48 protein-coding genes and 1 tRNA gene (1 of these 49 running past the window's edge) are annotated in these 57,671 nt (G+C 61.2%); 20 read left to right on the top strand and 29 right to left on the bottom strand.

The annotated features are described in order from the left end of the window. From xylA to xylF, 4 genes are all read right to left on the bottom strand, one after another. Positions 1-25, bottom strand: the 5' portion of a protein-coding gene (xylA, locus tag AC2FML_RS07310) for a xylose isomerase (protein ID WP_496782599.1). Its footprint begins 1,283 nt before the window's first position; 25 of the gene's 1,308 nt are visible here — the first part of the coding sequence; its start codon is at positions 23-25; the stop codon falls past the left edge of the window. Between the two features lie 9 nt (positions 26-34). Next, positions 35-766 (bottom strand): ATP-binding cassette domain-containing protein, encoded by a 732-nt coding sequence (locus tag AC2FML_RS07305; RefSeq protein ID WP_093965003.1) that lies wholly within the window; start codon positions 764-766, stop codon positions 35-37. 71 nt (positions 767-837) lie between these two features. Continuing rightward, positions 838-2,136, bottom strand: coding sequence for a sugar ABC transporter permease (locus tag AC2FML_RS07300; RefSeq protein WP_170339578.1), 1,299 nt, complete (start codon positions 2,134-2,136; stop codon positions 838-840). Positions 2,137-2,199: 63 nt separating this feature from the next. Continuing rightward, positions 2,200-3,219: a D-xylose ABC transporter substrate-binding protein gene (xylF, locus tag AC2FML_RS07295; RefSeq protein WP_093965002.1), complete on the bottom strand. Its 1,020-nt coding sequence runs from the start codon at positions 3,217-3,219 to the stop codon at positions 2,200-2,202. A gap of 151 nt (positions 3,220-3,370) precedes the next feature. Between xylF and AC2FML_RS07290 the strand changes: the two genes are divergently transcribed. Together AC2FML_RS07290 and AC2FML_RS07285 are read left to right on the top strand one after the other, a co-directional pair. Then, complete coding sequence (locus AC2FML_RS07290) at positions 3,371-4,588, top strand: ROK family transcriptional regulator (protein WP_170405249.1); 1,218 nt, start codon at positions 3,371-3,373, stop codon at positions 4,586-4,588. After that, a complete protein-coding gene (locus AC2FML_RS07285; RefSeq protein WP_496782596.1) occupies positions 4,578-6,089 on the top strand; it encodes a CRTAC1 family protein in 1,512 nt (503 codons plus the stop codon). The genes AC2FML_RS07290 and AC2FML_RS07285 overlap by 11 nt, the downstream gene beginning before the upstream one ends. Here AC2FML_RS07285 and AC2FML_RS07280 read toward each other — a convergent pair whose 3' ends face one another. The 4 genes from AC2FML_RS07280 to AC2FML_RS07265 form a co-directional block, all read right to left on the bottom strand. Then, complete coding sequence (locus tag AC2FML_RS07280) at positions 6,090-7,391, bottom strand: cytochrome-c peroxidase (protein WP_496782594.1); 1,302 nt, start codon at positions 7,389-7,391, stop codon at positions 6,090-6,092. Then, complete coding sequence (locus tag AC2FML_RS07275; protein WP_496782592.1) at positions 7,388-8,341, bottom strand: aldose epimerase family protein; 954 nt, start codon at positions 8,339-8,341, stop codon at positions 7,388-7,390. Before AC2FML_RS07275 ends, AC2FML_RS07280 begins: the two co-directional genes overlap by 4 nt. Then, the gene (gene xylB, locus AC2FML_RS07270; protein ID WP_480695402.1) at positions 8,341-9,795 is read right to left on the bottom strand and encodes a xylulokinase; all 1,455 of its coding nucleotides are present in this window, start codon (positions 9,793-9,795) and stop codon (positions 8,341-8,343) included. The genes AC2FML_RS07275 and xylB overlap by 1 nt, the downstream gene beginning before the upstream one ends. A 473-nt stretch (positions 9,796-10,268) precedes the next feature. Continuing rightward, positions 10,269-11,762, bottom strand: a complete 1,494-nt coding sequence (locus tag AC2FML_RS07265; RefSeq protein ID WP_496736505.1) for a BCCT family transporter — start codon at positions 11,760-11,762, stop codon at positions 10,269-10,271. Between the two features lie 173 nt (positions 11,763-11,935). Here AC2FML_RS07265 and AC2FML_RS07260 point away from each other — a divergent pair, with 173 nt between their 5' ends. From AC2FML_RS07260 to AC2FML_RS07250, 3 genes are all read left to right on the top strand, one after another. Beyond that, positions 11,936-13,018 carry an AI-2E family transporter gene (locus AC2FML_RS07260; protein WP_496782590.1) on the top strand — a complete coding sequence of 361 codons (1,083 nt, stop codon included), beginning with the start codon at positions 11,936-11,938 and terminating at the stop codon, positions 13,016-13,018. A 72-nt stretch (positions 13,019-13,090) separates the two neighbouring features. Next, positions 13,091-13,366, top strand: a complete 276-nt coding sequence (locus AC2FML_RS07255) for a hypothetical protein (RefSeq protein ID WP_496782589.1) — start codon at positions 13,091-13,093, stop codon at positions 13,364-13,366. Between the two features lie 11 nt (positions 13,367-13,377). Then, the gene (locus AC2FML_RS07250; protein ID WP_170441317.1) at positions 13,378-13,848 is read left to right on the top strand and encodes a phage holin family protein; all 471 of its coding nucleotides are present in this window, start codon (positions 13,378-13,380) and stop codon (positions 13,846-13,848) included. A gap of 14 nt (positions 13,849-13,862) precedes the next feature. On the opposite strand, the gene AC2FML_RS07245 is transcribed toward AC2FML_RS07250, so the two are convergent. Genes AC2FML_RS07245 through napF form a run of 8 tightly spaced genes read right to left on the bottom strand, consistent with a single transcriptional unit; the run spans position 13,863 to position 20,360 of the window. Continuing rightward, a complete protein-coding gene (locus tag AC2FML_RS07245; RefSeq protein ID WP_093964456.1) occupies positions 13,863-14,120 on the bottom strand; it encodes a hypothetical protein in 258 nt (85 codons plus the stop codon). A 12-nt stretch (positions 14,121-14,132) separates the two neighbouring features. Further along, positions 14,133-14,828 carry a NapC/NirT family cytochrome c gene (locus tag AC2FML_RS07240; RefSeq protein ID WP_170356964.1) on the bottom strand — a complete coding sequence of 232 codons (696 nt, stop codon included), beginning with the start codon at positions 14,826-14,828 and terminating at the stop codon, positions 14,133-14,135. A 30-nt stretch (positions 14,829-14,858) separates the two neighbouring features. Further along, positions 14,859-15,296 (bottom strand): nitrate reductase cytochrome c-type subunit, encoded by a 438-nt coding sequence (locus tag AC2FML_RS07235; RefSeq protein ID WP_170339556.1) that lies wholly within the window; start codon positions 15,294-15,296, stop codon positions 14,859-14,861. A gap of 12 nt (positions 15,297-15,308) precedes the next feature. Continuing rightward, a complete protein-coding gene (gene napH, locus AC2FML_RS07230; protein ID WP_170451190.1) occupies positions 15,309-16,226 on the bottom strand; it encodes a quinol dehydrogenase ferredoxin subunit NapH in 918 nt (305 codons plus the stop codon). Next, complete coding sequence (napG, locus tag AC2FML_RS07225; RefSeq protein WP_496782586.1) at positions 16,223-17,041, bottom strand: ferredoxin-type protein NapG; 819 nt, start codon at positions 17,039-17,041, stop codon at positions 16,223-16,225. The genes napH and napG overlap by 4 nt, the downstream gene beginning before the upstream one ends. A 27-nt stretch (positions 17,042-17,068) precedes the next feature. Further along, positions 17,069-19,561, bottom strand: a complete 2,493-nt coding sequence (napA, locus tag AC2FML_RS07220) for a nitrate reductase catalytic subunit NapA (protein WP_170365082.1) — start codon at positions 19,559-19,561, stop codon at positions 17,069-17,071. Further along, entirely contained in the window at positions 19,558-19,851 is a 294-nt protein-coding gene (locus AC2FML_RS07215) for a chaperone NapD (RefSeq protein ID WP_170365080.1), read from the bottom strand. The genes napA and AC2FML_RS07215 overlap by 4 nt, the downstream gene beginning before the upstream one ends. Further along, positions 19,848-20,360: a ferredoxin-type protein NapF gene (gene napF / locus AC2FML_RS07210; protein ID WP_170434145.1), complete on the bottom strand. Its 513-nt coding sequence runs from the start codon at positions 20,358-20,360 to the stop codon at positions 19,848-19,850. Before napF ends, AC2FML_RS07215 begins: the two co-directional genes overlap by 4 nt. A gap of 281 nt (positions 20,361-20,641) precedes the next feature. Here napF and AC2FML_RS07205 point away from each other — a divergent pair, with 281 nt between their 5' ends. Together AC2FML_RS07205 and AC2FML_RS07200 are read left to right on the top strand one after the other, a co-directional pair. Next, positions 20,642-23,941 carry an adenylate/guanylate cyclase domain-containing protein gene (locus tag AC2FML_RS07205; RefSeq protein WP_496782584.1) on the top strand — a complete coding sequence of 1,100 codons (3,300 nt, stop codon included), beginning with the start codon at positions 20,642-20,644 and terminating at the stop codon, positions 23,939-23,941. Between the two features lie 5 nt (positions 23,942-23,946). Then, positions 23,947-25,155 (top strand): hypothetical protein, encoded by a 1,209-nt coding sequence (locus tag AC2FML_RS07200; protein WP_496782582.1) that lies wholly within the window; start codon positions 23,947-23,949, stop codon positions 25,153-25,155. On the opposite strand, the gene AC2FML_RS07195 is transcribed toward AC2FML_RS07200, so the two are convergent. After that, positions 25,136-28,804, bottom strand: coding sequence for a flavoprotein (locus tag AC2FML_RS07195; RefSeq protein ID WP_496782580.1), 3,669 nt, complete (start codon positions 28,802-28,804; stop codon positions 25,136-25,138). The two genes, AC2FML_RS07200 and AC2FML_RS07195, sit on opposite strands and share 20 nt — an antisense overlap. A gap of 350 nt (positions 28,805-29,154) precedes the next feature. Between AC2FML_RS07195 and speB (AC2FML_RS07190) the strand changes: the two genes are divergently transcribed. Next, the gene (speB, locus tag AC2FML_RS07190) at positions 29,155-30,120 is read left to right on the top strand and encodes an agmatinase (protein ID WP_170356956.1); all 966 of its coding nucleotides are present in this window, start codon (positions 29,155-29,157) and stop codon (positions 30,118-30,120) included. Positions 30,121-30,132: 12 nt separating this feature from the next. Here the strand turns inward: speB (AC2FML_RS07190) and AC2FML_RS07185 are convergent, their stop codons facing one another. After that, positions 30,133-30,651: a ZrgA family zinc uptake protein gene (locus AC2FML_RS07185; protein WP_480636820.1), complete on the bottom strand. Its 519-nt coding sequence runs from the start codon at positions 30,649-30,651 to the stop codon at positions 30,133-30,135. Between the two features lie 284 nt (positions 30,652-30,935). Here AC2FML_RS07185 and AC2FML_RS07180 point away from each other — a divergent pair, with 284 nt between their 5' ends. The 10 genes from AC2FML_RS07180 to speB (AC2FML_RS07135) all read left to right on the top strand — a co-directional run bounded on the left by AC2FML_RS07180 (position 30,936) and on the right by speB (AC2FML_RS07135) (position 42,026). Beyond that, positions 30,936-32,207 (top strand): imelysin family protein, encoded by a 1,272-nt coding sequence (locus AC2FML_RS07180; protein WP_496782578.1) that lies wholly within the window; start codon positions 30,936-30,938, stop codon positions 32,205-32,207. Between the two features lie 116 nt (positions 32,208-32,323). Beyond that, positions 32,324-32,617 (top strand): (2Fe-2S)-binding protein, encoded by a 294-nt coding sequence (locus AC2FML_RS07175; protein ID WP_170599022.1) that lies wholly within the window; start codon positions 32,324-32,326, stop codon positions 32,615-32,617. After that, the gene (gene bfr, locus AC2FML_RS07170; protein ID WP_149776400.1) at positions 32,565-33,050 is read left to right on the top strand and encodes a bacterioferritin; all 486 of its coding nucleotides are present in this window, start codon (positions 32,565-32,567) and stop codon (positions 33,048-33,050) included. Before AC2FML_RS07175 ends, bfr begins: the two co-directional genes overlap by 53 nt. Further along, positions 33,022-34,557, top strand: coding sequence for a di-heme oxidoreductase family protein (locus AC2FML_RS07165; RefSeq protein WP_496782978.1), 1,536 nt, complete (start codon positions 33,022-33,024; stop codon positions 34,555-34,557). The genes bfr and AC2FML_RS07165 overlap by 29 nt, the downstream gene beginning before the upstream one ends. A 3-nt stretch (positions 34,558-34,560) precedes the next feature. After that, entirely contained in the window at positions 34,561-35,571 is a 1,011-nt protein-coding gene (locus AC2FML_RS07160) for an imelysin family protein (RefSeq protein ID WP_496782576.1), read from the top strand. Between the two features lie 3 nt (positions 35,572-35,574). Beyond that, on the top strand, positions 35,575-36,663 hold the full coding sequence (locus AC2FML_RS07155; protein WP_496782574.1) for a DUF1513 domain-containing protein: 1,089 nt from the start codon (positions 35,575-35,577) through the stop codon (positions 36,661-36,663). Between the two features lie 99 nt (positions 36,664-36,762). Beyond that, positions 36,763-38,652, top strand: coding sequence for a biosynthetic arginine decarboxylase (gene speA, locus AC2FML_RS07150; protein WP_170356950.1), 1,890 nt, complete (start codon positions 36,763-36,765; stop codon positions 38,650-38,652). A gap of 23 nt (positions 38,653-38,675) precedes the next feature. Continuing rightward, entirely contained in the window at positions 38,676-39,887 is a 1,212-nt protein-coding gene (locus tag AC2FML_RS07145; protein WP_170356949.1) for a saccharopine dehydrogenase family protein, read from the top strand. Between the two features lie 130 nt (positions 39,888-40,017). Beyond that, on the top strand, positions 40,018-41,187 hold the full coding sequence (gene nspC, locus AC2FML_RS07140) for a carboxynorspermidine decarboxylase (RefSeq protein ID WP_496782572.1): 1,170 nt from the start codon (positions 40,018-40,020) through the stop codon (positions 41,185-41,187). Beyond that, positions 41,184-42,026 (top strand): agmatinase, encoded by an 843-nt coding sequence (speB, locus tag AC2FML_RS07135; RefSeq protein ID WP_496782571.1) that lies wholly within the window; start codon positions 41,184-41,186, stop codon positions 42,024-42,026. The genes nspC and speB (AC2FML_RS07135) overlap by 4 nt, the downstream gene beginning before the upstream one ends. On the opposite strand, the gene AC2FML_RS07130 is transcribed toward speB (AC2FML_RS07135), so the two are convergent. Further along, positions 42,023-42,613 carry an HD domain-containing protein gene (locus AC2FML_RS07130; protein ID WP_170441277.1) on the bottom strand — a complete coding sequence of 197 codons (591 nt, stop codon included), beginning with the start codon at positions 42,611-42,613 and terminating at the stop codon, positions 42,023-42,025. The genes speB (AC2FML_RS07135) and AC2FML_RS07130 overlap by 4 nt on opposite strands. 98 nt (positions 42,614-42,711) lie before the next feature. On the opposite strand from AC2FML_RS07130, the gene AC2FML_RS07125 reads away from it, so the two are divergent. Continuing rightward, the gene (locus AC2FML_RS07125; protein ID WP_496782570.1) at positions 42,712-43,554 is read left to right on the top strand and encodes a LysR family transcriptional regulator; all 843 of its coding nucleotides are present in this window, start codon (positions 42,712-42,714) and stop codon (positions 43,552-43,554) included. A 2-nt stretch (positions 43,555-43,556) separates the two neighbouring features. On the opposite strand, the gene lptF is transcribed toward AC2FML_RS07125, so the two are convergent. The 8 genes from lptF to AC2FML_RS07085 form a co-directional block, all read right to left on the bottom strand. Beyond that, on the bottom strand, positions 43,557-44,696 hold the full coding sequence (lptF, locus tag AC2FML_RS07120; RefSeq protein ID WP_170365045.1) for an LPS export ABC transporter permease LptF: 1,140 nt from the start codon (positions 44,694-44,696) through the stop codon (positions 43,557-43,559). A gap of 51 nt (positions 44,697-44,747) precedes the next feature. After that, entirely contained in the window at positions 44,748-46,187 is a 1,440-nt protein-coding gene (qhpG, locus tag AC2FML_RS07115; protein ID WP_496782569.1) for a flavin-dependent monooxygenase QhpG, read from the bottom strand. Positions 46,188-46,198: 11 nt separating this feature from the next. Continuing rightward, a complete protein-coding gene (locus tag AC2FML_RS07110) occupies positions 46,199-47,506 on the bottom strand; it encodes a radical SAM protein (RefSeq protein WP_496782568.1) in 1,308 nt (435 codons plus the stop codon). Then, positions 47,503-49,260: a ferritin-like domain-containing protein gene (locus AC2FML_RS07105; RefSeq protein WP_480636841.1), complete on the bottom strand. Its 1,758-nt coding sequence runs from the start codon at positions 49,258-49,260 to the stop codon at positions 47,503-47,505. The genes AC2FML_RS07110 and AC2FML_RS07105 overlap by 4 nt, the downstream gene beginning before the upstream one ends. Continuing rightward, entirely contained in the window at positions 49,253-50,953 is a 1,701-nt protein-coding gene (locus AC2FML_RS07100; protein ID WP_496782566.1) for a hypothetical protein, read from the bottom strand. Before AC2FML_RS07100 ends, AC2FML_RS07105 begins: the two co-directional genes overlap by 8 nt. A gap of 44 nt (positions 50,954-50,997) precedes the next feature. Continuing rightward, on the bottom strand, positions 50,998-52,557 hold the full coding sequence (locus tag AC2FML_RS07095; RefSeq protein WP_496782565.1) for an FAD-binding oxidoreductase: 1,560 nt from the start codon (positions 52,555-52,557) through the stop codon (positions 50,998-51,000). A 123-nt stretch (positions 52,558-52,680) separates the two neighbouring features. Next, on the bottom strand, positions 52,681-55,995 hold the full coding sequence (locus tag AC2FML_RS07090; RefSeq protein WP_496782563.1) for an adenylate/guanylate cyclase domain-containing protein: 3,315 nt from the start codon (positions 55,993-55,995) through the stop codon (positions 52,681-52,683). Positions 55,996-56,199: 204 nt separating this feature from the next. Then, a tRNA-Trp gene (locus AC2FML_RS07085) sits at positions 56,200-56,275 on the bottom strand. A gap of 144 nt (positions 56,276-56,419) precedes the next feature. Between AC2FML_RS07085 and AC2FML_RS07080 the strand changes: the two genes are divergently transcribed. After that, positions 56,420-57,124 (top strand): lysophospholipid acyltransferase family protein, encoded by a 705-nt coding sequence (locus tag AC2FML_RS07080; RefSeq protein WP_496736682.1) that lies wholly within the window; start codon positions 56,420-56,422, stop codon positions 57,122-57,124. On the opposite strand, the gene AC2FML_RS07075 is transcribed toward AC2FML_RS07080, so the two are convergent. Together AC2FML_RS07075 and AC2FML_RS07070 are read right to left on the bottom strand one after the other, a co-directional pair. After that, positions 57,125-57,388 carry a hypothetical protein gene (locus AC2FML_RS07075; RefSeq protein WP_170365191.1) on the bottom strand — a complete coding sequence of 88 codons (264 nt, stop codon included), beginning with the start codon at positions 57,386-57,388 and terminating at the stop codon, positions 57,125-57,127. Positions 57,389-57,565: 177 nt separating this feature from the next. After that, a partial coding sequence (locus tag AC2FML_RS07070) for an EF-Tu C-terminal domain-related protein (RefSeq protein ID WP_143030536.1) occupies positions 57,566-57,671 on the bottom strand: 106 nt, incomplete at its 5' end.

Raw genomic sequence — 57,671 nt, 5'->3', positions numbered from 1 at the left:
TACCCTCGAAGAAACCGCTTGTCATACCTGCCCCCTATTCCGAGTTTTGCCCGGGCTGCTTGCCCAGAATGATCATCGACAGCAGATCGTCGTCGGTCACGTCCGCGATATCGACCGTGCCGACCAGCTTGCCGTTCTTCATGACCGAGGCCCGATCACACAAATCCATGACCGCATGGACATCATGGTCGATCAGGAAAATTCCGATCCCCTGCGCCTTTAGCTGGTGAATCAGATCGGCCACCATCTGCGTCTCGTGCGGGCCCAAGGCGGCCGTCGGTTCGTCCATGATCAGGATGCGGGCGTTGAAATAGACAGCCCGCGCGATGGCCACCGACTGTCTCTGGCCACCGGACAGAGCCGAAACCGGATCGTTGAACTTTTGAAAATTGGGGTTCAGCTGCGCCATGATCTTACGGCATTCGGCCTCCATCGCCGCGTCGTTGACCAGACCGAAAGGCGTAGTCATTTCGCGTCCCAGGAACAGGTTCGAGGTGGCGTCCAGATTGTCGGCCAGGGCCAAGGTCTGGTAGATTGTCTCGATATTGTTGGCCCGCGCGTCGCGCGGATTGTTGATCTCGACCGGCTTGCCATCGATCAGGATCTGCCCGTGGTCCATCTGATAGGCTCCGGACAGGACCTTGATCAGCGTCGATTTGCCAGCCCCGTTGTGCCCCAGCAATCCCACCACCTCGCCGGGATACAGATCGACCGAGACCTGGTCGACGGCCTTGATCCCGCCGAACGAGATCGAAATGTCTCGCATCTCGACCAGAGGTGGTTGCCCGGAACCGCGACCGGATGCCGGCGGCGTTTTCTGAGTTTCCTGCGCTTGCGTCATTTTCCACCCAATCGCTTGCGATAGACGATGTCGATATAGACGGCCAGAACCAGCACGCTGCCGACGACGATGTTCTGGAACGGCGCATCCACGCCGACCATGGCCATGCCCGACTGCAGCGCCTGCATGATCAACGCACCAAGAATCGCGCCATAGATGGTGCCGATGCCGCCAGACAGGGCGGTTCCGCCAATGACCGCAGCCGCAATCACTCGCAGTTCGTCCAGTGTTCCGATGTCATTGGAATGGTTGGCCAGCCGCGCCGAGGCGACCACTGCCGAAACCGCGCACAGGAAACCCATCAGCGCAAAGATCTTGACGGTCAGCAGGCGGGTATTGATACCCGACAGCTCGGCTGCGTCCGGGTTGCCGCCGGTCGCGAAGATATAGCGCCCAAAACGGGTTTTGCGGGCCACGACCGTCAGGGTCACGGCGACAATGATCAGGATCAGGACCGAGATCGGGATGCCGTATCCGACGATCAGGCCCTCGGGCATCGTCTCGCCGCGGGCTTCGAACATACGCTGCAACCGGCGCGTCGGAATGGCATAGCTGTTCAGGATGTACACATATCCCAGGATGCTTGCGGCAATGATCCCGGCGAGCGTTGCCTCGGCCCAGACGGGTTTGACCGGGAAGCCATGCGCCGCCTTGGCCCGGCGGCTGCCCCACAGCGCCCAGATCGCAATGGCCGCCGCAAACAACCCGAACAGCCAGCTTGCCGTTGTTCCCAAGGTTCCGTTCGTTCCCCCGAACATCAGGAAATTGCTGTCCAGCGGCCCGATTGTCTGCCCGCTTGTCAGATACCAGGCGACGTTGCGCCAGACCAGAAAGCCACCCAAAGTCACGATGAACGCCGGAATGGTCAGGTAGCCGACCATCCAGCCATGAAACGCTCCGATCAGCGTTCCGATGGCAAGACCGACCAGAATGGTGATGATCCAGGTGGCGGGATGGTCCAGACCCATCCCCAACACGCGCGGCAACAACTCGGTCTGCGTCATGGCCATCACCGCCGAGGTGGTCGCCAGCAAAGCGCCAACGGACAGGTCGATGTGACGGGTTACGATGATGAACACCATACCGCAGGCCATGATCGCCACCGAAACCGATTGGATCGACAGGTTGAAGAGGTTGCGGGGCGTCAGGAACCGTCCGTCAGTGACGATATTGAACCCGATGCACAGGATCACGAATGCGCCGATCATACCCAAAAGCCGCATGTCCAGTTCCAGCTGTTGGAACAGGCTTGGCTTGGTTTTCTGAGGTATCGGCTGAGACGAAGTTTCGGTCATTTCCGATCTTTCAAATTCAGCATTCGTCCCCGGCCCGCCCATGCAGGCCGGGGACTTTGGAGTTTAGTTGCAGGGTGCGGGGCCGTTCTCGACGCCTTGGCACAGATCTTCCAGCGCGATCCATCCGGCATCCACAACAACCGACAGATTGTCCTTGGTAATCGGAACCGGAGCTAGGAAGACAGAATTCATCGTCGTTCCACCCGGCGAGGTCCAGCTGACTACTCCGTCGATTTCCGACGGGTCGGTGCCACTGCTGAGTGCGACGGCAATCTCGCCGGCTGCCTTGCCCAGCTCGCGTGCGTCCTTCCAGACGGAAACGGTCTGCGTACCCAAGGCCACGCGGTTCAGCGCGGCGTGATCGCCATCCTGACCCGACACTGGGATACCTTCCATGCCCTGCGCAGTCAGCGCCGCGACAACACCACCTGCGGTCCCGTCATTCGACGCGACAACCGCATCGACCTTGTTTTCATTGGCGGTCAGGATCTGTTCCATGTTCCGCTGCGCATTCGCGGGCAACCAGCCATCAGTATAGGCTTCACCGACGATCACGATGTCACCGCTGTCCAGCGCCGCCTGAAGGATTTCCTGCTGACCACCGCGCAGGAAGTCCGCGTTCGGATCCGTAGGCGAACCCTTGATCATGACGTAGTTGCCCTTGGGCATCGCCTCGTACACGGCGCGCGCCTGCATGCGTCCCACTTCGACATTGTCGAAGGTCAGGTAGAAGGCGCGATCGTCCTCGATCAGGCGGTCGTAGGCGATGACGGGAATGCCCTCATCCGCGGCGGCCTGTACGGCCGGACCGATGGCCTGCGCGTCCTGCGCCAGAATGATCAGAGCGTCCACACCCTGTGCGATCAAGCTTTCGATGTCGGACAGCTGCTTGGCCGAGGACGACTGGGCGTCCGCCGAGATATATTCGGCCCCACCGGCCTCAAGCGCAGACTTGATTGCCGCTTCGTCCGTCTTCCAGCGCTCTTCCTGAAAGTTGGACCAGCTTACGCCGACGACCGGCTCGGCAAAGACAGCCGAGCCAACCATGGCAACAGCAGCTGAAAAGCTGAGAATTCGTTTCATGATTTCCTCCCGTTGATGGGGCCATCGCGTCATGATTCGCGGCCCTCGTATTTCTGCGTATCATAATTATTTCAGCGGGTAAAATATTTACTCTGTTCGTGAACCCCAAATCCCAATAGATTGAGGCCAACAGAAGATTCGCGGAGACAAGATGCTGAAAAGCAAGGCTTCTCAAAACTCGCTGGACCAACGGAATGCCACGCGCCTGCGGGTGTTGGAGCATATCCGGACCAAGGGGTCGATTTCGCGGATCGACATCGCATCGGCCCTGCAGACCAGCCCGGCGACCGTCACCGCCGCAACCGCTGACCTGATTTCCGCCGGCCTGGTCCGAGAGACCGAAGGCGAGGCGCATTCCAAATCGGCCAAACGCGGGCGGCCGCGGGTTCTTCTGCAACTGGACGGGCCCTCCTATCTTGTGGCGGGCCTCAAGGTCGCGCGTCAGGTCATCTCGGTCATCCTGGTCGATTTCGAAGGCAACGAAGTCACCTCGCACATGTACGCCCTGCAAGATGCCAGAATGTCTCCGCGCGATTTCGTCCGCACCGTGCGCCTTGCGCTTGAGGAGACCTGCGCAAAGATCGACCGTACGATCGACGGGCTTTCAGGTGTTTCCATAGGCATCGCCGGTTTGGTCGATGCCGAGAGGAATTTCGTGCACTGGTCATCTTCGATCACCGAGCGCAATGTGAACTTCGCCGCGTTTCTGGACGAAGGCCTGCCTTGCCCGGCCTTCATCGAGAACGATGCGAACCTGGTGGCCAAGGCCGAACAGCTGTTCGGGCTGGGCAAGGGCCTGTCGAACTTTCTTGTCGTCACGATCGAGCACGGTGTCGGACTGGGCATCGTTCTGGACGGCAAGCTGTTCCGGGGCAACCACGGCTGCGGGGCCGAATTCGGGCACGCCAAGGTCCAGTTGGACGGGGCGCTGTGCCAATGCGGGCAACGGGGATGCCTCGAGGCCTATGTCGGCGACTATGCCTTGATCCGAGAAATGACCGTCGCCGGGCAAAGCAGCGCGCTGGAAACCGTTTCCGACATTCACGAACGCGCGCACGCCGGAGACCAACGAGCCGTTTCCGTTCTGGCCCGCGCGGGCCAGATGTTCGGCTTGGGCCTGTCCAACCTCATCAATCTGTTTGCCCCCGATTGCATCATTCTGTCCGGAGCCCAGGTCAGCTTTGAGCACCTATGTTCGGACGACGTGATGGCGCGCATTCGAAACGGAGTTGTGAATGTCGACACCGCCCTGCCCGAGATCAAGGTGCATCATTGGGGCGACCTCATGTGGGCCAAGGGCGCGGCGGCCTACGGGATCGAACAAGTGTCGATCCTGAAGGTGCAGGAGATCGCAGCCCATGCGAGCTGAACTCGCTTTGGTGGCGGCCCTCGCCACGACCGCCAGTGCCGATCCTGCCATCCCCCGGTATCAACCGATCGACGTTCCCTCTCATGTCTATGACGGCGGTTGGGAGCATTTCGTGGGTGGCGGCGTCGCGGTTTTCGACTGCAGCGGGGACGGCTTGCCGGAACTCTTCCTTGCTGGTGGGGCGAACCCATCGCAGCTGTTCCGAAACACCTCTCAGGCGCAAATCTCCTTTCAGGCAAATACGCCAGAGCCGCTGTCCCTGACAGGTGTGACCGGCGCCTACCCGATGGACATCGACGGCGATACCATCCTGGACCTTGTGGTTCTGCGCGTTGGGGCGGACCTGTTGCTCAAAGGTGAGCCCGATTGCCAGTTCAGCCCTTTCGCGGGGCTTGGGTTTCACTCCGATGACCACTGGACCACGGCCTTCTCTGCAACATGGGAACCCGGACAGACACTGCCCACTCTCGCCTTCGGAACCTATGTGGACAGCGACAATCCGAATGGCCCATTCGAGGCCTGCGGCCCCACTCTGCTGTACCGCCCACTTGGCGAAACCTATGGCCCGCCCGTTCGGCTGGAACCCGGATACTGTGCACTGTCGGCTTTGTTCTCGGATTGGGGCCGGACCGGGCGCGCGGATCTGCGGATCAGCAACGATCGGCACTACTATGTCCGTGACGGACAGGAACAGATGTGGGCGATGGAAGAAACTCCGCGCCTGTATGATCAGGCAGAAGGCTGGTTGCCCTACTCGATCTGGGGCATGGGCATCGCGTCGCGCGATCTGACGGGGGATGGCTATCCCGATGTCTACCTGACCTCGATGGGAGATCAGAAATTCCAGATTTTCGACCCCGAAGCCGGCGGTCCCACATGGCGTGATGCGACCTATGACAAGGGCACGACTGCACATCGGCCGCACATCGGCGCGGACGGGCGACCATCGACCGGATGGCACGCGCAATTCGCGGATGTGAACAACGATGGGCGTGACGACATTTTCGTCGCGAAGGGCAATGTCGAACAAATGCCGGATGCGGCGCAGGACGACCCCAACAGCCTGTTGCTGCAGCTGGAATCCGGTCAGTTTTTCGAATCTGCGGCTGGGGCCGGTGTGGCGTCGATGGCAAAATCTCGCGGCGCCGCGCTGCATGATCTGAACAATGACGGCTGGTTGGACCTGGTTGTGGTCAATCGCGGATCACCCGCCGAAATCTATGAGAACCAGCCCGCAACAGGGAATTGGGTCATGGTGGATCTGGGCCAGCACGACGCCAATTCGCAAGCCATCGGCGCCTTCGTCGAAGTCCGGGCCGCTGCCGGAATTCAGACCCGCGAGATCACGATCGGCGGAGGCCATGCCAGCGGGATGGCAGGGCCGCATCATTTCGGTCTGGGCAATGCCAAGACCGTGGACATTCGTGTCGTCTGGCCCGGCGGAGACCGCTCGGACTGGGAGACATACGACACCAACCGGATCATCCGACTGCGGCGCTGATCACTTGTCGACTGGCAGCCCACTGGGCACCCGCTCTGGTACACCCAGCCGTTCGGCAGGATCCTCCAGCGCGGCCAGAAAACTGAGGATGTCGTCAATCTCTGCATCTGACAGAGCAATCGGTCGCAGTTCGTTGGCCGCGGCGATGGCATCGACCAAGGCCGGATCCTGTAGCGGCCGTTGATCATCGGCTCCGGGAAAGACAGGCAGCTCTGCCATGTCGATCGAGTAGCGCCGCAACGCGCCTTCGGGGTCAAGGTGGTGCCTAACCACGTCCTCGAGCCGAGCATAGGCGCCATCGTGGCCATAGGGCGCAGTCAGCGTCACATTGCGCAGCGACGGTGTCCGGAACGCAAACGCATCTTCGGCTGCTCCGGTTACGCGCAGTCGACCATCATCCCGGACGTGGTTTTCAAAACGAGCAGCTTTTCCCGGGCCGATCTGCGGCATCGCGATCGCATGAAACCCGTGGTCAGTCTGAAACCACCCCGAATGGCACGATCCGCAACCGGCCTTGCCGTAAAACAGCTGCATGCCGCGCGCCGCGTCGGGCGGCAGAGGTTCCTCTCCGCGCATCGCGCGATCAAAGGGGCTGTTGTCGGCACGCCATTCAAAGGCGATGAAGTCGGCAATCGCGTTGGCGATGGCTACGAACGAGACCTCCTTTTCGGGGGTAACGTCGCGGAACATCCTTTGATATTCCGGAACCGAAGCCACCCGCGCGGCGATCAGGTCCCATGCACCACCCTGTTGCGTCAGAAGGCCCAGCCGCACCGCCTTGCTGATCGGGTTTTCCGAGTAGTGTCCGGCCATCTCATCCGGCGACAGAACCGGGAACATGGCCTGAGCCGCCAGTGCCGAGCGGAACCCCGGCCGCATATGCTGCCCCAACGGTGTTCTGATGCCGAAAGGTTGCTCTGGATCATCCTCGAGCCTGCCGTCGTGAAAAAACGTCGTGAACTCGGTCGCGCCAAGGTTCCAGAGGGCCGGGGAATTGCGCGGGATGCGCTGTTCGGGCAGGTTGTCAGACCCAAGCCCGCGGGCGCTGCCCAGCCCAATCCCGCCTTCTCCGATGCCCAGCGACATCCCGTCCGAGGTCCCGAACCTTGGGTGGTGGCAGGTGGCGCAACTGATGTTTTCGTTTCCCGACAGGATCGGGTCGTAGAACAGCATTTGCCCCAGTTCCACGATCGCAAGGTCGGGCTCGATGAACTCGGGAGCCGGGCCAAGGTTCTGGGCCGCTGTCCCGGTGGCAAAGCTGGCGAAAACAGCCAAGGCCGATAAGGAACGGATCACGCTCATGCCCCTGCCTCGGATATCTCAAGCATCAGCGTCTGGTGATACGGTTTCTCGGACGTACATATGATCGAGGGGAACGCGGGGACGTTCGGCGCATTCGGATAGCCCGATGGCTCGATACAGAGCCCGGCATGCGGCGCAAATGGCGCGGACAAATGGGCGGCAGAGTAGACCTGCGCCCCGGGCTGATCGGAATGGACCGTCATCGTCAATCCCGACGGCGCCGCAAGGGTGGCAACCGGTTGGGCCACCTTGCCGCCGGTGCCGAACAGGAAGAAGTGATCGAGGTCCGTGGCGGCCTGTCCGATCGGTTCGGGGGCCGCGAAATCCAGCCCGACCGATGCAGAGTCGACGATCCCGCCAGACGGTATCCCCTGATCGTCCAGTTCCAAGTGACGATCTGACGCCAACTGCAATCGGTGCTCGGAGATGCCTCGAGCGGACCCCAACGTGTAGTAGTTGTGTTGCGCGATGCTGATCGGGGTCGGCCTGTCCGGCCAGGCAGAGATCGAATATGTCAGGCGAGGGAAATCCAACCGGACCCTGACCTCGAAGCGCACAGCCCCCGGAAATCCGCCCGCGCCGTGGGGCGAGACATGGACCAGCACCGCCTCGCACGGCGAAAGCTGCTCGACCTGCCAGAACTGGCGCGAGAGCCCTTCTGCCCCCCCATGCAGCGTATTCGACCCTTCGTTCGCAATCAGCGCATGATGGGTGCCGTCCAGATCGAACCCTGCGCCGCCGATCCGGTTGGCAACCCGCCCGACGAGCGCGCCCAGATAGAACGGGTCGTTCAGGTATTCGGTCGGGTCGTCATAGCCAAGGATCAGCGGTTGGCCCTTGTACCACCACCCTTGCGTGATCGCTCCATAGCCCAGCAATGACACCCGCATGTCCCCGTCTTGCAGGACGATAACCGGGATATCAGTGCAATCAGTGCGACTTTTGTTCATCATCCAGCCAATGGCGCCAGCGCCTTGTAATACGCTCTGTATCGTCTGTAGGCGCTGTCATAGGCTTCGGTCAAATCACTCTGCGGTTCGATGATGGCGTCGATCTCTGGCGGGGTCATGATCTGTTCGGGTGTTGCGTCTCCGGCTGCGCACATGGCCAGCCGCGCGGCACCAGTCGCAGCCCCGAACGCGCTTCCCTTGGGCAGGGCCAGCGGCACATTCAGCGTGGTGGCGATGGTCTGAAGCCAGTAGCGGGACCGCGCACCGCCACCTACGGCAATCAACTGCGCCGGTTCGGTACCGGTGCTCCTCAGGGCCTCAAGGCAATCGCGCATTGCAAAACCGACACCCTCCATCACTGCCTGCACCAGATCCGTCGGCTCCGAAGCGATGTCTAGGCCCAGAAAAGCTCCTCGGATGGTGCTGTCATTATGCGGCGTCCGCTCGCCGGACAGGTAGGGCAGAAAGGTCAACGACGACGGCCCGTTTGGCTGGTCGGGCAGCGCCCCGGCCAGCGCCTCGACCGGTTGGCCTAGGTTGCGCGAAAGCCAGTTCAGGCTGTTGGTAGCCGACAGGATGACACCCATCTGAATCCATCGCCGAGGCACCGCGTGGCAAAAGCAATGAACCGCCGTCTCGGGTGCCGGTGCATAGCTGTTCCGAGCCATCAGCAGCACACCCGAGGTGCCAAGAGACAGAAACCCGGACCCCTCGTCGATGCTGCCGATACCGCAAGCGGCCGCGGCGTTGTCGCCAGCACTGCCAGCGACCACAACCGGGCCGGACAGCCCCCATTCCCGAAGCAGTTCATCCCGCAGTTCGCCACCATGGTCAGTGCCCTCGACCAGTCGCGGCATCTGATCGGGCCTCATGTGACCCAACTCCAGCGCCCTGTCCGACCAGTCTCGCGCGCCGACATCCAGCCAGGACGTTCCCGCGCTGTCGGACATGTCACTGACATATTCCCCGGTCAGCCAGAACCGCAGATAATCCTTCGGCAACAACACCATGGCCGTACGGGCGAACAGGTCGGGTTCATGGGCACGGACCCATTCCAGCTTGGGCGCGGTGAACCCGGGGAACACGATATTGCCCGTGATCTCGCGCATCCCGGGGGTCTGGTCCAACTCTTTGGCCTCTAGCGCCGATCTGGTGTCATTCCACAGAATGCACGGCCGCAGGACGGTGCCGTCCCGATCCAACAGCGTTGCGCCGTGCATGTGGCCACTCAGTCCGATCGCCCGCAGTTGCGCCAGTGCATCGCCGTTCGTCTCACGCAGCCGGCCCATGACGGTCGCGCAGGCGTCGATCCAGTCCTGCGGGGCTTGTTCGGACCATCCCGATTGCGGGTTCGACGTAGCGATCTCAGCCTCAGCCTCGGCCAGAACCTGCCCGGCCTCGTCCACAAGAATTCCCCTGAGACCAGAGGTCCCCAGATCCAAACCCAGATACACGAGACGCGCCCTCACCAACATTATTTTAGTTGGTAAAATTATTAACCGAGATCAAAAAATGTCAACACCGGAATCCGGCGCGCAAATTCATACGAGACAAATAGGGCGGAACGTTCGGCCCCACCAGGCTTCTTTGATCGGCAGCGGATCAGCCAGTACTCTGCCAATAGGCTGTTTGCGCGCTGAAGACGTAGTTCGCTGTAGTTTGCCAACTCTTGCGCATGCTGCCCTATATCTCCGAGATCAAGGCGGGAGTCTCATTGCATGACGACCGCAACATGGGGCATGGCTGAAATTCAACCTGCAAGGAAAGCGCGCGCGTTCTTTGGGTTGCGCCCATCAGGTTTGACAGATGGCGACATCCCCTTTCTCGGCGAACGGGCCTCAGGGATCCGGGCGCAGGCACAGCCAGATCAGAAAGCCCAGGTAAAGAAAGACGGTGACGTTCAGAACGGTATCCAGAAACTCGCCTGTCATGGCCCTTCCTCCCGCGCCAGCACCCGGAACAGACAGACCACCAGAACCGGAACTATGAAAACAAAGGCGATCGCCGAAATTGCGATCACAGATCGCACCAGCCCGATATCCCCGACAAAGACCATGGCAAGCCCAAGCGCACCCAGAATTGCCCCCCACACCGTGCGGATCCGGGGAGACGGGTTTTCATCACCACCGGTTCCGATCATCGCGAGGGTAAATCCGGCGCTGACAACGCTGGTGACCACAAACAGAAACGCGGCGACGATGGTCGCTGTCTGCGTCAGTCCGGACAGTGGAAACCGCTGAAGCAACGCGAATGTGGTCGCGTCAATATTCTGCTGATTGACCACGGACAAGGAACCTTGCTGCCGCAGCGCGTCAAAAAACCCAAGCCCGCCAAACACGCCAAACCAAAGAATCGAGAACAAGGTTGGCGCGACGATCACACCCAGAAGAAACGCCCGGATCGTTCGGCCCCGGGAAATCCGGGCGATGAAGATACCGACGAACGGCGACCAGGCCAGCCACCAGATCATGTAGTTCAGCGTCCAGTCCTGAAACCAGTTGACGAGGTCGTCTCCAAAGAACTCGGCCGTGGCAAACCCGGCGGGCAGAACGTGAAAAACGTATCTCCCGAAGCCGCTCACGATACCGTTCATCAGGTATGAGGTGGGGCCAAGGACCAACAGATAAATCATCATTGCGACGGCGATCAGCATCGCAGCATTGGACAGCTTGGCCATGCCGTCCCCCAGATCCCGGCGCAGAGGGATGACAAATGCCACACACATGGCGAAAAAGACCGGAAGCGTCAGAGCCGCCGAATCCGCCACGCCAAGCAATCCGGCCAACCCGGTTTGCACCTGAAACACCCCCATGGCCAGCGAGCCAGCCAAACCCACGGCAATGGCAACGATTGACAGAAGGTCAAAGCCCCAGCCCATCGCCCGAACCCACGGGGCCGACCCCAGAGCGTCGTTCAACGGCGCGCTCAGCAGCAGAGTGCCCCCACGGCGGAAGGCGAAATAGGCAATGATCAGACCGACCACCCCGTAGATTGCCCAGGCATGAAAGCCCCAGTTCAGGTAGGTTACGAACAGAGCGTTTCCGGCGGCCCTCGGATCTAGCTCGTATTTTCTGAGCTCTTCGAAATGGGTCAGCGGCTCGGCTGCACCATAAAACAGCAGCCCAACCCCCATCCCGGCCGCAAACAGCATGGCGATCCATGCGGGAGTCGAAAACTCGGGCTCGGCACCATCCGGCCCCAACCGGATGCGCCCAAAGCGCGAAAAGGCCAGAAACAGCGCAACGAACAACAGGCCGCTGGCCTCGAGCATGATGAACCAGCCCCGGCTTTCGAACTGCGTCGCAACCGCGGCAGACGCCAACCGGCCCAGCCCCGCCGGGTCGACAAGACCCCAAATCGCGATGCCTGCGCTGATCGCAAGTGCGATGACAAGCAGCGAGTTGGTCGATGTGCGGCGCATGGGCTTTGGTCCTTGGATTTGATCCAAGGCCGAGCGTAGAGACCCGTTTGCAACCTGTCCAGAAATCAACTCTTTCGAGAATTTTGTTTGAGAACAGCCGAATATCTGTGCCTAATGGCGGAACCGACCAACGGTGGCGGGCCGCAATGGTGCTGAGCCCGCAGGAGACGTGCATGGCAACTCAACCCAAGGCCGACAACCAGCGCGTGGGCAAGCCTGGGCTGACCTTCTGGTATCAGCTGGTTGTTCTGCTGTTTCTGACCATCGCGTCATTGGTGCTGGCGTCCTCGGTTCTGATACCGCTTTCCTTCGCCACACTGTTGTTTGTGCTGCTTACTGCAACATCTGACCGGATCCACCGGATCGTCATTCTGGGCCATTCCGTACCGAAATGGATGGCGCATCTTGGGGCCTTGTGCCTGATCCTGTTTGGATTGCTGATCATCCTGTCGATCCTGTCCAGCCAGGCCGGTCTGGTGTCCGAGGCTTTCCCGAAATACGAAGAGCGCCTGTCCGGTATTCTGGCAAAACTTGTCGCCCTCGTCGGCAACGAGAACTATGCCGCGGCCCAGAAGGCGCTGAGCCAGATCAACCTGTCGGGTTTTGCCGGCAGCATCATCGGGTCCGCCGGCGCCTTTCTCAGCGCCTTCTTCCTTGTACTGCTCTATGTGCCGTTCATGCTGGTTGAACGCGTGCCGATGCAAACCAAGATTGACCTCGCGATCTCGGATCCAACGCTTGCCAACAAAGTTCGCAACGTGCTGCACAGCACGTCCGCCAGCATCCAGCGCTATGTCGGGATCAAGACTTTCGTCAGCGCGCTAACCGGGTTCGGCAGCTTTTTTGTCATGTGGGCGGTTGGGTTGGATTTCGCCGAGACCTGGGCGGTTCTGGCCTTTCTGTTGAATTTCATCCCCACGGTCGGCTCGATCATCGGTGTCGCCCTGCCCTCTCTGGTCGCTCTTGTCCAGTTCGAGGAACTGAGCCCCTTCCTGATGGTGCTGTTGGGATGCGGGGCCGTGCAATTCTCGGTCGGAAATATTCTTGAGCCGACCTTGCTGGGCAAAAGCCTGAACCTGTCCCCTCTCATGGTCATACTGGCCCTGACATTCTGGACCGCGATCTGGGGCATTCCCGGTGCGCTGATGAGCGTGCCGATCACTGTCTGCATCATGATCATTCTGACCCACATTCCGGCCACGCGCCCCATCGCCATACTGATGTCGGGCGATGGCCGTGTGGGTCCCAAAGACTGATCTCGATGCCGCCAAACCGGATTATCGGCCCATCGCCCGCGCGACTGGCCGCTTGACGAAAGGACAACACCAATGGTTACCAAAGCGGAACTTGAACAGCAGGTCGCTGAGTTGAAGCGGCAGCTTGAAGAGCAGGCCGAGGACAAAAAGTCGGGCGCGCGCAAGGCGGGCGAAAAGGTGAAAGAGGCCGTCCAGGACATTCCCGATAAGTTGTCGGCCGAGTTCGAAGACTGGTCCGGTGAGATCGAGACCGCGCTGGCCGAGCTGGATGCCATGCCACACAAGAAAGCCATCATGTTCGCCCTGGGCGTTTTCGCTCTGGGCTACGTGATCGGTCGGTCCAGGTAGGAGACAGTCAGATGAGCCGCATTTCCCGAAACATTTCCATCATCCTGCGTACCGAACGGCTGATCGCTCAGCGGAACATGACCGTCTTGGCCAAACGCGCGGGCTTTTTCGCCGCAGCCGGATTGGCGGGCGGGTTGGCCATCATCATGCTGAATGTCGCGGGCTATCTTGCTCTGGCGTCAGTGATGTCCAAGCCGTTGGCTGCACTGGTCATCGCCCTGATCAACCTGATCGTGGCGCTGATACTCGCGGCTATCGCCAACTCGGTCAGCGCCGAGGCCGACACTGCGCCAGTAGCAGAACTGCGCGACATGGCGATCGGCGATATAGAGGCCGAGGTTCAAGACATGATATCAGAGGCCCGCGAGACGGTCCGCGACCTGAGAACCGTCTCACGCGACCCTCTGGGAACGCTTGCCCCCGGGTTGGTGACCATGATCGCAAGCGCCGTTCTGAAACACCTGAAGAACCGCAAAGAGTAAGCGGCGAACGTCGCTTAGACCGTCGCCCCTTTCTGGCGGATCAGACAACCAATGCTGCTGGCGCAAACACCGACCAGAACGCCGATGATCAGCTCCATGGGCTCGACCTTGGCAAAGGTCCAATGCGCGAAAGCCAGGGTTTCCAGTATGCCGATCACCGCGCCCATGGTCGCGGCCAACCACAGTTGGCGGGTCATCATGCCCACCGCAAGGCCCAGAATGCCGGGCAGGCTCAGGATGTTGCCGCCGATTGTTCCAAGAATCTCAAGCATGTCGTGCCACTCCTAGTCGGATGCGCTGTTCAGGAATGATCGGATCTCGGCCGCGCCGGTACTCTGCGCAATTTCGGTGCCGGTCACCGGATCCAGCGAGGCGACCACTTTCTGATACTCCTCCAGATAGCCCGGCGGCAGGCTGTGCGCGATGCCCTGGTGGCAGTCGATGCAGGTCATGTTCTCGTCGATCGCACGCTGATGTTCGTTGGCGGCGCGCGTTTCCTGAATGGTGAAGTCCATGTATTCGAAATTGTGGCAGTTGCGGCATTCGCGGCTGTCCGACGCCTTCATCTTTTTCCACACGGCCGAGGCCATCTTCAGGCGGTGATCCTCGTATTTCTCGGGCGTGCTGATGGTGCCGACCAGCTCGTGATAGACGTCTTTCACCGCCATGATCTTGGCTTCGATCTTGAAGCTCCATTCCTTGGGCACGTGGCAATCGGAACAGATGGCCCGTACGCCGGAATGGTTGTTGTAGTGGATCGTTTCCCGGTATTCGCCAAGGTTGGTTTCCATCGTGTGGCACGAGACGCAGAATTCTTCGGTATTCGTCATCTCAAGCGTCCAGTGGAACCCACCCCAGAACAGGATGCCGGCCAGAAAGCCCGCCAGAACCAGAAAGCCTGCGCTGAACGCGGCGGCCGGAGTCCAGATCCACGCCCAGATGCGGCCGATCAAGCCGCGCTTTTCAGGAGAGTCTGCCATATTTGGTGCTCCTTTCAGTCCAAAGCTGGATCAGTTTCCGGCCGAGGGCTGGAACAGGTTGTCGACCAGGGCCGGCGCATCCGCCTGCGGCACATGGCACTGGTTGCAGAAATACCGGGTGCCCGCGATCTGATCGAGCTCGTTGCCTTCGCGATCCAGATAGTGGGTCATCGACAGGGTCGGCGCGTTGCGCTCACCGGCCTTGGTCCAGTCGTGGCAGGACAGGCACTGATTGGTGCGGATGTCGATCTGGTACTGGTCGATCTTGTGCGGAATCAGCGGCGGCTGCTGGCGATAGTTGCGCTGCATGCGCCCTTCGATGTTGCGGTGCACATCATCTAGGATGGCCGGATCATCGATATCCACGCCTCGCAACGTGGTCACGGACGCGGATTGCGCAAAGGCAAGCCCGGTCACAAGAAGAACAGGGATCAGGGCTATTGCGCCTGTCGCTATTGATTTTTTCATCTTGGCACTCCCTTAAGCAGGTCTGGCGGCGCGCGGTTCTGGCGCGGCGGCTGGATCGGGTGGCGCGACGACGGCGTCATCGAACCGGTGGGTAAGTTTGAATACGTCGACCGAGCACACGTCGATGCAGCGGCCGCATGTGGTGCAATCGGGCGACAGGATCAGCGGGCTGGATCCCGGCTTGCCCTTCAGTGCGGGCGAGATCACCTGGTTCTCCGGACAGACCGCATAGCAATCCATGCAATCGTCACAGGCGGCGCGATTGGTCGCGCTGACCCGCAGCAGGCTCTTGGCGCCGATCAGGCCGTAGAAGGCACCGACCGGGCAGATATGGCCGCACCATCCGTGCCGGGCCACGAACAGGTCAAAGACAAAGATCGCCACGACCATCGCCCAGACAAAACCCATGCCAAAGACCAGCCCGCGGTGCAGCATGGTGATAGGGTTCACCAGTTCCCACGCAATCACGCCGGTCAGGGCTGACACGATCAGAACGGTCGCCAATATCCACAATCGGGTGCTGCGTTTGGGCTGCCAGCCTTTGGGCAGGTCCAGCCGACGGTGCAGCCAATGCGCGGCATCCGTGACCGGGTTGATCGGGCACACCCACGAGCAATAGACCCGCCCTCCGATCAGCGCATAGGCCACCAGAACGATCAGCCCGCCGATCAGCGCGGTCATTTCCGGCCAGTGGCCGGCCACCAGCCCCTGCAGCAGGATGAACGGATCGGTCAGCGGCAGCACGTCCAGCGTCAACGATCCGGCCAGCGTGCCCTTGACGATCCAGATGCCGAACCACGGTCCCAGCAGGAACAGGGCCAGAAAGAACACCTGACTGAACCGCCGCAGCAGCAGGAACCGATGAGCGCCGACCCATCCCTTGACCTCGCGGGCCTCGTGCCCGACGGGCATATGTGTCCGCGCCGTCATTGGCCTGCCCCCGGAAGGTTGTAGCCCGGTTCGTACCCGCCCGGCGCGGCAAGGTTGTCCGCGCCCGGTCCGGGCAGGCGATCGGGCAGATCGATGATGCCTTCGACAATCGGCCCGCCCTTTTCGGCCTTTTCTTCCCATCCCTTGCGATAGTGCTCGGCCGAACTGCCACGCGCCAGCCATGCGGGCAAAACCTTGATCGCCGCCTCGGGCAGAACGCAGCTTTTCTCGCAGACGCCGCAACCGGTGCAGCGGTCGGCGTGAACCGTCGGCGCAAAGATCGCGTGGTGACCGGACCGGTCATTGTGCGACAGTTCCAGCGTGATCGCCTCGTCGATGACAGGGCAGACGCGATAGCACACGTCGCAGCGCAGACCGAGGAAGTTCAGGCAGTTCTCCTGATCAACCAGAACCGCCACACCCATCTTGGCGTCGTCAATGTCCTGCAACCCCTTGTCCAGCGCTCCGGTCGGGCAGGCTGCAACACAGGGGATGTCTTCACACATCTCGCAGGGCACGTCGCGGGCGATGAAATACGGCGTACCGGTCGCCACCGCATCAACCCCCAGCTCGGCCAGCTTCAGCGTGTCATAGGGGCAATCGCGGACGCACAGCCCGCAGCGGATGCAGGCCCCCAGAAAGCCATCTTCGGGCAATGCCCCCGGCGGGCGCAAGGCCTCGGCCGGCAGGGCGCGGGCGTCGCGGGCCAGATAGGCCAGCAACGACCCGGCGACCAGACAGCCACCCGCCGCGCGCGCCGAGTCCTGCAGGAACCGGCGCCGTTGCGGCGAAAGAGGTTTGCCGACCAGAGACATCACACGCGACCTTTGCGACCCCAGCCCTTACGCCCGCTCGACCTTGCAGGCGCATTTCTTGAAGTCCGTCTCTTTCGACAGCGGACAGGTCGCATCCAGCGTCAGCTTGTTGGTCAGTTGGCCCTCGTCGAACCACGGCATGAACACGAGGCCACGCGGCACCTTGTTGCGACCACGGGTCTCGACACGGCTGATCACCTCGCCGCGGCGGGTGGACAGCACGATCTCCTGCCCGCGGCGCACGCCGCGTTCCTTGGCGTCCTCGGGGTGCATGAACACCACGGCGGCGGGGAAGGCGCGGTGCAGCTCGGGCACGCGGCGGGTCATCGACCCGGAATGCCAGTGCTCCAGCACCCGGCCGGTGCACAGCCAAAGATCGAACTCTTCGTCCGGCTCCTCTGCTGCCGGTTCGTAGGGCGCGAAGATGATCTTGGCCTTTCCGTCCTTGTGGCCATAGAATTTGACGCCAGCACCCTCAGGCACATACGAATCGTAGCCCTCGCGGAAGCGATAGAGCGTCTCTTTCCCGTCCACGACCGGCCAGCGCAAACCGCGGGCCTGGTGATAGGTTTCGAACGGTGCCAGATCGTGCCCGTGGCCGCGGCCAAAGCTGGCATATTCCTCGAACAGGCCCTTTTGGACGTAGAAGCCGAAATGCTCGGATTCGTCGTTGTGGAACCCTTCGGCGGTTTCCGACAGCGGATACTGGTCGATCTTGCCGTTGGCATACAGTACGTCGAACAGGGTCTTGCCACGATGCTCGGGCATCTTGGCCAGCAACTCTTCGTCCCAGACCTCCTCGACGGTGAAGCGTTTCGAGAACTCCATCAGCTGCCACAGGTCCGACTTGGCCTCGCCCGGGGCCTTGACCTGCTGACGCCAGAACTGGGTGCGGCGTTCGGCGTTGCCATAGGCCCCTTCTTTCTCGACCCACATGGCGGTCGGCAGGATCAGGTCGGCCGCAACGGCAGTGACCGTTGGGTACGGATCCGATACGACGATGAAGTTTTCGGGGTTGCGATAGCCGGGATAGCCTTCTTCGTTGATATTGGGGGCGGCCTGCATGTTGTTGTTGCACTGCACCCAATAGACGTTCAGATCACCATCCTTCAGCTTGCGGTTCTGCAGAACCGCGTGGAAGCCCGGTTTGGGCGGAATGGTGCCTTCGGGAATGTTCCACTTGGTCTCGGTGATCTTGCGGTGTTCATCATTGGTCACCACCATGTCGGCGGGCAGGCGGTGGGCAAAAGTGCCAACCTCGCGCGCGGTGCCACAGGCCGAAGGCTGACCGGTCAGCGAGAACGGTGAGTTGCCGGGCTCGGAGATTTTGCCCACCAGCAAGTGCACGTTGTACATCAACGAGTTCACCCAGGACCCGCGGGTGTGCTGGTTGAAGCCCATGGTCCACAGGCTCATGACCTTGCGGTTCGGGTCGGCATATTCCTTGGCCAGCTGCTCAAGCTGGTTCGCCGGTACGCCCGACAGTTCAGAGACGTATTCCAGCGTGTAGTCGGCGACCGAGGCGGCGTATTCCTCGAACGAGATCGGCTCCAGCTTGCCCGAGTCCGGGTTCGCCGCGGCCTGTTGCAGCGGGTTGGTCTCGCGCAGGCCGTAACCGATGTCGGTAGCGGTCTTGGTGATGTTGACGTGGTTCTTGACGAACTCCTCGTTCACCGCGCCGGTCTGGATGATGTGGTTTGCGATGTAGTTCAGGATCGCCAGATCGGTCTGCGGCTTGAAGATGATCCCATTGTCGGCCAGCTCGAACGAGCGGTGCTCGAAGGTCGACAGCACATGCACCTGCGCGCCCGGTTTGGTCAGGCGCGTATCGGTCAAGCGCGACCACAGGATCGGGTGCATCTCGGCCATGTTCGAGCCCCACAGCACGAAGGTGTCGGCATGCTCGAGGTCGTCATAGCAGCCCATCGGCTCATCAATGCCGAAGGTCCGCATGAAGCCCACCACGGCCGAGGCCATGCAGTGCCGCGCGTTCGGGTCGATGTTGTTCGTGCGGAACCCGGCCTTCATCAACTTGGCCGCGGCATAACCCTCCCACACGGTCCACTGTCCCGAGCCGAACATGCCCACGCTGGTCGGGCCTTTCTTGGCCAGCGCCTCTTTCCACTTCTCGGCCATCACGTCGAAGGCTTCGTCCCAGCTGACGGGCTCAAAGTCACCGTTCTTGTCATAGACGCCGTTCGATTTGCGCAATAGCGGGGTGGTCAGACGGTCCTTGCCGTACATGATCTTCGAAAGGAAGTAGCCCTTGATGCAGTTCAGCCCCCGGTTCACCGGAGCGTCCGGGTCGCCTTGCGTGGCAACCACGCGGTCGTTCTTGGTGCCCACCAGAACCGAGCAGCCCGTGCCGCAGAACCGGCAAGGTGCCTTGTCCCATCGGATGTCGGCATTGGCGACTTGGGCGGCAGCTTGGCCCGTCGCCAGCGGGATACCGGCCGCGGACGCGGTCGCGGCGGCGGCGGTTGCTTTCAGAAACGTACGGCGAGATTCGGAAATGGTCATGACAAGGGCCTCCGGCTGGAATCTTGGCTGGGAGTTTCAGGACGCGGACGGGTCTCCGCGAGATCTTCGAAATGGTGATAGGTCAGGGTCAGCGAGACGACCCCGGGGATCTGGTGCAGGTCCATGATGATCTCGGACGCCAACCGTGTCGGCGTGTCCTCGACAACGACAACGAACCGGCTGTCGTCGGATTCGGCATGGACCTCGACCCCGTCAAACGCAGTCATCGCCGACCGTGCTGCCGAGGTCTGGTCCGGCGCGACATGCACGAGGCATCCACAGATATTCATTCACGCACCTCCACTGTGGCGGGCTGGTATCTCTCAAGGGAAACGGCACCGGTCGGGCATGCGGCCGAACAGGCTCCGCAACCGACACATGATGCCAGGTCCAGGTTCACTTCGGCACGGCCTCCGGTTTTCAGGCGGAATCGGATGGCCCCTTGATCGCAGCTGTCCTGGCACACCCGGCAACTGACACCATTTGCCGAAAGGCAGGTGTCGGACACTTTCGCGCGCCACGGCCACTCGGCGAACCGGTCCAGGCTCAATGCGTCGGTCTTGCACGCGTCGGCGCAGTCTCCGCAAAAGGTGCAGCCACCCTGCTGCGGCTGAAACACCGGCAAGCCCGCGTCGTCCATAGCCAGAACTTCCTCGGGACAAACCGAGACACAGTCGCCGCATCGAGTGCAGAGATCGTGGAAGTTTTCGCGCGCCGCTCCTGGCGGCCGCTTCACGCTGTCGTCTTCGCGAGGCAGGCGTCCCGTCAGGAACGCGCGCCTGCTGGCTACTGCAGACATGTGCCGCCCACCTGTTCTAGAAACATTTGTGGTACTCCGTTCATGCTGCGTGGATAGCGGATACGAGTCAACTCTGACTTGATCTTGATCAGATTTGTTCATGGATTGAGCAAACGAATCCTTCCTGAAACACAACTCTGGAAAGGCGCGACACAAAGCTGATCCGAAAACCCGGAAACGGCGGATTGCGCAGTCATAATCGAATATTACTATAAAAAATGCAGACTCGACCCGGTGGTCTGTACTAGGCTGCCTGCGGGTGGATACTTCTGAGGGCACCAATGTCTGGCGACCTACGGGAATGGCTGAGCGCCCTTGGGTTGTCCGATTACACCCAAGCGTTCGCGGAAAACAAAATCGACTTTGCAATTCTTCCGGAACTTACGGGCGAGGATTTGCGCGAGATCGGAGTGACCGCCGTCGGCGACCGTCGCCGGTTGCTGCGCGCGATATCCGAGCTGGACGTCCCGGACAACGTCGGCGCATTTGAACCCGAGGTCGAACTGGAGCCGGCAAAACGGCAGGTCACGGTTCTGTTCGCGGACCTGACCGGCTTTACCAAATTGTCCAGCGAACACGACGCCGAAGACATGCACGCGCTGCTGAATGCGTTCTTTGGCAAGGTCGACCGCGCCGTCGAGAAATTTGGAGGCCGGATCGACAAGCATATCGGAGACGCTGTCATGGCGGTGTTCGGGGCGCCGATCTCGCACACCAACGACACCGAACGAGCGGCCCGGGCTGCGTTGGAGATTCACGCCGCGCTGCCCACACTTGACCCGCCCCTGTCCTGCCATATCGGCATCGCCTCAGGGCAGGTCATCGCCAGCACCACCGGAAGCGAGGCCCATACCGAATACACCGTGACCGGGGACGGCGTGAATCTTGCGTCCCGCCTAACCGACATTTCTGCGCCGGGTCAAACGTTGGTGTCGGATGACATCCAGCGCGCGCTTGGCCCTCTGTTCGTGGGCGAGGCGATCGGCACCAAAGCGATTAAAGGCCTGAATAAGGATGTCGAAATCTGGCGTCTGGACCGCCTGGCCCGGAACATCCGCACGCGGCGCCACAAATTCATCGGGCGGGAACGCGAGATGTCGTTGTTCTCGGCGACATTCGACCGTTGCCAGCGCCATGGAAAGGGTGAGGTTCACATCATTCTTGGCGAACCGGGTATCGGCAAGACCCATTTTTCGGAACAGGTGGCCGAGCTGGCCGCAAACCGGTCCTATTCGATCCACGGGGGCGTGGTGATGGATTTCGGCACACGCGAAGGGCATTCGGCCATCCAGTCCATCGCCCGCAGCCTTCTGGGGCTCGACCCGACCGACGACTCCGATGCCAGCACCGCGGCCGCTCATGACGCGATCGGCCGGGGGTGGATCAACCCTGCCAGTTCAGCCCATCTGAGCGCTTTGCTCGAACTTGAACAGGATCCCGGATTGGCCGAAGTCTATGCCGCAATGGACAACGCCGCACGCATGCGGGGTCGGCGACAGGTCATCGACGAACTGCTGCAGACCCGCAGCCGCGAGGCCCCCCTACTGCTCCAGGTCGAGGACATACATTGGGCGCCACCGGACATTCTGACCATGTGCTCCTACATGGCTGCCGCGACGCGGGACCTGCCTTGCGTTCTGATGATGACCAGCCGGGTCGAAGGCGACCCGATCGATCGGGAATGGCAGATGGGAACGGACGGTGCACTGGTGTCCAAGCTTGAGCTTTCGCCGATGGGCGACGAACAGGCGCGGAAACTGGTCGAGGAATTCACCGCCATCGACCCCGAGCTGTTGGAAACCTGCGTGCAACGCGCCGGAGGCAATCCGCTGTTTCTCGAGCAACTGCTGCGCAATATCGACGGCCTGACCCGCGACACCGTCCCCGGCAGCATCCAAGGCATCGTGCAATCCCGTCTGGACGGGTTGGATCGTCGAAGCAGAACGGCGATTCAGGCAGCATCGGTTCTGGGGCAGCGGTTCTCGCCCGAAGCTCTGAACTACCTGCTGGGTGAAGGCCATCTGGACACGTCCGACCTGATCCGCTCGGCCCTGATCCGCGAGGCCGGGGCAGATCTGATGTTTGCGCATGCTCTGATCCGCGACGGATCCTATGCGACGCTGGTCAAGTCCGAGCGCGCCCGACTGCACCGGCAGGCAGCAAGCTGGTACGAAGGCAAGGACGCCACCTTGCGCGCCCAACACCTGGACCGTGCCGACGCCTCCAACGCAGCCGAAGCTTATCTGGAGGCCGCCGAAAACCTGATTCATGCCTTCCAGTTTGACGAGGCCAGCCCGCTGATCGAACGCGCGCTCGAGCTTACGGCGCCGCCGGGTATCCGGTTTGACCTGATGTGTGCCCGCGCGGAAACCCATCGACTTCAGGGCCTGTCGGACGAGGCCCTGAGCGAATTCAACGAAGCCGCTGCCTTGGCCGAGACTGACGCGCAGAGTTGCCGCGTTCATATCGGTCTGGCACAAGCCGCACGCCAGGCCAGCCTGTACCAGGATGCGCTGCACAGCCTCGACATCGCCGAGGCCGCCGCTGACCGCAATGGATCGGAACGGGATCTGGCCCAGATCAGCTATGTTCGCGGAAACATCTATTTCCCGCTGGGACGGGTCGCGGATGCTCTGCAAAGCAACGAAAAAGCGCTGACGCTGGCCCGCAAACTGGAATCCGTCCGGCTGGAGGTCGGCGCCCTCAGCGGCTTTGGCGATGCGAATTTCATGAATGCCGCAATGCGTACCGCCGCAGGGTTCTACACTCAGGCCGTCGAAAGAGCGCGGGACAAAGGACTGGTCAGGGACCTGGCCGCCAACCTTCACAATCTCAGTGTTGCCCGCAGTTACTCGGGTGACGTGGCGCAAGGTCGGGCCGATGCGCAGGAAGCCATCGAAATCTCGCAGAAATACTTTGCCTTCGTGCCGGAATGTGTCGCGCAGACCTGCCTGGGCGTCGCGTGCACCTTTCAGGATGACTTGGACGGTGCGCTGCAGGCCTTCATCCAATCCGCCGATATCGCCCAACGTGTCGGTGCCAAGCGACTCGAGGCTCAGGCGCTGGAACACTTGGCGCGGGCGCAGGTTTATGCCGGGCAAAGGCACGAGGCTGAACAGGTGGGGCGGCGCGCCGTGGAAATCGCGTTGGAACATGGCCGCAACTTTGTCGGCCCCAAAGCGCTGTCGGCATTGGCCTTGGCTCTGGACGATCCGGATGCCCAGGATGATCTGTTGGATCAGGGCGTCCGGATACTGGGCGAAGGCTGCGTTGGGCATAGCCACCTGCATTTCTACGCAGACGCCTGCGCCGTGATGCTGGCCCGCCAGAATTGGGACCGCGCGATCCGCTTTGCCGACGCCTTGTCCGAGTTCACCGCCTCGGAGCCGCTGCCGATGGCCGATCTGTCCATCCGTCACACCCGTCTTCTTGCTGCGGCCGGGCAACAGGGCTTCGCCCTGTCTGACCACGCCGAGTTTCCAGAACTTCGATCACAGTTCGATGATCTGGGCGTGGTGCGGTCGCTGATGGGGCATCTGGATTTTCCGGTGGCCGGGATGGCCGGTCAACCGACGGCATGAACCGCATGACGATGGAACAACAGGAAGAAACAGGGCGCGTAATGACGGTCGAGAAAAAGGTCTGGGGTCTGTCAGGCCTCGTGTCGCTGATACTGACGGCCGTATTGTTCTACCTTTGGGCATCGCTGAACCATTTCGAGCAGGACCCGACCCAATTGCCGGATCAAGCCTCGGTCGATTCCTATCTGGAGTCGCTGGAGAACGCGCCGGATTATCGGGTCAGGACGGGAATATTCCTCAAATCCTTCAGCTTCGTCGACGCAAGCGATGTCCACGTCACTGGCTATGTCTGGCAACACTATAAAACCGGCGTCCATGACGCGATCAAGCCCGAACCCGGTCAGGCCGGGTTCCTTCTGCCCGAGTCCGTGGATGTAGGGAGCGGCCTTATCGAAGAAGCCTACCGGATGCCAGAACCCGGTGGCGAAGTGATCGGCTGGTACTTTGAGCAGACCCTGCGCCAGTCCTTCGACTACACCAGCTATCCTTTCGACCACAAAACCGTCTGGGTGCGGTTCTGGCCGGGCCGGTTTGACGTGAACGTCGTCTTGGTTCCCGACTTCGACGCTTATCCCGCGACTGGGCCAAAGGACATTTTCGGGATCGACAACCGCATCGTCATGGGCACTTGGGAGCGCGAAAACACCTATTTTGACTACAAGCTGTCCGATTTGGACACGACGCTGGGCATCAACCAGAACGAGTTTCAGACCAGACTGCCCGAACTGCACTACAACTTTGTCATCAAACGCAACTTTGCGAACGCCTTCGTGGTGCATATGATCCCATTGATCGTAGTCACGATGCTTCTGTTCGGCGCCGTAATGACGGTGACGCGGAAGCCGAACCTGGTCGAACGGCACGATTTCAGCACCTCAAGCGTGATCGGAACCTGCTCGGTCCTGTTCTTCGTGATCCTGCTGGCCCATGTGCAATTGCGCGAGGGTTTTGCCGGGTCACCGGTGATCTACATGGAGTCCTTCTTTTTCCTGATGTACTTCATGCTGCTTGTGGTCTCGGTGAACACCTATCTGTTCGTCTCCGAGTCTGCGCCGTCGCTGCGCCTGATCCACTATCGTGACAACCTGATTCCAAAGGCCGCGTTCTGGCCTTTTGTCCTGAGCTGCATGATCGCGATCACGGCCTACAACCTCAGCCTCAAGTCACCTCCGTCAACGGATGCCCCCGAGGCCATCACGCATCAGGACGGCTAGCGGCCGCCTCATACCCGGGCTTGAGCGTCCCTGTGGCCATGTCGATCGAGTATTCGTCGACCAATTCGGACGCACCGCTTTCCAGTTCGGCAAGGTATTTTTCCGGATTGGCGATGACGTAGACGTAGGCCGGTTTTTTCACGCCATCCATCAGGACATTGATCCGCTTGCGGACATAGACATTGTCAGCCGCGCCCGGTCCGTGAAAACCCTCGAGCTTGTCGAGTTCCTTCAACCCGCCCGAGGTGACCCGGTAGACCTCGCCCTTGATTGGACGGCCAGTGCCCTTGCGATCCACCAGTGTGGCCATGCGGTGCAGATAGGCACAGTTCGGGTTGTCGCAAAACGGCTCTTTCGAAACGATCAGGGGCATGGGCTGCCGAGTGACCGCCTGTCCAACGAAATCATCCAGAACGTCCGCATGAGCGTCGTGGTTGGGAAATCCTTTTTTGAGCGATCCGTAGGTAAAATACAGATAGGTCTTTTCGCGATCATCGATCAGGTCATCTTCGTCTTCCACCTCTTCTGGTTCTGACAGTGCGTGCGTGTTGGCCCATTCATCCAGCATCGCGCGGATCTCGTCCGACACCCTGATGCCCCTGGACCGCACCGGATCCTGCAGGAAGTGGATCAGAGGGCTTGCATCTATGCTCTCCGCCGCCAGCAGGGTTTCGACCATCTCGGCCGAGTTGTTCATCGCGGCGACATGCAGGCTGGTAAATCCGTGATCATTGACCGCGTTCACGTTGATACCTCTTGCGATGAGGGCTTTGGCAGCCTCGATGTCCGGTTTTCCCAGATCTTGCCCGTTCTCGGTCAGCTCGCCCTCGCCCCCGGCCGCATAGTGCAGCAGCGTGTCGCCATTATGGTCATCGACAATGTCGATACCGGCGACCCCCTCATCTATGGCCTGAAACACGGGCTCCCATTGGGCGAAGTCATCCGAGGCCGCAGCATCCTGCGCCCATTTGCAGATATTGTGTTCGTGGTTTTCCAGCTCTTCGAAGGCTTCTTCCAGCACCTCCATGATCTGGTCGGGCGTGGCCATCATTCCGATGCCCATCATCCCGTTCGACAGGCGCCCCTTGCGGGGACCCACAAGATCAATCCCCAGATCGCGCAGCTTTTCGACATTGTTCTGGGTGGTGACGTTGTTCCACATGTTGGTGTTGCAAGCCGGACAGAGGATCGCCGGCTTGTTGCGGTACTGCCAGGCCACAAAAACCGAAGTCAGTAGGTTGTCGGCAATGCCGTTGGCGATCTTGCCCATCGTGTTGCAGGTGACCGGCGCGACAATCACGCAATCCGCCCAGTCGCATAGCGCAAGATGCGACGCGCGCAAGGGCATCCCGAACTCGGTATAGCGAAAGTTCCACTCGTCATCGTCGCGGTAGTAGTCATTGTGGGTGATGTAGTCGTCGACTGTCTTGGTTTTCTTCCCGGTCTTTTTTGCCTTGCGGGCCTCGCTGGCCTTGTCGGTCCCGATATCGCGAAAGAACTTTTCGGCCGAAACCGAAGGGATCAGTTTCACGTTGTGACCAGCCTCGGTGATCCGGGCGACCAACTGAGGCACCTTGTCCGCAGCCGACGAGCCGCAGGCGCACAGCAGAACGTTCCGGCGACCGTTTGGCGGGGCTGTCAACCCGCCCTTGGGATACCCGAAGATGTTTTTGTCGAGGCTCGGCGACTCGTGGCGCAGCAAGACAGGCAGACCGGCTTTCTTCATGTCTTCCTGCAGGCCGCCATCCAGGATCATGTCAACGATATCGCTGCGCTTGCCCAGGCATTTCCCATGGAAGAAGAGATAAGGCACCTTTTCCTTGCCGCTTTCCGCCACCAGTTGCCGGCGCATTTTCATGGCGTTGGCCCCGTGTCCGGCGACATCGACCAATTTCAGACCGGTCGCGCCGATATTGGCCAGAATGTTCTTCAGCATGTTCGACCACGGGTCCTCATCCTCGTAGAACAGAACCAGCGGGTTTTCCCGGACGATCCGAGCCACGTCGCTGGGGTCTTCCGGGGGCTGGGTCTCCTCGATCACCAGCATGGCCGGGCTTTTCAGGTCGCGCAGCCCGCGAAAGATATGCCCGCGCGGCGCCTGCCAAACCTGCGAAGTCGCCGGGCTCATATCGACGACCGTGACAAGGTCGGCCTTTTCGTCATAGGCCACGCACAAGCACCAGAACTCTTCCAGCAGCGCCGTCTCGCGGAACACGTTTTCGGGCGGCCGGATCACCTCGAACCCCAACACGCGGTTGAAGTCGATGTTGATCATCAGGTGGCGCCCCTCATGTTCGTTCAGACTGCGCAGCTGATCCCGGAACCAGTCTTGCGGCGACCTTTTGTCCTTGCCGGGTCGTTTGGCATAACTGCGGAAGGTGCTGCCGATATGCACCTCGGAGGTGCCGGCCAGATACCGCTGGGCCATCTCGCTCATCTTCTTGGCGGTCGAAACGCGGCTCAGCGCCTCGGTGTACGAGGTCTGGGTCGCGATCAGCAGCTTGTCTTCGGTGACCTGGACATCGCCCAAAATCTGCAGGCTTTCGGCCAGAACGCCCAGGCTGTTCATGTTCGGGCTGGCCCGCCGGAACAGGTTGCGGCGCTTCTTGGGATCGCGGGCCAGATACCTGGTGCTGTCCACATAGTTGCAGTCCTGCCGGAAGGTCTGCAGCGTGGTCTTGACCGCTTCGCGCGCGGAGAACCGCAGCAGCCCGCGCGCGCGCATCGAAGTGCCGTCGCGGTCGGACATGGCCGCGTACAGGCGGTCGATCGTGGTGACCCACAGCTTGCCGTATTTTTCGGGATGCACATCCATCATGTGCACCAACCCGGTGCTGGGGTTGCACTTGGCGATCACCGCGAAATGGCCGCCGGGCATGGTGGGCTTGCCATGCGCGACCCCAACCTGAAAATTCGCCACCAGGATATCGTTGTCTCCGCCCAGTCGATTGGATTCGTCAATCGCCTCAAGCAGCAGCGGCACCGAGGTCGTCGCCTCGTCCATGAAGTAGGCCTGGACCTGCACAAGGTCGCGCAGACCCTGCGAATGGATATAGGTGCACGCCACGTCGAACAGTTCACCCAGCGAGATGCCGTCATTGACGACAAAGCTGGTGGGCAGTTCGCAGACGCGGAAGATGTCGTTCACCTCGCAGCTGAAGCCCAGCGCCGACATGCTCAGCGCGGCCGCGGTCACGCTGCAGCAGTTGATCGGCTGCTGGAAATTCTGAAGATGCACGCTGACCAGATCGCCGAACAGCGTGGCGTAGCATTCGCGTCGAATTTCCGCGGGAATATCCAGCCACTCGTTACTGGCCAGAAAGGCCAGCCGAGTGCCGGGCAAGGCCACGGCCTGCAGGCTGACCGGTATGTCGCGGATCTCCAGATGCTCTTCGTAGAAATAGTCCCCGGTATCGGCGGTCGCCAGATCAACGTCGTTCTGGCGCAGCTTCACGATGCCGTCCAAAACCACATACATCCCGCGCGGCGGTAGTACCGTGTCCTCTAGAACTTCGAACAGATCGAAATGCTGTCTGAGCCGCTCGGCGCTCTGCCGCACCTTTTCGCCGGGCAGGACGGCGAATATCTTCTCCCAATCGGCAGATGTGGCTTCAATCGGTTTTGAATTGGAAATCGTCTGTGTGGACACGGCCAGTTCCTCCCCCAAAAAGTCAGTGGCGCAATGGTTTCGTATTTCGTGGTCACTTTCCTGAAATCAGCATTTGTACTTTGTAGTCTCCCCCGCCGGACAAACGGCAGACCGCCCGACGCGTGGCGCCATTCAATGCTGGCTCCACCCCTCAATTTGCGCAGGCAATACGAGCGATACCTGCATTCTTAGTACAGATTGGCAGAAAAATCACTGGGATTGTGGGGTTTACCCAGCTTCGCAATCTGATGCACCGCTGGGGCAGAGCGGCCTTGATTGATCGGGTGATAGACGCCAACGTGCAAGCAACCCGCCAGACCCGCGGCCGGTTCAAAGCAACGGAGCCCCCAATGTCAAAACATGGATATGAATCCGGCCGCCTGAATCTGCCGTTCGTCGGCATCGCCACATTCGGCAAGAAGCCATATGTGCAGGACTGGGACCAGATCGATGCCGATGTCGCCATCCTGGGCGCCCCGTTCGACTTCGGCTGCCAATACCGGTCCGGAGCCCGGTTCGGCCCGCGTGCGGTGCGCGAGGCATCGACTCTGTTCAGCTTTGGTCATGCAGGTGCTTATGATCACGAGGACGATGCCACCTATTTGGGCGAAGAGGTGCGCATCGTCGATCTGGGGGATGCCGACATCATCCACACCAAAACCGAAGCCAGCCACGCGAATATCGAATACGGGGTACGCAAGATCCTTGAGGCCGGCGCTCTGCCCGTGACGATCGGTGGTGACCATTCCATCAACATTCCCTGCATCAACGCCTTTGATCAGGACTGCGCCCGAAACGGTCCCATTCACGTGGTCCAGATCGATGCGCATCTGGATTTCGTGGACGAGCGTCATGGCGTTACGGCGGGCCATGGAAACCCGATGCGGCGGGCGATCGAGAAGGACTATGTCTCGGGTATGACCCAGCTGGGCATCCGCAATGTCTCGTCGACTGCGAAAGAAGGTTACGAGGATGCACGCGCGCGCGGCTCCGACATCTTGTCGGTGCGGCAGGTCCGCAAGCTGGGGACCGAAGGAGTGTTGGACCGCATCCCCTCGGGCGTCCGATACTACGTGACCATCGACATTGACGCGTTTTGCCCATCCATTGCACCGGGCACCGGAACACCAAGCCACGGCGGTTTTTTGTACTACGACGTTCTGGAAATCCTGCAGGGCCTTGCCCGGAAAGGGCAGGTCGCTGGCATCGACCTTGTCGAAGTTGCCCCGGCCTATGACCCGACCGAAAGCACGCAGATCCTTGCTGCGCAGCTGTTGCTGAACTTCATCGGCTTCATCTTTCACCACAAGGAATGAAAGAAACCCCGGTCACATAAACTCGGAGAGATCAACCAAAGGGGTCTCTCGTGTAACCGCGACGGCGTGACTACCACCCGGTGACTGAACCCGCACGTCCACACGTTCAGCCTGCGAAAACCGGTCGAAGTAATCAAATCTCATTTCACCAAGCGCCTGAAGGTTGCTGCACCTGATCGTGTATTCGGCCTGAAATTCGGGCCGGTGATCGTCAGGCCCCAAGGCCGAACCGGCTTCGCCGCCGACCAGCGCCACGTTCGCCGTGGCCGTGGCACAACCCGCCTCGGCCGTGACCGCGAACAGGGTCATGGGCTGTGACAGGTCCGAAATGGCGACCGCGACCTTCGCCTTTTCCTCTGCGCTCGAAGCGGGAAGTTCAAAGCCAACGATTTCTGACGCAGGAACAGACAGGGACAGCGTGTACCCCGAATCCAAAAAGGCGATCTTCAGTGCTGCGGGTTTTGGCGCCACTTCCTGCTGCGCGTCCAACGCAAGGGGAAACACGCAAAGGGCAAACGCCAAGGATCTCATCACGCAACCACCACCAACTCAAGAATCACACCATCATTGTATCTTCGCGCCATCCGCAGGCAACGGCGCGCAACGCCGTCTGACCCCGCCGGAAATGGCTAGACAGATCCAGAGAACCCATCCAGCCAAACCGTATTTGGCCAAAACAGCGGCGTGTTTCAAAATTAATTCCCGACTTAAAGACTCGGGTTGACATAACTTACAATTTCACTCAGTTAATATTCATCTCTGCACCCGCACTGGGTGCTCTTGCCCATTCATTTCGACAGGAAGGCCTGAACTTCATGACCCGCGTATTTTCGACGACCAGCCTGGCAGCCTTGCTGATGGCAACGGCTGCAGCCGCCGGCGACGCCCCCGCCAAGGTCGACATTCTGGACACCTATGCTGACATTGCCGAAGCAAAATATGACGACAGCCTGCGTGCTGCCCGCAACTTGCAGGCCGCCGTTGCCGCGCTGGTTGACCAGCCTTCTGCTGAAAACCTGACCGCCGCACGCCAGGCCTGGGTTGCCGCGCGCGTTCCGTATCAACAGACCGAGGTCTATCGCTTCGGCAATCCCATCGTCGACGAATGGGAAGGCAAGGTGAACGCGTGGCCTCTGGACGAGGGTCTGATCGACTATGTGGATGCGGCCTATGGCGGCGCGACGGACGAAAACGAGCTTGCGGTTCTGAACGTGATTGCCTCGCCCAGCTTTGAGCTGTCTGGCCAGCCGGTCGACGCCACCGAGATCACGCCCGAGCTGCTGTCTGAGACCCTGCACGAGGCCGACGGGATCGAGGCCAATGTGGCAACTGGTTATCACGCCATCGAGTTCCTGCTGTGGGGCCAGGATCTGAACGGTCACGGCGAGGGCGCCGGCAACCGTCCGTGGACCGACTATGCGCAGGACGAGTCCTGCACCGGCGGCAACTGCGATCGCCGGGCCCAGTATCTGGTGGCGGCGACCGACCTGCTGGTCTCGGACCTGGAATGGATGGCCGCGCAATGGCAGGAGGACGGTGCCGCGCGGGCGGCCCTGACCAACGACGCCGACTCGGGCATCAGTGCAATTCTGACGGGCATGGGATCCCTGTCCTATGGCGAACAGGCCGGTGAGCGCATGCGCCTTGGACTGATGCTGAACGACCCGGAAGAAGAGCATGACTGTTTCTCGGACAACACGCACAACAGCCACTACTATGACGGGTTGGGGATTCAGAACGTCTATCTGGGTCGGTATGTCCGGATTGACGGCACTCCGGTTTCGGGTCCGTCCCTGTCGGATTTGGTTGCGGCCTCGGACCCGGCTCTGGACACCGAGATGAAGACAAAGCTGGCCAACACAATGTACGCGCTGGGCCAGATCAAAACCGCAGCCGAGGCCGGATTAGCCTACGATCAGATGCTCGAGCGCGGGAACGTCGGTGGCGAAACGCTGATCATGGGCGGTGTCGAAGGTCTGATCGATCAGACCAAGACGATTGAACGTATCGTGTCCGTGCTGGGCTTGGGCAATGTCGCATTCGAAGGGTCCGACAGCCTCGACAACCCCGACGCCGTTTTCCACTGATGAACCAAAGCAGCCGGGCGCAGCGACCGCTTGCGCCCGACCCTGCGACAAGCTGTGTCTGGACCCGAAGCAAATACCCTACTATTTGACTAGGAATTACGAAAGGCCGAGTCGCCATGATCGTCTGCCACTGCACCAACATCACGGATCACGACATCCGCGCGGCAATCGACTGGATGCGCGCGGCAGATCCTCAAACCATCATCACGCCGGGCAAGATTTACCATGCTTTGGGAAAATCGGCGGATTGTGGCGGGTGTATGCCGCTGTTTCTGGACACGATGCGCGCAACCGATAACCTCGAAGTACCCATGCAACTCCGCGCCCTGCGCGTGGATGATACACAGGAGAGTGCAGATGAAGGGCGACCCCAAAGTCATCGAATACTTAAACAAATCCCTGCGGCATGAATTGACCGCAGTCAGCCAGTACTGGCTGCATTACCGCCTGCAGGAGGACTGGGGCCTGGGCCACATGGCCAAGAAAAGCCGCGAGGAAAGCATCGAAGAGATGCAGCACGCGGACAAGCTGATCGAGCGGATCATCTTCCTCGGCGGCCACCCCAACCTGCAAAAGCTCGACCCGCTGCGCATCGGCCAGACGCCCAAGGAAACCCTGGAATGCGACCTGGCGGCCGAGATCGACGCCCGGGCCCTGTACAAGGAAGCGCGCGAATACTGCCAACAGGCCGGCGACTTCGTGTCGATGGCGCTGTTCGAACAACTGATGGCCGATGAAGAAGGCCATATCGATTTCCTCGAAACCCAGCTCGATCTGTACGAAAGACTCGGCGAAGCAAATTATGCGCAACTCAATGCATCGAAAATGGACGAGGCCGAATAAGACGGGCCTCTTCGTGGTGGCCGTTTTTGCGGCCACCCCTTCCCTGTCTCAGGATCTGCGGGACAGTCATTTGAACCCCCTCCCCCGAACCGACGCTGAACGGGCACGGATCGCCACAGTCACCGCAGCGCCGTCGGATTTCACGCAGCCCCAGCGCTATGAGGACCTGCCGGCAGGCGCCGCGACGGTGCGCGCCCGGACCGACGCAGATGCATTCTCGCAACCCTCGGCCAACCTGAGCTTTGAGCAGGAGCTGGATTTCAAGGTCGGCAACGGGCTGTTCAAGAAGGTCTGGGTGTCGTCTCCGTCCTCGACTCTGGCCTCGGATGGGCTAGGGCCGCTGTTCAACGCCCGGTCGTGCCAACGCTGTCACATCAAGGACGGGCGTGGCCACACCCCGGCCGGACCCGAAGACAACGCCATTTCGATGTTCCTGCGCGTTTCCATCCCCGGAACGCCCGCGGACGCGCCGGAAGAGATCGCGGGGTATCTCGCCACCCTGCCCGAACCCACCTATGGCGGCCAGATGCAGGATTTCGCCCTGCCCGGCCACCAGGCCGAATACCGGCTGGACATCACCTACGAGGAAATCTCGGTGGAACTGTCCGACGGCGAAGCCGTGTCGCTGCGCAAGCCCACCTACAGAGCGGCCGATCTGGGCTATGGGCCGTTGCACCCGGACGCGATGCTCAGCCCACGCGTGGCGCCGCAGATGATCGGTCTGGGCCTGCTCGAGGCGATCCCGGCCGAGGACATCCTGGCCAAGGCCGACCCCGACGACGCCGATGGGGACGGGATCTCGGGGCGGCCCAACATCGTGTGGTCGACGGAATTCGGCGAACCCATGCTGGGCCGGTTCGGGCTGAAGGCGGGCATGCCGACGATCATGGAGCAGTCGGCTGCGGCCTTCGCCGGCGATATCGGCATTTCCAGCCCGCTCTACCCCGCGCCATTTGGCGATTGCACCCCGGCGCAGGCCGATTGCCAGACCGCACCGCATGGTGACGGCGACGAACGCGGCTTTGAGATCGACCAGCAAGGCATGGATCTGGTGGCCTTCTACAGCCGCAACCTGGGCGTTCCCGCCCGGCGCGATGTGGATGACCCGCAGGTTCTGCGCGGGAAAGAGGTGTTCCACACCATTGGCTGCGCGTCCTGTCACACGCCCGCTTTCGTCACCCACCGCCTGCCCGACCGGCCCGAGCACAGTTTCCAGCTGATCTGGCCATACACGGACCTGCTGCTGCACGACATGGGCGAGGGACTGGCCGACAACCGCCCCGAGGCCCGCGCCACGGGCCGCGAATGGCGTACCGCGCCACTGTGGGGCATCGGCCTGACCGAACGGGTCTCGGGGCATACCCAGTTCCTGCATGATGGCCGGGCGCGCTCGCTTCTCGAAGCGGTCCTGTGGCACGGCGGCGAGGCCCAGGCCGCGCGCGATGCAGTCGTTTCCATGCCCAAACCCGACCGCGATGCGTTGATCCGGTTCCTGGAGAGTCTCTGACCCATGCGCCTGATTGCCGTGATCCTTTCCGCATTGATCCCGCTCTGCGCGGTGGCACAAAGCCGCGATGCGATCCTGACCGACGTGACCCAAGCCCATATCCTGCCGCGTTTCGACCACCTTGTCGAAACGACGGCTGCGCTGGATGCCACTGCTCGCGCGGGCTGCGCGCCCGGATCCGTCGACCTGCGCGCGGCCTATCACGTCGCCTTCGACGCCTGGATATCCGCCAGCCACTTGCGGTTCGGCCCGACCGAGGTCGGAGACCGTGCCTTTGCCCTGGCCTTCTGGCCCGACAGCAAAGGGTTCACGCCCAAGGCGCTGTCGGCGATGATCGCAGCTGAAGATCCGGCCATTGCCGACCCCGATGCCTTTGCCGAAACCTCGATCGCCGGGCGCGGTTTCCTCGCGCTCGAGAGGATGCTGTACGACCCGGCCTTTGCCGATCAGGGCAATGCGGCCTATCGCTGCGGGTTGATCCGCGCCATCGCCGCCGACATCCATCGCACCGCCCGGGCCATCGACCGGGACTGGCACGACTATGCCCGCATCATGACCCAACCCGGGCAGGACAGCGCCTATCGGTCCGCCGACGAAGCCCTGCAGGAGCTCTACAAGGCCCTGAACACTGGGCTCGAATTCACAGCCGATACGCGTCTGGGCCGCCCGATGGGTAGTTTCGACCGCCCCCGCCCCAACCGGGCCGAGGCCCGCCGGTCGCTGCGGTCGCTGCGGCACGTCGAACTGTCGCTGGTGGCGCTGCGCGACCTGGCGGCGCGGCTGGCGGCCGATCACCCACAGATTGCCGCCGCACTGGACGATGCCTTTACCCGCAGCATCGCCCGGGCGCAGGCGCTGGATGATCCCGCGCTGGCCGGCGTGGCCGAGCCACAGGGGCGGCTGCGGGTCGAGGCCCTGCGGCAATCGATCAACGACATCCGCAGCCTGGCCGCCGCACAACTAGGCCCGACCCTCGGCATCAATGCCGGGTTCAATTCGCTGGACGGAGACTGACCCATGACCAACCGCCGAGGATTTCTGGCCGGTTTGGCAGCGGCCACTCTTGCCCCCCTGCCGGGCTGGACTGCGGTCGGTTCGCCCGATTTCCTGTCAGCTGCGCTGTTCGACGATGGGTCGTACCGCCTGGTCGGTTTGACCATTTCAGGGGAGGTTCGGTTCTCGGTCCCCCTGCCCGGCCGCGGGCATGCCGCCGCCGCCCATCCCCATCTGGCGCGGGCCGTTGCATTCGCGCGCCGTCCGGGGCGATTTGCGCTTGTGATCGATTGCGCGACCGGGGACCAGCTGACCCGGCTCGAGGCGCCGGCCGGGCGTCATTTCTATGGCCACGGCGCATTTTCGCCCGACGGCCGCCGGTTGTTCACCACCGAAAACGACTATGAGGCTGGCACCGGGGTCATCGGCGTCTGGGACGCGGCCGAGGGCTATGCCCGAATGGGCGAGTTTTCTTCGGCGGGGGTCGGCCCCCATGACGTAGTGTTGATGCCCGACGGCAAATCTCTTGCCATCGCCAACGGCGGCATCGAAACCCACCCGGATACCGGGCGCAGCAAGTTGAACCTGCCGACCATGCGCCCGAACCTGAGCTATGTCAGCCTCGACGGATCGGTTCTGGAGCAGGTCGAGCTGCCCGCGGCGCTGCACAAAAACTCGATCCGGCATCTGGCCGTTCGTGCGGATGGCCTGCTGGCCTTCGCGATGCAGTGGCAGGGCGACCTGTCCCACAAGCCGGCCCTGCTGGGGCTGAATCGGCGGGGTGGCCGTTACCACCTTCTGTCCGCGCCGGATGACATTCAGGCGACGCTGGCCGGCTATGCAGGCAGTGTCGCCTTTTCCGCCGAGGGGCGTCAGGTCGCCATCACCTGCCCACGCGGCAACGCGCTGCACGTCTTTGATGCCGAGGCAGCTCGTTTTGACAGCGCCCATTCGCTCGGCGACGTGTGTGGGTTGGGCCCCGGGCCATCCGGCTTTGTCTTTACCACCGGGCATGGCGATGTGGGGCATCTGGTTGGGTCAAACCCGGCGGTATCGCCCCATCCTCGGGTCCGTTGGGACAACCATCTGGTTCCCATTCGCCCTGCGATCTGAATTGGGCTAACCTCCGATACAGATTACACTTGGAAGAATCGAACGGCTGCCGTATTGGCGGGCGAAATTTCCACGCCTGCAACGCAAGGACTGACTTGATTGAAACAAACGCCCGTCGCACCGCATTCCATCTACGGGGTTGAAAAATGGGGCAAGGGTCTCATCGAGGTGACGGAGGACGGCGAGATCAGTCTGCGCAATCCCATGGCACCCGATGCGGCGGCCATCAGCCTGCCCGGTATTCTGCACGACCTTGATCAGCGCGGGATCAAGGCGCCGATGATCCTGCGCATCAGCTCGTATCTGGAACGCGAAATCGCGCATATCAACGAAAGCTTCCGCGATGCGATTGCGCGTACCGGCTACAAGGGGTCCTATCGCGGCGTGTTCCCGATCAAGGTGAACCAGCAGGCGCAGGTCGTCGACCGGATCGTCGAGTTCGGCAAGCAATACAATTACGGGCTCGAGGCCGGATCGAAGCCCGAGCTGGTAATCGCACTGGCGCACCGTCTGGCCCCCGAGGCGCTGATCGTGTGCAACGGCGTCAAGGACGCGGAGTTCATCGAGCTGGCCATCCTCAGCCGCAAGATCGGGTTCAACACGGTCATCGTTCTGGAAAGCCCGAAAGAGGCCGACACGGTCATCGAGGTCTACAAACGGCTGGGCATCGAGCCGCTGCTGGGCGTGCGGGTGAAACTGACCAACCAGATCAGCGGCAAATGGCAGGAAAGCTCGGGGGATCGGTCGACCTTTGGCATGAACACCGATCAGCTGGTCGCGGTCGTCGACAAGCTGCGCGATGCGGGCCTGCTGCATTGCCTGAAGCTGCAGCATTCGCATCTGGGCAGCCAGGTGCCCGACGTGAACGACGTGCGCCGCGCCGTGGGCGAAGCCTGCCGTTATTACACCGAACTGACCCGCGAGGGCGTGCCGCTGACCCACCTGGATCTGGGCGGCGGCATGGGCGTCGATTACACGGGCGAGAAGAAGGCGACCGAGAACTCGATCAACTACACGGTCGAGGAATACTGCGCCAATGTGGTGGAGACCGTGGCCTATGCCATGGACGAGGCCGAGGTGGACCACCCCACGCTGGTGACCGAGAGCGGCCGCGCGGTGGTGGCGACCTCGTCGATGCTGGTGTTCAACGTGCTTGAAAGCACGCTCTATGACGCGCCCAACGGCCCCGAGGTGGAACCCGACGACCACCACATGGTGTCCGATCTGGCGGCGGTGAACGGGTACCTCAGCCACGATCGGCTGCAGGAATGCTGGAACGACGCCACCTTCTACCGCAACGAGTTGCGCGCCCTGTTCCGCCGTGGCTATGTCGACCTGCGCCAGATGGCCCGGGCCGAGCGCATCTACCTGTCGCTGATGGCGCGGATCAAGGCGCTGGCGGCCTCGGACGAGGTCGAAACCGATGTGGATGACCAGTTGGAAAAGCTGGCGGACATCTATCACTGCAACTTCTCGCTGTTCCAGTCGCTGCCCGATGTCTGGGCGATCGACCAGCTGCACCCGATCGTGCCGCTGCAGATGCTAGACCAGGCCCCCGACCGCCGCGCGGTACTGTCCGACATCACCTGCGACAGCGACGGCAAGATCGACCGGTTCATTCTGGCCGACGGTGTCTCGCCCAGCCTGCCGGTGCATTCCCTGCCCGAAGATCGCGACTATTACATGGGCGTGTTCTTCGTCGGCGCCTATCAGGAAACCCTAGGCGACCTGCACAACCTGTTCGGCGACACCAACGTGGTCACCATCGACCTGCGCGCCGATGGCGGGTTCGACCTGCTGCATGAACAGGAGGGTGACACGATCAGCGAAGTCCTGTCCTATGTCGAGTTCGACCCAAGCGACTGCATCGCTGCCTTCCGCAAGATGGTCGACGAGGCGATCTCGACCGGCACGCTCAAGGCGAATGAACGCAAAACCCTGATGACTGCCTATCGCGACAGCATCAACGGCTATACCTACTACGAATAACCCCGGCGAAAGGAGAATTTCCCATGGGCAAGACACTGGTTGTTGGCGCGGGTGGCGTCAGCCACGCCGCCGTGCACAAGATGGCGATGAATTCCGACATCTTCACCGAGATCACGCTGGCCAGCCGCACCAAGGCGAAATGCGATGCCATCGCCAAATCGGTCAAGGAACGCACCGGCGTCGACATCAAAACTGCCGAGCTTGACGCCTACAAGGTCGCCGACACCGTCAAGCTGATCAAGGACACCGGGGCCGAGCTTCTGGTGAACCTGGCCTTGCCCTATCAGGACCTTGTGCTGATGGATGCCTGCCTCGAGGCCGGGTGCCACTATCTCGACACCGCCAACTATGAGCCCGAGGACGAGGCCAAGTTCGAATACCACTGGCAGTGGGCCTATCAGGACAAGTTCAAGCAGGCCGGCCTGACCGCGATCCTCGGCTCGGGCTTCGATCCCGGCGTGACCAGCGTCTTTGCCAAGTGGCTCAAGAAACACAAGCTGGACTCGATCCGCCAGATCGACGTTCTGGACGCCAATGGCGGCCAGAACGATCAGGAATTCGCCACCAACTTCAACCCCGAGATCAACCTGCGCGAAGTACTGGCCGACGCCCGCCACTGGGAAGGCGGCGAGTGGAAAGTGACGCCAGCCATGACCCACAAGGTCGAGTTCGACTTCCCCGGCATCGGGCCGAAGAACATGTACCTCATGTATCACGAGGAACTGGAGTCACTCTCGACCCACTTCCCCGAGATCGAGCGCGCCCGTTTCTGGATGACCTTCGGCGATGCCTACATCACCCATGCCAAGGTGCTGCAGAATGTCGGCATGACCCGGATCGACCCGGTGGTGCACAACGGGGTCGAGATCATTCCGATCCAGTTCCTGAAGACCTTGCTGCCCGATCCCGGCGATCTGGGCGCCGAAACCAAGGGCAAGGCCTGCATCGGCGACATCGCCACCGGCCAGGCCAGGGACGGCTCGGGCGAAAAGACCTACTACATCTACAACATCTGCGACCACGAGGAATGCTACCGCGAGGTCGGCAGCCAGGCCGTCAGCTACACCACCGGCGTCCCCGCCATGATCGGCGCGGCGCAAGTGCTGAAGGGCAACTGGCGCGAGCCGGGCGTTTGGAACATGGAGCAGCTCGACCCGGATGATTTCATGGACATGCTGAACAAGCATGGCCTGCCTTGGCAGGTCCACGAACTCGACGGCCCGGTCGAGTTCTGAACCCTCGGGGCGGTCCGCGCGACCGCCCTGCTTCATCTGGCCCAAAATATCCCGGGGGGTCGCCATTGGTCCAAGCGACAATGGCGACAAGTCGCACCCCCGGCTTATCCACCAATCGGAGACGCCGGACATGACCCAACTGATGCAGACACAGGCCGGAGACGCCGGTGCCTTCCGCACCTTCGACCTCAATCGCGTTCCTACGCCTTGCTTCGTCGTCGACGAAAAGGCAGTGGAGCGAAACCTTGCGGTTCTGGCCGATATCGGCGAGCGGTCCGGCGCACATATTCTGTCCGCGCTCAAGGCCTTCTCCATGTTCGCTCTGGCCCCGCTGGTGCGCCAGTATATCGGCGGCACCTGCGCCAGCGGCATCTACGAGGCCCGGCTGGGCCGCGAGGAATATGGCGGCGAGGTCGCGACCTTCTGCGCGGGCTACAAGGAAACCGACATCGACGAAATCCTTGCGCTCTCAGATCACATCATCTTCAACAGCCCCGCGCAGAAAGACCGCTTTTTGGCCAAGGCACAGGCCGCCGGGCGGCAGGTCGGGCTGCGCATCAACCCCGAACATTCCGAAGGCGAGGTTGCGAAATACGACCCCTGCGCTCCGTGCTCGCGCCTCGGCACCCCGGTCAGCCAACTAGACGCCAAGGCGCTGGAGGGCGTGGATGGCCTGCACATGCACACGCTCTGCGAACAGGGGTTCGAGCCGCTGGCGCGCACATGGGCGGCGATCGAACCGAAGCTCGCGCCATTCCTGAACAGCCTGAAATGGCTGAATTTCGGCGGCGGCCACCACATCACCCGCAACGACTATGACCGCGACGGGCTGGTGGAGTTTATCAAACACATCCGCGCCAAATACGGCGTCGAGGTCTATCTGGAACCCGGCGAAGCCGTGGCACTGGACGCGGGCATCCTGGTGGGTGAAATACTCGACCTGCCGCACAACGGCATGGATCTGGCGATCACCGACATCTCGGCCACCTGCCACATGCCCGACGTGATCGAGGCCCCCTACCGCCCCGCCCTGATGGACGAAGCCGAAACCGGCCACACCTATCGCCTGGGCGGCCCCTCGTGCCTGGCGGGAGACGTGATCGGCGACTACATTTGGGCCGAGCCGCTGCGGATCGGGCAGCGCTTTGCCTTCCTCGATCAGGCGCATTACTCGATGGTCAAGACCAACACGTTCAACGGCGTGCCCCTGCCCACCATCGCCCTGTGGAACAGCGAAACCGATGACCTGAAGATCATCAGGGAATTCGGCTACGACGACTTCAAAGAGAGGCTTTCATGAGCATTTTCCTCGACAGCGAACTGACCGAGGCCGAACGCAGCGAAGACGCCCGGTTCCGTGTCATCCCGGTGCCGTTGGAACGGACGGTCTCCTACGGTTCGGGTACTGCAGGCGGCCCCGCCGCGATCATCGCAGCCAGCAATGAACTCGAACGCATCACTGGACATTCCGAACCCTGTGTCGATGGCATCTTCACCGAACCTCCGCTGGATTGCACCGGCCCGCTGCCGGACATCATGGAGCGTCTGGCCCAGCGCACCGAGGCCGCCATTCGCGCGGGCAAGGTGCCGGTCACGCTGGGCGGCGAACACTCGCTGAGCTATGGCGCAGTGATGGGGGTGGCGCGAGCATTGGGTGAACCTATCGGCATCGTGCAGATCGACGCCCATGCCGACCTGCGCGACGCCTATCAGGGCGAGAAACACAGCCACGCCTCGGTCATGCATCTGCTGGCCGAGGAAGGCGTCCGTCTGGCGCAATTCGGCGTACGCGCCTTCTCGACCGAGGAAGCCAAAAGCCGTCTGAGGAACCGTGTCTTCCATGTGGATGCCGAAGAATTGGTGACCGGCAACTTCCATGCCGTCGACCTGCCCGAGGACTTTCCCGAACTGGTCTATGTCAGCTTTGACGTCGACGGGCTGGACCCCTCGTTGATGCCCGCAACCGGCACGCCGGTTCCGGGCGGGCTGGGATACTATCAGGCGCTGCATCTGGTCGAGCACGCCCTGAAAGGCCGCCGCTGCGTGGGCTTTGACGTGGTCGAACTGGCCCCGGACGGCAACGCTGCGTGGGAATTCACCACGGCACAGATCGTTTATCGCCTGATGGCCTCCTGCTAGGCGTCTGCGGTTTCGTTCAGCTCCATATGCCCGTCGCCCTTGTTCAACACGCGGCGCAGCATGGGCTCGAAGAACTCCAGTGGCCTGGTCGGATAGTCCGGGTCGAACGCCTTTTGATCGTATTCGTGGCAGAAATAGCGGCAGTCCTCCCAGTAAGGGCTGTCGCGGTATTTGTCCCGCGCGTTGCGGTCCCCACCCAGGTGGTGGTTGTAATAATAACCCTGGAACACACAGTGGTGTTTCAGGATCCAATGGGTGCGTTCGCTGACATAGGGCTTCATCATCGCCGCTGACAGCTCGCCGTGGTTGTAGGGTGACAGGATGTCCCCGGTGTCATGGATCAGAGCAGCCACGACCAGTTCCTCATCCGCGCCATCCTCGTAGGCCCGCGTCGCGGCCTGCAGGCTGTGCTGATACCGGTTGACCGGATAGGGTGTCCATTCCTCGTCCAAGGACCGGATCGCGTCCAGAATCCGGTCGGGCAAAGCCGCGTTGTACGCCTCTTCATATTCCATGACGGCGTCCCAATCGGCCTTGGTGGCCTCTTCGAAACTGGTCCAGGTGGGTTTGTGGCTTTTGTCCAGCATGGCGGGTCCTTTGTCTGCGGGTCACAGCCAGACTAGTCGCGACCAACCAATAGAAAAAATGAATTGATTTTATCACAGCGATCAAAAAATAGTGCCACATGCAGATGCGTGAGCTCGAAACGTTTTTGTGCGTGGCGGAAACCGGTGGTTTTCATGCTGCGGCACGGCGGATGAATGTGACACAGACGGCTGTCAGTGCACGGATTCGCCAGCTTGAGGCCGCCACGGGCAAAACGCTGTTTTCACGTGGTGCCGGCGGTACCAGCCTCACCGACTTCGGGGCACAGTTCAAACCCTATGCCGAACAGATTCTGTCGCTTTGGTCCTTCGCCTCGCAGGACCTGCCGGCCCAAAGTCAGGGTCGTGTGGCCCTTCGCTTGGGCGCTCAGCTCAGCATCTGGGACCCGCTTCTGGTCGATCTGGCCGTCCGGTTCGAGCAGAGGTTTGGCAAACTTCTGTTGACGCTCAACTATGACCACACGCTGAACATGGCCGAGGCCGTTGCTTCGCACGTTCTGGACGTGGCTTTGACACATGAGAGGCCATCGCGGTCCGGGATTTCGTGCCAGGAATTGCCGCCCGAGCACTTGATCCTTGTCGAGACGCCCCATCTGGCTGAGTCCGGTACCGATCCTGTTTTCATCAATCTCGAACTTGGTGAAGGCTATCAGGAGCATGTACGCGGTCTTGCCCGGCTGTCTGCTGGGCAAACCGTGTTTCTGGGCAATTGCATGATGGCACTGCGCTATATCCTGCAACGCGGCGGGCGCGGTTTTTTCCCGCACAGCGTTGTAGCCCCGCACCTTGAGAATGGCGCGCTGCGCATGGTCGAGGAAGCCGCACCGCTAATTCTACCGGTCCACTTGGTCTCGCGCGCAGAGGACGACCACCAAAAACTGTTGGGTGAATTACACCAGTGCCTGTCAGAGCTGCGGGACTGACCTCAGGCCGGGGATGGCGCGGGTGCGGCAGTTCTCACCCGCCGGCGGATGATCGGTCTTCCGGCGAAAGCCAGGAATACGGCCGATATTGCGAACCCGACAACGGCTGGACCATAGAGCAGCGGCCATAGCTTCGCATCCTTGATCACCACCGGAGATACGAACCCACGCACGCCTTCCAACAAGACAAGAATCGTGAATGCCGCGAATATCTGAGGCCAAAGGCCGAACCGGGAAAAACTGCCCAGCATCAGCGTCGAATACCCAACCAGCGCCACGGTGATGCAGATCGCGATCCAGGAAAACCGCTGATGCAGCTCTTCCACCAATTCCCCCAACGGGTAGCCATCCGCCGCGGCGACAGCGTCAAGATCGCCCAACAACTCGATCGTCGGAATCGCCTCAAGACTGCGGCGTCCATTGTCAGTGTTTCGGGACAGCTCTGAAATGTCGTATGATGCATCGTCGAAAAGGGTCGACGACAGCGTCTTGCCTTCCTTGTTCAACCGCAGTGCAACCCCATCCACCATGACCAGATGAACGCCGGATCCGTTGTTCACCAGATAGGCGGACGTGCTGGAGTATGTGGCGGGGTTTTCCTGATCGCGACGGTCGGACACGAACACCTCGTGCAATGTGCCATCCAGATCAATCCGACCGATATAGACGGTCACGCCCCGAGCCGGGTGCATGAACTCCCCCTCGTTGAGCAACTGAGCGGTGATGTCACCTGCCACCTCGGCCTGGCGCAATTCCAGCTGTTCTACGGATGCGGGCCGCAGAATGACGCTGACGATCGCCATCATCAGCCCCGCCACCAGACCAAACAGCAACACCGCCCGGCCCAGCCGCCATGGGCTGGACCCGGTGGCCAGCATCACGGTCAGCTCGCTTTCCCGGCTCAGCCGGTTGGTGGCATAGACTGCGGCGGCAAAGACCGCCATCGGCATGACCGTTCGGACAAGTGTTGGCAGGGTCAGCGCCGTGAACTCCAGAAATACCATAGCCGACTGACCGCCACTGATGACGTGTTCGAACAGGCTGACCGAGCGGGTGATCCAGAACACGCCCACCAGAACAAGCGTGAAAAAGCCGAAAAGAACCAATAGCTGCCGCAGGAAATACCCATCAAAGCGCGACATGTGACCTCTTTCGGCTGTTTTATCCTGGCGGGACATTAGGCCATTCGCCAGTCAAGGGGAACCGCGATTGCGCCCCAGTTCACCGGCCGGCACTAGGATTTTGGTGTGCCACAGCCACCGCAGGACCTGTGCCGCCGAGGTGGGTCCGATGCGGCTCGACCATCGCTGCAGTATATCGGGCACAGAGAGTGGGTCGCGCAGATCGGATATCAACGGCGCCAGTTCGGCCCCAGCCAGCGAGTGGACCGGGCGCGGCAAATTGGGGTGGGTCAGAATCTCAGACTGCAGAACATATGCGTCGCCTTGCACACCGCCCTGTACCAGCTTCGCCTCCGGCGACCGGCGAAGCACCTCGCCGGTGGACAGCTCGGCATTCTGCAGGTCCGCAGGCGGGCGGCGAAGCCAGTCCAGCGGCTGTGCGCGCTGGCTCCAGAACGGCCCAGAGGTGACCTCGTGGTGACGTGCATAGAGTGCCGCCGCCAATTCGGCGTGAGTTTCGACGCGTTCGCGCTGTCGTTCCGAATAGAATCCCAGCGCAATGTTGGTGTCGCCGGGCCGGGTCAGAATCGTGTTTGCAACCACTGCGGCCTGCATGGCCTGCGCCATAGCCAGATGCACCCCTTGCGATGACAGCGCATCGACCGAGAAACTCGCTTCGCCCACACGCAGCAAATCATTGGCGGGCGGGGTCAATTCACATTGGCTGCTGGCATCGCACCGGCGCACCGGGCCCATCCGCGCCTGCTCCAGACAACCGGCCAATAGAGTCGATCGTGCCAGAAGGTTCAGATACAGATCACGCCGGGCTGCCGGCAACAAACCAGTGCAATCCGACGGGTCGACAAAAACGCAAGCGTTGACCGTACCGTCCGGCTGTGCTGCGCCCCAATACCAATGGGCATCACCAGCCTCCACGCGGGCCTGCGTGCCAAAACCCGGTGGGGCTTGCCAATAGGCATAGAGCGCCGTCAATGGCGCTGAGGCCGGGCGGAACCTCCGACCCAGTCCCGCATGCTTACCCGCCGCATCCACCAAAAGGTCGGGGCGCAGCCGGCCTTTTCCCTGCGCAGTCAGGATCGGGACCTCCCAACCGGCGCCAGTGCGCCGTGGTCGATAGGCGCGTGCGGGTTGCAACACACGAACACCCGACTGGCGTGCAGCGTCCAGCAGGATGGCATCGAACCGGCTGCGATCCACCAGAAGGCCCGGATCGTCAACTGGCTCACCCCGCCTTTCAAACGCCCCGCCCCACATAAGGACGGAACCCGACGATTGCAGGAATCCCGCAGCTTTCATGGCATCGCCCACACCCAGAAACCGCAGAATGGGCCAGATGGAGGCAGGCAGTGACTCTCCGATGTGTTGGCGTGGGAAGATGGCGCGTTCCAGCAGACAGACTCGTCGCCCCAGCTGTGCCAGCCGCATCGCCGTCACGGCTCCGGCCGGACCACCGCCGATCACGCAGATCTCGGCTTCAATCTCGGCCGCCATCCGCTGCGCCCTCAGGCCGAACGGCGGGCAGCGTCGCCGAAGAAATCCGGGCGGGCGGCCGACAGCCGGACATAGGCCTGCAGGCAATAATCCAGCCAACCGCGGATATAATCACATGCCTGGCGGCCACGATGAATAACCTCGTGATGGCAACCGCCACCGCACATGTACCGTGCCCAACAGATGTTGCACGGCGATTGGTTGTGCACGTGGCGCTCGGCCAGCCAGGCTTCTCGCCGCGCATCCGGGCCGTCATGGACGTTGCCCATCGCGGCCAAGTCATCCTCGACGAAGCGGTGGCAGGCGAACAGATCGCCATCCGCCGAAACCCCGAAATATCCGCCACCGGCTCCGCAAGCGTAGGGCCGGTGCGTGCCACGGTGGATCTCGTGCATTGCGGCGGCCATGTTCGAGAAGGGAAAGCGGCGGCCCTGCAGCACTGCGTCTTCGAAAACGCGTCCGCAGCGGATCATCTGCGAAAGCATTTCGGCCATGTCCTTGCTGCTCATTTCTTCGCGCCCGGTTGGCGAAGCCAGCATGGGTGAGAACCCGACCGAGTGGAAACCCAAGCCTATGAAATGGCTCAGGGTCTCAGGCAGCTCGATGTTGCGCGGTGTCACAGTGACTCGAGCGCCCACCTGCATGCGGTGCTGTTTGTCCAGCAACGGCAGCACCTTGCGCAGAATGGTGTCGTAGCTGCCGCGCCCACCCTGGTTGGGGCGCAACCGGTCATGTGCCTTGCCAACGCCATCCAGACTGATGGTGACGGCAAAGGCGTGGTCTTCGAAAAACTCAGCGTCTTCCGGGCGTAGCAACGTGCCGTTCGTCGTGATCGAAAAGCCCAGATCCACTTTGTTGCGTTGCGCTTGATCGGCAGCATAAACCGTCGTTTTTCGGATCAGGTCGCGATTGATCAACGGCTCGCCTCCAAGAAAGGCCAGATTGATCCGGGTGCCGGGTTCCGCGTCCATGATCAGCCGATCGACCGAGGCTTTCGCGACCTCCCATTCCATACTGCGGGCAGGACCACCAAAGCTGCCCTGCGAGGCATAGCAATAGGTGCATGCCAAGTTGCATTTCTGTGCGACCGCCAGCGACAAAGACCTGACCGGTATGCGGCGCGGCGGCGCGTCGTCAATGAACGGCACACCATCAAGACCCATCTGCGTCAGAAACTCTCGCTGACTTTCGGCGGCTATACGGGCGAAGTGATCCGCCGTTCCTTCGGGCACATCGAACACGCGCGAGCCATCTACGGCCAGCATGTGCTCGCCCAATGTCGTTTCGAAAAAATGCACCTCGGCAGATGGGTCGGTCATGTCTCGACCTCGGGCCAGAACGGGATACCGATACCCTTTTCCGCCAAGGCTTCACCGGCGACCCGGAAGCTTTTCATCGTGTCGCGCACCTGCTGGATATACTTCTGCGCTTCGGTAAATCGGTTCTGAGCCTCGTTTTGATAGGCCTGTTCGAGCCCATCGGTGATGCGGCGGAACAGATCCAGTGCCTCTTTCGCCTGCGTTTCCGAGCCCACTTGGATCGGGCGCAGATAGGCAGGTGTGCCGCGGCCCGTTTGGTATTTGGCCAGAACGTCCTTCATCTGGCGGAACCGCAGAAAATGCTCGTCGCCGTCGGTGTCGATCCGCACGGCCAAAGCATACAGACGCCGATCGGTGAACGCCTTGTGTTCCAGTGTCGCCACGCACTGGGCATAAGCACGGTCGATGAACCCGTCGGGGCGTTCGATCTCGATGAAGTCGTCGATGGCCTCAGGCGTCAAAGGGCGCAACGACCGTGGGATGATCCGCTTGGGTCCGATGGGCAGGGCAAGCGCGGGCGTCAGCACCGGTTCGTAATCCTTGCCCTGCAACGACCACAGCAACTGGTTTGCCCAGCGCATGTGGGTCATCTCGCCGATCGCCACCTCAAGCAGGGCGCGCCGAGCAAAGATCAGATCATCCTTCAGCGTTGGCCAGCGCTCGGAATCGACGGTTTCGGGATTGGCCAGCGAGAAATAGGCATAGAGGTACTGCAGGCTGAGCGTCATCTCCATCGGCGCCAGACGGGTCTGCAGGTCTTTGACCATCGCAGCAACGCTTTCATACGGTTCGACACCGGGCAGGTCCGTGTCGGCCTCGTAGACTTCGCCGGTCTCGCGTCCCTCGATGACGATCGGCAGGTCGCTCCACATCTGGTTGACCTCGTAATGGTCGATCTGAAACGGGCGGTTCTGTTCGACGGTATTCAACGCCGCCACATTGCCCGAGGGCGATTTGTCCGAACGCAGCCAATCCAGATAGGTTTCGGCCACAACCGGATCGTCGGGCGCACCAGTCGGCAGGCGGGTGTCATGCGGTACTTCGGCAGTGACCACATCCGGGTGGTTTGATGGCCAGTAGTGGCAGCCGCAATCCCGAAAGTCATGCGACCAGGGATTGCACAGGCTTTGGGTCAGCTCTCCGGGGTCGTAGGCCGTATCGAACACGCCGGCTTCGGTGCGGTACTGCCGGCGGTATCCATGCAGGACGACCGGCGGTGCGTCGACGACACCGTCGTGATTGCGCCGCTCCAGTGCGATGGTCACCGGATGGTCGTCGCCGCATTCAAGGCTGCGGATGAACCGCCAGACCAGCATGCCGTCGTAGGGTTTGCCCTTGTCGTCGCGGAACGAGATACGTCGACCGCCTTGTTCGACCCAGGCCAGAAACCACCGGCCGCTGGACAGCTCGGCGCCGATTTCGCCACGATAGGCGTCCAGCAAATCCTGCACCCAAGGTGTCGAACTGTCATCGGGCAACATCGGGTCATAGAAATAGTCGACATAGACCAGATGAAACCCTTGCGCGTTTTCGGGTGCTTCCGGAACCGGGTTCAGCGGGACACGTACGGCATTGAAAACCAATCCCGGAAAGAACCGGCGATCAAGGTCGCGTACGTCCATTTCCAGCCCCGGGAAACAATTTCCGACCGACCCGTCCAGCCGGGTGTTGTCAGGGTTTCCGGGCACCTTGTAGGCCGCACGGGCCGTCAGGTTGCGGGGTTTGATGCGGATCGGCGCTGGTTTGTCAGACATCCCGAGGCTCTCCTACCGGTTCGGTTTCGGGCGCGGGCGGGTGCGCCTCGAGGTAATCGATGAAAGACATCACCAGATGGTACTGCCGCCGTGACAACGAGAGCGGAAAATAGTTTGAATCCCGCATGTAGGGCGGCATGCGAGCGTCGTGCATCATGTCGCGCACGATCCGCGGGTCGCGGAAGGCGGGATCGGGTGTCTGGTCAGGGTTCGGGTCCTCTTCGAACTGGGCCAGAACGCCAAAGGGTGGGCGCATCAATCGCCGAACGAAATCAGGCCTGCGGCGCAGAAAATCCAAAAGGTTTTCCTCATCGATCAACTGCTCGTGCACAAACTTGGTGGCGACCGTATAGGGCAGCTGTTCATTCGGGACCGAGTTCGAAAAGACCGAAATCGGCTGTGGGCGGATCAACTCGTCGATCTTGTCGGGCGGCACCGCGTCCTTTTCCGTCATCGATGCAGCATCGGTGGACGGCAGGCCCGGTGTAGGTGCGATATTGGTCTGCGCCTGAAGAGAGGCATTGTCCTTGAGGCCCTGTGCCCGGATGTCATCCAGATTGATCAGGCTGTTGGTCTCGAACGCCCTTCGGAAGATGTCGACCACTTCGGTTTTTGCATCAACGTAGTTTTCGGCGGTGACCGAGATCAACGACATGTCGCGATCCGCCAGATCGTCTTCGAGGCTGTAGAAAGGCCGGCAATCCGGTGCGAAATCCGGCGGTCCGGTGAAGATGCGCGCCCGGGCGACCAAACGCTGACCGCGAACAGCCAGCGTGGCCTCGATCGTTCCATCACACGTGTCGTCAACCACCCCCCAGGACTGATCATTGCCGACCCGTGCACCATCATAACTGTCATGCGGTTCGGGATCGTCAGACAACCCCGACATCATGATCCACTTCGACCACGGCGTGTCCGGGTTCAGGATGCGGTTCTGCGCCGGCACGATCTCATGAATCCGGCCATATTCCGATTTGGGCGGGTCATTCTTGTATCCCGGAACAGCAAGGGTTGCAGGGCCGAAGGCGGCGTCGGGCGGGCCGTATACCTCGCCCTTGGGCGGAGTGAACCGCAAACGTAGAAGACTGCGGTCCACCATCTCGCCGGGCACCGGCTCGTCCGTCCCTTGGACCGGGCGGACAACCCGCACCGAGCCCAGCGGGATCGGGTTGTGTTCATAGACCAGCGGTTGCTGTTCCGACGTGTGCGGACTGAAGGCCACCAAGGGTTTGGGAGTAAAATCCTCGGCCGCGATCTCGACCCGTGTACGAAACCCGCAGGCTGCATCTCCGGTGCGGCGGGCGGCTTTCTGATTACCTACAGCGACCGTGTAGCGGATGTTCTTCAGCGACAGCCCCTGCCCTTCAAGAAGGTTCAGAGTCACAGGAGTTTCATAGGCTTCGCCGGTTTCAGCATCGAACATTCGCGCCCACAGTTCAAAGAACGGCGCGACCGGGCGCAGGGCGCCGGTGCCTTCATCCCGAAATCGAATCTTCCGCGGGTCCGGCAGGTAGGCCGAGACACTCCCATCCTCGTTTTCCCGCAAAGTCACGTTCGAGCGTATGACCGTCTTGTTGTTGCCATGCGCGTCCAGATCCTGCTGCCATTCGTAGCTTTCCAGCGGGGTCTCGCCCGGGCCAAGCCTGGCAACGGCCATCGGCGGCAGAAAGAAGATTTCCTGTATCGTGTCCATGCCGGGCGCTCTCCAGTTTGGCCATGCCGGTCCGCAACCCGTTTTCAGGGGTACGAATAGCTTTGATAGGTAATCGTCGGGTCCGAGAAGAACGGAGTCGACTTGTCCCGAATGATGTCCGGCGGAGCGTCGTCCGGAACCGGAGAAATACTCTGCTGGTAGTGAAAGAAGTTCTGTGGGTCGAATTTCCGCTTCACGAACAGAAGTGAGTTGAAGTTCTCGCCCCAATAGAGCCAACGATAGTTCAACTGAGTGCGCCGCGGATAATTCTGATAACAGCGATCGATGAAGAAGCCCTCGTCCGTCATCATCTGCATGAACCCATCCAGCCATGGGACCACGACGTCTTTCTCATCCTCGGACAACCAGAACACGTCAACGTAGAAATTCATCGACACGTCGCGGTGAATGAAGGCGTTTCCCTGTTTGCCAACCGGCATTCGGTTGATCGCCCCGCCATACGGCTCGATTGCCACGGCCCCGTAGTCGTTTGGCGTGCTGTCCAGATAATCGACGACCCTTTGCCATTCATCTTGCGACAGTTGGCGGGCGATGTACCCGCCCTGCTTGTCTTCGCGGGCTTGATCCGGGACCACCGGGATGTCGTATTTCTCGTCATACAGCCAGGAATTGATCTGCTGGTAGGTCCCTGTCTTGCTGTTTTCCATGTGGCCGCCAATGGGTTCGTCCAACAGCGGCTGAATGACCCGGCGCCCTTCGTCTTCGGGCCCGTGATATAGGGCCGAGACCAAGAGAACCTTCTGGTCTCCTTGATAAGCCAGAAAGATGTAGGCCCCAAATTTGTCCGAGAGACCGTCCTTCATGTAGTTGGCCTGCAGAAACTGCAAAGCCTTGGCAGCCCTGTCCAGCGGCCATTTGATATGAACGCCCCAAACTTCGTACAGGTTGTGCAGCTTGAACCGGATTTCCAGAAGCACCCCTAAGTTGTTGCCGGTGCCTCCCCGGATCGCCCAGAAAAGATCGGGGTTGGTCGTGTCATCCGCGATTACGATACTGCCATCCCACAGCATCACCGTCACGCCCAGGACATTATCGCAGGCCATTCCGAACAGGCGCGACGTGAACCCGTATCCTCCGCCCATCATGAATCCGGCCACGCAGACATCCTGACACGCGCCACCCGGCACGTGCAGATGATAGGAATCCAGCACCGAGTTCAGGACCTTGAACGGGGTACCGGGGCCGACATAGGCCATCGGGGTATCTGGATCGACCGTCACGTAACACATCCTGCTGGTATCCAGCACCATCGCATTGTTGACCGAGTACCCGGCCGTACTGTGCCGGCCCGATCGGCTGACCACCCACAGATCATGGGCCCGCGCGAAGGCCAGACTGGCCCGCACGTCCTGAATGGTTTCGCAATAGACAATGATTTCCGGGTAGTCCTGAAAGGCCGGGTTCCAAAGCTGACGATCCGTGTTGTAGTTCGGATCCGTCGGCAAAACGACCGATCCAACGAGGCCTTTTTCAAACTCCCGTATCTGCTCGGGCGTAATCGGATGATAGCGCTGCAGCGACAGGTCCGTTCGGCTGGAGGCGACCCGATCCTTGGCCAGAATGGTCTTGCTAATCTTGCGCATGATGGACGCTCCCTTGGCATAACATGCAGAACGCGCAGGGAGAAAACACTGCGCGCACGTATTACGGTCTTTCCATCAACCCATTTCTGCCCGTCCCAAGCTGGCAGAAAGCTTCCGTGCCGGTCAAGAGATCGTTTCAAGCAATGCCCGGGCTTCGAGCAATTCAGGGATGTCGGCCTTTGGGTCGAAACGATCCAGGGCATCGGACAGCAATGGCCCCGGCCGCCCCCCGGTTTTGGATACGCAGCGCGTCAGCTCAACGGCCGCGCGCAATTCGAACAGGCTGGCCCCGCATTTGCGCGCCTCGGACACCGCCTGTTTGAGCATCGGTTCGGGATCTTTCCGCTCATGATCGTCAAGCAACGAGCGGACCCTGAAAACCTCGGCATCGGCCCAGCCTTCGTCGGTGTCTTTGCGCCAAAGTTCGGCCTGCGTCAGCGCCTGCTTGGCGGCCTTGAGCCCACCGGCACGCACCAGAAGTTCCGCGATCAGCGACAGAAAGAAGCTTTTGTAGTTTCCGGCGCCACTGGACCACCAGTCATCCGACGCCTGCCGTAGGGCCGCGATGTGCTCGGCGTCCGGGGTCCGGTGCGCCCGCGCCCAACTGAGCCACATGCGGGCCGTGATCGACATGAAGGCCAACCTGTGCTCGCGAGAAATCTCCTCCAGCGGTGCGACGGTCGCGATCAGGGCATCGATATCGCGGTGCAACAGATGGACCATGCACGTATAGGTCAGGACCTGGGCCACGCTGTGCGCGTGTTGCAACTCATTGGCCCAGTCCAGAGCCTGCGCCTGAACCTTCTGCGCACGGGCAGGCTCACCCATCAGGCTGTAACAGACCCCCAGAAAACCGGCTGTGATGGCCGCATGGTCAGTGCCATAGACATAGGCCAGCTTCCCGTGTGTTTTGAAATCGTAAAGGGTCCAGGCCTGCTCAAGGTGCGCTCTGGCATCGGTCAGATTGCCGATGTGCAGTTGCACGGCCCCCATGGCGCGGTGCCCTACCATCCGGTGCTCGGTCCGGCCGCTGACTTCGGCCAGGTCCAGGATCTGGTCCGCCACCTCACCGGCCAGGCGGTACTCGGCCCGCACAAGGTGAAACGCATAAAGCCCATTGAGAACCGGGAACAGGCGTTCCGTCTCGCGGGCCCGACGGCACAGCTCGCGCAGCCGGCCATAAGCTTCGCCTGTCGCTTCGCCCGCAATCCCGTCAGTCGAGCGCAGTACACCCGCCCGAAGCACTTGCAGATCAATCTCGCGCAAGTCGCGGTCGTGGCTTTTCGGCAGCTCTGACACAAGACCAAGCGCTTTGGACAAATGGGTCAGTGCTTCGGACAGAGCCGACCGCTCGATCGCTCTCTGACCGGCGTTTTGCCAATGAGTAACGGCCTCTTCGGGTCGGTTTGCCAGCGTATAGTGCTGGGCCAGAACTTCGGGCTGGGTCTGTGCAAGATAGGGTTGCTGGTCCAGCAATACACCTGCGGCCTGGTCGTGCAAGACCTGCCGCTCGGACCGCAGAAGGCTGTCATAGGCCATGTCCCGGATCAGAGCATGGCGAAACAGGTATTCGTCCTCGGCCCCGTCCGGTGGCCGCTGGATGATGCCCGCCATGGCCAATTGTTCCAGGCTGGCCTGCATCGAGGCTGCCGGCAGCATTGAGACCGCCGCAACCAGAGCCACCGAAAAGCGTCGCCCGAACACCGCACCGGTCTGCGCCACGTCCTTTGCCATACCCAGGCGGTCGAGACGCTCCATCAGCGAATCCTTGAGCGTGCTGGGCACCGACAGCGACGGCAGCGGACCACGCAGGACATAGCCATCCTCGGTCAGCCGCAACTGGCCGGATTCCAGAAGGCCGCGCGTCACCTCCTGTACAAAGAGCGGGATCCCGTCGGTCTTGGCGGCAATCAGGTCGCAGACCGGTCCCGGCAAAGATTTGCCCCCCGCAACATCCGTGACGATTTCCGCCACCTCGGCATTCGACAATCGGGTCAGGGGGATGTGCAACGTGTTGTGGTGGTGCCCCCAGCTAGGGTCGAATCCCTGCCGGGCCGTAACTACGATCAGAACCGGCAGGTCACGAATCCGCCCGATGACCCTATCCGTCAGCGAAAGCGTGGTCGGGTCCACCCAATGCGCATCTTCGAACAGCAACAGAACGGGTTTGCTTCGCGCCATCGACACCAATTGCTGCGTGACAGCTTCCAGCGTCTTTTCAAGCTTGACCTGCGGCGGCAAGTCCAAGGGTCCTAGTGCATCATCGGCATCGATGCTCAATAGATCCGCAATCAGGCGCTGCTGTTCGGACGTCAGATACCGCAGCAGCGGCAGAAGCTTGTCCAGCTTTTGGGCGTCCGTATCCGCCGGCGCGAACCCGGCGGAACGTTCCAGTTGCTGCACGATCGGATACAGAGCACTGCTTGAGTGCAGCGGCGAGCATTGAAAATTCAGACGCAGAATGTCCTGACCCTGCAACTCGTGCGCCAACCCTTCGATCAGCCGCGACTTTCCGATCCCCGCCTCACCCGAGATCAGAACGGATTGACCCGCCCCGTGACTGGCTTCGTTCCACTTGTCACACAGCTTGCGAAACTCGGAGCCGCGCCCGATCAGGCGGCCGGAACCCGCTTCGGGATTGATCTCGAACCGCCGTTCGATCCGTGCGGTACCCTCGACGGTCCAGGCCTGAATCTCGTCCGCAAACCCCTTCAGAACATGCCTTCCGGCATCCTTCAGTCGAAAAGCGCCCCCGATCAGGCGGCGCGTCGAGGGGCTGATGATCAGCGAATTTGGTTCGGCCAGCCCCTGCAGGCGGGCGGCCAGATTCGGCGTCCGCCCCATGACCACGTCGTTTTCCCGCAACCCGTCCCCATAGATGGTGCCGACCACCACAAGTCCCGTGGCGATTCCGATCCGCGCCTGCAGCTCTTCCTTTCGGTCGATCGCGGGCAGTTCGTCCAAAATCTGCAACCCGGCCTCGATCGCGCGCGAGGCCGCATCCTCCTGCGCGTGCGGATAGCCGAAATAGATCATCGCACCATCCCCCATGAAACAGGCGATGTGACCACCGAATTTCGAAACGGCGGTTGTGCAAGTCTCTTTGAATCGCCGCACCAGCTCGCCCAGGTCTTCCGGATCCAGGCGCTCGGACATTGCCGTTGAGCCGACGAGGTCGACGAACATGACCGTCAATTGCCGGCGTTCGGCCACGATTTTCCCCTGTCGGCGGGTGTGCACGGCGTCACCGGCCGTGTCCTGGGCAAAACGCGCGGTTGCGGCAAGCAGGCGACGTCTGGGCCCTAGCGGCAGCCCGAGATCGATCAGATCATGCTCGGACAGATGAACGAGGTCGGACAAGGCCACTTCTGCCGCAGCGAAGGCGGGGGCGTATTTGGACAGCCCCAACTTCTCCAGAAAAGCGGCGATATCCGTCATTTCTCCCCCAACGGCCTGTCCAACGCCGGTTTGTTTTGGCTCGGTCCACCCCGCGCAGATCGCGCGTCGCAAACCGTGGCCCGTTCACTATCCAACTGACTGAACAGCCTTTTCGTTCTTTACCCGCACGTCAAGAGGTTTGGCGAACCAAACCGACACAGCACGGTTGACCTTGGAGGCAGAATTGTTGAATCGCTTGGAGAATGGCAGGGGCAGCAGGGTTCGAACCCGCGACCTACGGTTTTGGAGACCGTCGCTCTACCAACTGAGCTATACCCCTGTGGTGCGCCATCAGATATGCCAGAGGCGCGACGGACTCAAGAGGCTTTTTCAGTTTCTCGGGCACATATGCAATCGACAAAGAAGTTGCGTGCGTCGTGCAGTTCTATAAGACAAGGTTCGGCCCACCGAGAGGAAATAACCCTTGAGCCTTCGCAAGAAGATTGCTGACAGCGAGACAACCCTGAACTGGGCCGCGCGCCGCATCGCCAGCTATATCAGGATGGTCCATCGCAACACCAAATGGCAGCGGATCGGCTATGATGAGTTGGACAAGCTCGCGGAACAGGGCGAGCCGGTCATCGTCGTGCTTTGGCACCAGCGGCTGGCCCAGTCGCCCTATTTCTTTCCGCTGGAAAAGGGGCGCATTTGCTCGATCACATCAGCCGCGCGCGCCGGCAGCATGGTGGGCCGGGTGCAGAAGCTCTTCGGCATGGACACCATCGCCATGTCCAGCCACAAGCGTCACGTGGCCCTGTCGCGTGAAGTGCTGGGCAAGATGAAACAGGGGATCTCGATCGGCATAGCTGCCGACGGTCCACGCGGCCCGGAACGGGTGTGCTCGACCGTCCCGCTGGTCTGGGCGCGCAGCTCGGGAAAACGCGTTTTTGGCATCACCTATTCGGCCCGCCATGGCCGTGAGGCGGGCACCTGGGACCGGCTGCTGCTGCCGCGCCCCTGGCGCAACGAAGGCGTCTTCCTTTGCCGCGAATGGACTGAGACCGTACCCCGCAAGGCGTCGGAAGAGCAGATCGAGCAACTGCGTCACAGCCTCGAGAAGCACATGAATGACATCACCGCCGAGGCGGATCGTATGGTCGGTCGCGCCCCGTGGGAACCAAAGCTCTGATCAGCCCGCCTGCTTTCCGCCAAAGTCACGGCGAAGGGCACCGGTTTGCTTGCCCCCAAGCCTTCTGCGTTCCCGAAAAAAATCGCTGACGGTGCAGTCGACTTCGTGATCATCATCGCTGAGAATGGCGTCGCGCATGTCTTCCAGGTCCTTGTTGTGAAGGATTTGCGCCCCGTAATTCAGAAACTCAAAGCCAAACATCGCGTCCTCCTGCTGTTCGGGCATTCTGCCGAGCGTGCACAGGTCGCTTTCGGCGTTGCACATCAGGTAGACATTCAGCTTCTAGAGCAGATGGGCGGAAGGTTAAGATTTCTCAAGCCGAGGGTCGGGGGCACTACCAAATCGAAAACACTGGCAGACTTGGAACCGTCTGATCGGCTTCCCAACAAGAAAAAGGGCGCCCCAAGGGACGCCCTTTCCATCAGTATGCGCTGATGCGCCTTACTCGATGATTTTGGACACGACGCCTGCGCCGACGGTGCGGCCGCCTTCGCGGATGGCGAAGCGCAGACCGTTTTCCATGGCGATCGGGGCGATCAGCTCAACG

It is taken from the genome of Ruegeria sp. BHSC029 (assembly GCF_059613085.1).
The sequence above is the reverse complement of the archived record's forward strand: the minus strand, read 5'-3'. Positions and strand labels throughout refer to the sequence as shown.

Bases quoted from the DNA above. Each gene is read 5' to 3' on its own strand.
- AC2FML_RS07125 (WP_496782570.1), top strand. From the start codon at position 42,712: ATGCAGATGCGTGAGCTCGAAACGTTTTTGTGCGTGGCGGAAACCGGT.
- AC2FML_RS07205 (WP_496782584.1), top strand. From the start codon at position 20,642: ATGTCTGGCGACCTACGGGAATGGCTGAGCGCCCTTGGGTTGTCCGAT.
- AC2FML_RS07145 (WP_170356949.1), top strand. From the start codon at position 38,676: ATGGGCAAGACACTGGTTGTTGGCGCGGGTGGCGTCAGCCACGCCGCC.
- napH (WP_170451190.1), bottom strand. From the start codon at position 16,226: ATGACGGCGCGGACACATATGCCCGTCGGGCACGAGGCCCGCGAGGTC.
- AC2FML_RS07180 (WP_496782578.1), top strand. From the start codon at position 30,936: ATGACCCGCGTATTTTCGACGACCAGCCTGGCAGCCTTGCTGATGGCA.
- AC2FML_RS07245 (WP_093964456.1), bottom strand. From the start codon at position 14,120: ATGCTTGAGATTCTTGGAACAATCGGCGGCAACATCCTGAGCCTGCCC.
- AC2FML_RS07110 (WP_496782568.1), bottom strand. From the start codon at position 47,506: ATGACCGACCCATCTGCCGAGGTGCATTTTTTCGAAACGACATTGGGC.
- AC2FML_RS07160 (WP_496782576.1), top strand. From the start codon at position 34,561: ATGCGCCTGATTGCCGTGATCCTTTCCGCATTGATCCCGCTCTGCGCG.
- AC2FML_RS07275 (WP_496782592.1), bottom strand. From the start codon at position 8,341: ATGAACAAAAGTCGCACTGATTGCACTGATATCCCGGTTATCGTCCTG.
- AC2FML_RS07200 (WP_496782582.1), top strand. From the start codon at position 23,947: ATGACGATGGAACAACAGGAAGAAACAGGGCGCGTAATGACGGTCGAG.
- AC2FML_RS07280 (WP_496782594.1), bottom strand. From the start codon at position 7,391: ATGAGCGTGATCCGTTCCTTATCGGCCTTGGCTGTTTTCGCCAGCTTT.
- AC2FML_RS07290 (WP_170405249.1), top strand. From the start codon at position 3,371: ATGCTGAAAAGCAAGGCTTCTCAAAACTCGCTGGACCAACGGAATGCC.
- AC2FML_RS07265 (WP_496736505.1), bottom strand. From the start codon at position 11,762: ATGCGCCGCACATCGACCAACTCGCTGCTTGTCATCGCACTTGCGATC.
- AC2FML_RS07100 (WP_496782566.1), bottom strand. From the start codon at position 50,953: ATGGACACGATACAGGAAATCTTCTTTCTGCCGCCGATGGCCGTTGCC.
- lptF (WP_170365045.1), bottom strand. From the start codon at position 44,696: ATGTCGCGCTTTGATGGGTATTTCCTGCGGCAGCTATTGGTTCTTTTC.
- AC2FML_RS07250 (WP_170441317.1), top strand. From the start codon at position 13,378: ATGAGCCGCATTTCCCGAAACATTTCCATCATCCTGCGTACCGAACGG.
- bfr (WP_149776400.1), top strand. From the start codon at position 32,565: ATGAAGGGCGACCCCAAAGTCATCGAATACTTAAACAAATCCCTGCGG.
- AC2FML_RS07105 (WP_480636841.1), bottom strand. From the start codon at position 49,260: ATGTCTGACAAACCAGCGCCGATCCGCATCAAACCCCGCAACCTGACG.
- AC2FML_RS07215 (WP_170365080.1), bottom strand. From the start codon at position 19,851: ATGAATATCTGTGGATGCCTCGTGCATGTCGCGCCGGACCAGACCTCG.
- AC2FML_RS07155 (WP_496782574.1), top strand. From the start codon at position 35,575: ATGACCAACCGCCGAGGATTTCTGGCCGGTTTGGCAGCGGCCACTCTT.
- AC2FML_RS07255 (WP_496782589.1), top strand. From the start codon at position 13,091: ATGGTTACCAAAGCGGAACTTGAACAGCAGGTCGCTGAGTTGAAGCGG.
- AC2FML_RS07075 (WP_170365191.1), bottom strand. From the start codon at position 57,388: ATGTGCAACGCCGAAAGCGACCTGTGCACGCTCGGCAGAATGCCCGAA.
- AC2FML_RS07130 (WP_170441277.1), bottom strand. From the start codon at position 42,613: ATGCTGGACAAAAGCCACAAACCCACCTGGACCAGTTTCGAAGAGGCC.
- xylF (WP_093965002.1), bottom strand. From the start codon at position 3,219: ATGAAACGAATTCTCAGCTTTTCAGCTGCTGTTGCCATGGTTGGCTCG.
- qhpG (WP_496782569.1), bottom strand. From the start codon at position 46,187: ATGGCGGCCGAGATTGAAGCCGAGATCTGCGTGATCGGCGGTGGTCCG.
- AC2FML_RS07240 (WP_170356964.1), bottom strand. From the start codon at position 14,828: ATGGCAGACTCTCCTGAAAAGCGCGGCTTGATCGGCCGCATCTGGGCG.
- AC2FML_RS07300 (WP_170339578.1), bottom strand. From the start codon at position 2,136: ATGACCGAAACTTCGTCTCAGCCGATACCTCAGAAAACCAAGCCAAGC.
- AC2FML_RS07260 (WP_496782590.1), top strand. From the start codon at position 11,936: ATGGCAACTCAACCCAAGGCCGACAACCAGCGCGTGGGCAAGCCTGGG.
- speB (WP_170356956.1), top strand. From the start codon at position 29,155: ATGTCAAAACATGGATATGAATCCGGCCGCCTGAATCTGCCGTTCGTC.
- AC2FML_RS07185 (WP_480636820.1), bottom strand. From the start codon at position 30,651: ATGAGATCCTTGGCGTTTGCCCTTTGCGTGTTTCCCCTTGCGTTGGAC.
- AC2FML_RS07305 (WP_093965003.1), bottom strand. From the start codon at position 766: ATGCGAGACATTTCGATCTCGTTCGGCGGGATCAAGGCCGTCGACCAG.
- AC2FML_RS07165 (WP_496782978.1), top strand. From the start codon at position 33,022: ATGCATCGAAAATGGACGAGGCCGAATAAGACGGGCCTCTTCGTGGTG.
- AC2FML_RS07095 (WP_496782565.1), bottom strand. From the start codon at position 52,557: ATGCGCAAGATTAGCAAGACCATTCTGGCCAAGGATCGGGTCGCCTCC.
- AC2FML_RS07235 (WP_170339556.1), bottom strand. From the start codon at position 15,296: ATGAAAAAATCAATAGCGACAGGCGCAATAGCCCTGATCCCTGTTCTT.
- AC2FML_RS07175 (WP_170599022.1), top strand. From the start codon at position 32,324: ATGATCGTCTGCCACTGCACCAACATCACGGATCACGACATCCGCGCG.
- AC2FML_RS07090 (WP_496782563.1), bottom strand. From the start codon at position 55,995: ATGACGGATATCGCCGCTTTTCTGGAGAAGTTGGGGCTGTCCAAATAC.
- napF (WP_170434145.1), bottom strand. From the start codon at position 20,360: ATGTCTGCAGTAGCCAGCAGGCGCGCGTTCCTGACGGGACGCCTGCCT.
- speB (WP_496782571.1), top strand. From the start codon at position 41,184: ATGAGCATTTTCCTCGACAGCGAACTGACCGAGGCCGAACGCAGCGAA.
- AC2FML_RS07285 (WP_496782596.1), top strand. From the start codon at position 4,578: ATGCGAGCTGAACTCGCTTTGGTGGCGGCCCTCGCCACGACCGCCAGT.
- nspC (WP_496782572.1), top strand. From the start codon at position 40,018: ATGACCCAACTGATGCAGACACAGGCCGGAGACGCCGGTGCCTTCCGC.
- napG (WP_496782586.1), bottom strand. From the start codon at position 17,041: ATGTCTCTGGTCGGCAAACCTCTTTCGCCGCAACGGCGCCGGTTCCTG.
- napA (WP_170365082.1), bottom strand. From the start codon at position 19,561: ATGACCATTTCCGAATCTCGCCGTACGTTTCTGAAAGCAACCGCCGCC.